Origin of the sequence: Pseudomonas sp. MF4836, from assembly GCF_002018875.1 — a bacterium.
Classification (GTDB): domain Bacteria; phylum Pseudomonadota; class Gammaproteobacteria; order Pseudomonadales; family Pseudomonadaceae; genus Aquipseudomonas.
The window spans coordinates 1-56400 of the sequence record NZ_MVOL01000015.1 but is presented as its reverse complement, the minus strand read 5'-3'; the positions used below and the strand labels follow the sequence as shown (position 1 = coordinate 56400).

At 63.2% G+C, this 56400-nt stretch carries 53 protein-coding genes; 15 read left to right on the top strand and 38 right to left on the bottom strand.

Features of this window, described 5'->3' with window-relative positions; genetic code table 11:
• Positions 1-111: 111 nt before the first annotated feature.
• Positions 112-1125 (bottom strand): Ldh family oxidoreductase, encoded by a 1014-nt coding sequence (locus tag MF4836_RS28465; protein WP_078473158.1) that lies wholly within the window; start codon positions 1123-1125, stop codon positions 112-114.
• Positions 1126-1424: 299 nt separating this feature from the next.
• Between MF4836_RS28465 and MF4836_RS28460 the strand changes: the two genes are divergently transcribed.
• The 5 genes from MF4836_RS28460 (at position 1425) to MF4836_RS28440 (ending at position 5816) form a co-directional block, all read left to right on the top strand.
• Positions 1425-2357 carry a 4-hydroxyproline epimerase gene (locus MF4836_RS28460; protein WP_078473157.1) on the top strand — a complete coding sequence of 311 codons (933 nt, stop codon included), beginning with the start codon at positions 1425-1427 and terminating at the stop codon, positions 2355-2357.
• Positions 2354-3475 carry an NAD(P)/FAD-dependent oxidoreductase gene (locus tag MF4836_RS28455; protein WP_078473156.1) on the top strand — a complete coding sequence of 374 codons (1122 nt, stop codon included), beginning with the start codon at positions 2354-2356 and terminating at the stop codon, positions 3473-3475. The genes MF4836_RS28460 and MF4836_RS28455 overlap by 4 nt, the downstream gene beginning before the upstream one ends.
• The gene (locus tag MF4836_RS28450; RefSeq protein ID WP_078473155.1) at positions 3472-3705 is read left to right on the top strand and encodes a (2Fe-2S)-binding protein; all 234 of its coding nucleotides are present in this window, start codon (positions 3472-3474) and stop codon (positions 3703-3705) included. Before MF4836_RS28455 ends, MF4836_RS28450 begins: the two co-directional genes overlap by 4 nt.
• Positions 3702-4946 carry an NAD(P)/FAD-dependent oxidoreductase gene (locus MF4836_RS28445; RefSeq protein WP_078473154.1) on the top strand — a complete coding sequence of 415 codons (1245 nt, stop codon included), beginning with the start codon at positions 3702-3704 and terminating at the stop codon, positions 4944-4946. Before MF4836_RS28450 ends, MF4836_RS28445 begins: the two co-directional genes overlap by 4 nt.
• A 93-nt stretch (positions 4947-5039) precedes the next feature.
• A complete protein-coding gene (locus MF4836_RS28440; protein ID WP_078473153.1) occupies positions 5040-5816 on the top strand; it encodes an AraC family transcriptional regulator in 777 nt (258 codons plus the stop codon).
• Between the two features lie 21 nt (positions 5817-5837).
• Here the strand turns inward: MF4836_RS28440 and MF4836_RS28435 are convergent, their stop codons facing one another.
• The gene (locus MF4836_RS28435) at positions 5838-6611 is read right to left on the bottom strand and encodes a GNAT family N-acetyltransferase (protein WP_078473152.1); all 774 of its coding nucleotides are present in this window, start codon (positions 6609-6611) and stop codon (positions 5838-5840) included.
• 209 nt (positions 6612-6820) lie between these two features.
• A complete protein-coding gene (locus MF4836_RS28430; RefSeq protein ID WP_078473151.1) occupies positions 6821-7912 on the bottom strand; it encodes a type I restriction endonuclease in 1092 nt (363 codons plus the stop codon).
• A gap of 205 nt (positions 7913-8117) precedes the next feature.
• Between MF4836_RS28430 and MF4836_RS28425 the strand changes: the two genes are divergently transcribed.
• Positions 8118-8528, top strand: coding sequence for a low affinity iron permease family protein (locus MF4836_RS28425; RefSeq protein WP_020297437.1), 411 nt, complete (start codon positions 8118-8120; stop codon positions 8526-8528).
• Between the two features lie 45 nt (positions 8529-8573).
• Here the strand turns inward: MF4836_RS28425 and MF4836_RS28420 are convergent, their stop codons facing one another.
• The 7 genes from MF4836_RS28420 to yiaY form a co-directional block, all read right to left on the bottom strand.
• The gene (locus tag MF4836_RS28420; RefSeq protein WP_078473150.1) at positions 8574-9482 is read right to left on the bottom strand and encodes an SDR family oxidoreductase; all 909 of its coding nucleotides are present in this window, start codon (positions 9480-9482) and stop codon (positions 8574-8576) included.
• Between the two features lie 105 nt (positions 9483-9587).
• The gene (locus tag MF4836_RS28415) at positions 9588-10091 is read right to left on the bottom strand and encodes a DUF4142 domain-containing protein (protein WP_020297438.1); all 504 of its coding nucleotides are present in this window, start codon (positions 10089-10091) and stop codon (positions 9588-9590) included.
• A gap of 243 nt (positions 10092-10334) precedes the next feature.
• On the bottom strand, positions 10335-11681 hold the full coding sequence (locus tag MF4836_RS28410) for a sensor domain-containing protein (protein ID WP_078473149.1): 1347 nt from the start codon (positions 11679-11681) through the stop codon (positions 10335-10337).
• Between the two features lie 105 nt (positions 11682-11786).
• Positions 11787-12425: a LysE family translocator gene (locus MF4836_RS28405; RefSeq protein WP_078473148.1), complete on the bottom strand. Its 639-nt coding sequence runs from the start codon at positions 12423-12425 to the stop codon at positions 11787-11789.
• Positions 12426-12669: 244 nt separating this feature from the next.
• On the bottom strand, positions 12670-13407 hold the full coding sequence (locus MF4836_RS28400; RefSeq protein WP_238596228.1) for a hypothetical protein: 738 nt from the start codon (positions 13405-13407) through the stop codon (positions 12670-12672).
• 25 nt (positions 13408-13432) lie between these two features.
• Complete coding sequence (locus MF4836_RS28395; protein WP_078473146.1) at positions 13433-14167, bottom strand: hypothetical protein; 735 nt, start codon at positions 14165-14167, stop codon at positions 13433-13435.
• A 149-nt stretch (positions 14168-14316) separates the two neighbouring features.
• Complete coding sequence (yiaY, locus tag MF4836_RS28390; protein ID WP_078473145.1) at positions 14317-15465, bottom strand: L-threonine dehydrogenase; 1149 nt, start codon at positions 15463-15465, stop codon at positions 14317-14319.
• Between the two features lie 148 nt (positions 15466-15613).
• On the opposite strand from yiaY, the gene MF4836_RS28385 reads away from it, so the two are divergent.
• Entirely contained in the window at positions 15614-16633 is a 1020-nt protein-coding gene (locus tag MF4836_RS28385) for a DUF4917 family protein (RefSeq protein ID WP_078473144.1), read from the top strand.
• Positions 16634-16817: 184 nt separating this feature from the next.
• Here MF4836_RS28385 and MF4836_RS28380 read toward each other — a convergent pair whose 3' ends face one another.
• Complete coding sequence (locus MF4836_RS28380) at positions 16818-17357, bottom strand: helix-turn-helix domain-containing protein (protein ID WP_020297446.1); 540 nt, start codon at positions 17355-17357, stop codon at positions 16818-16820.
• 159 nt (positions 17358-17516) lie between these two features.
• Between MF4836_RS28380 and MF4836_RS28375 the strand changes: the two genes are divergently transcribed.
• Both MF4836_RS28375 and MF4836_RS28370 read left to right on the top strand, forming a co-directional pair.
• The gene (locus MF4836_RS28375) at positions 17517-18299 is read left to right on the top strand and encodes an aldolase (RefSeq protein WP_078473143.1); all 783 of its coding nucleotides are present in this window, start codon (positions 17517-17519) and stop codon (positions 18297-18299) included.
• A 29-nt stretch (positions 18300-18328) separates the two neighbouring features.
• A complete protein-coding gene (locus MF4836_RS28370; RefSeq protein ID WP_078473142.1) occupies positions 18329-19216 on the top strand; it encodes a dihydrodipicolinate synthase family protein in 888 nt (295 codons plus the stop codon).
• 66 nt (positions 19217-19282) lie between these two features.
• On the opposite strand, the gene MF4836_RS28365 is transcribed toward MF4836_RS28370, so the two are convergent.
• The 15 genes from MF4836_RS28365 to MF4836_RS28295 all read right to left on the bottom strand — a co-directional run bounded on the left by MF4836_RS28365 (position 19283) and on the right by MF4836_RS28295 (position 35795).
• On the bottom strand, positions 19283-19816 hold the full coding sequence (locus MF4836_RS28365; RefSeq protein WP_078473141.1) for a hypothetical protein: 534 nt from the start codon (positions 19814-19816) through the stop codon (positions 19283-19285).
• On the bottom strand, positions 19816-20460 hold the full coding sequence (locus tag MF4836_RS28360) for a hypothetical protein (RefSeq protein WP_078473140.1): 645 nt from the start codon (positions 20458-20460) through the stop codon (positions 19816-19818). The genes MF4836_RS28365 and MF4836_RS28360 overlap by 1 nt, the downstream gene beginning before the upstream one ends.
• A gap of 197 nt (positions 20461-20657) precedes the next feature.
• Complete coding sequence (locus tag MF4836_RS28355) at positions 20658-21002, bottom strand: YegP family protein (protein ID WP_078473139.1); 345 nt, start codon at positions 21000-21002, stop codon at positions 20658-20660.
• A gap of 77 nt (positions 21003-21079) precedes the next feature.
• The gene (locus MF4836_RS28350; protein WP_078473138.1) at positions 21080-22510 is read right to left on the bottom strand and encodes an MFS transporter; all 1431 of its coding nucleotides are present in this window, start codon (positions 22508-22510) and stop codon (positions 21080-21082) included.
• 159 nt (positions 22511-22669) lie between these two features.
• Positions 22670-23419 (bottom strand): tRNA-dependent cyclodipeptide synthase, encoded by a 750-nt coding sequence (locus tag MF4836_RS28345; RefSeq protein WP_020297453.1) that lies wholly within the window; start codon positions 23417-23419, stop codon positions 22670-22672.
• Between the two features lie 4 nt (positions 23420-23423).
• Positions 23424-24200 (bottom strand): 2OG-Fe(II) oxygenase, encoded by a 777-nt coding sequence (locus MF4836_RS28340; protein WP_020297454.1) that lies wholly within the window; start codon positions 24198-24200, stop codon positions 23424-23426.
• 280 nt (positions 24201-24480) lie between these two features.
• Positions 24481-25395, bottom strand: a complete 915-nt coding sequence (locus MF4836_RS28335) for an aliphatic sulfonate ABC transporter substrate-binding protein (RefSeq protein ID WP_078473251.1) — start codon at positions 25393-25395, stop codon at positions 24481-24483.
• 87 nt (positions 25396-25482) lie between these two features.
• Positions 25483-27951, bottom strand: a complete 2469-nt coding sequence (locus MF4836_RS28330) for a TonB-dependent receptor plug domain-containing protein (RefSeq protein WP_078473137.1) — start codon at positions 27949-27951, stop codon at positions 25483-25485.
• Between the two features lie 25 nt (positions 27952-27976).
• Complete coding sequence (locus tag MF4836_RS28325) at positions 27977-28474, bottom strand: RidA family protein (protein WP_078473136.1); 498 nt, start codon at positions 28472-28474, stop codon at positions 27977-27979.
• Between the two features lie 90 nt (positions 28475-28564).
• On the bottom strand, positions 28565-30142 hold the full coding sequence (locus tag MF4836_RS28320) for a flavin monoamine oxidase family protein (protein ID WP_078473135.1): 1578 nt from the start codon (positions 30140-30142) through the stop codon (positions 28565-28567).
• A gap of 228 nt (positions 30143-30370) precedes the next feature.
• Positions 30371-31564 carry a dipeptidase gene (locus MF4836_RS28315; protein ID WP_078473134.1) on the bottom strand — a complete coding sequence of 398 codons (1194 nt, stop codon included), beginning with the start codon at positions 31562-31564 and terminating at the stop codon, positions 30371-30373.
• A gap of 184 nt (positions 31565-31748) precedes the next feature.
• Positions 31749-32717, bottom strand: a complete 969-nt coding sequence (locus MF4836_RS28310) for an ABC transporter substrate-binding protein (protein WP_020297460.1) — start codon at positions 32715-32717, stop codon at positions 31749-31751.
• A 10-nt stretch (positions 32718-32727) separates the two neighbouring features.
• The gene (locus MF4836_RS28305; RefSeq protein WP_078473133.1) at positions 32728-33537 is read right to left on the bottom strand and encodes a class II aldolase/adducin family protein; all 810 of its coding nucleotides are present in this window, start codon (positions 33535-33537) and stop codon (positions 32728-32730) included.
• A gap of 105 nt (positions 33538-33642) precedes the next feature.
• Positions 33643-34581: a D-isomer specific 2-hydroxyacid dehydrogenase family protein gene (locus MF4836_RS28300; RefSeq protein ID WP_078473132.1), complete on the bottom strand. Its 939-nt coding sequence runs from the start codon at positions 34579-34581 to the stop codon at positions 33643-33645.
• A complete protein-coding gene (locus MF4836_RS28295; protein ID WP_078473131.1) occupies positions 34578-35795 on the bottom strand; it encodes an acyl-CoA dehydrogenase family protein in 1218 nt (405 codons plus the stop codon). The genes MF4836_RS28300 and MF4836_RS28295 overlap by 4 nt, the downstream gene beginning before the upstream one ends.
• A 415-nt stretch (positions 35796-36210) precedes the next feature.
• Between MF4836_RS28295 and MF4836_RS28290 the strand changes: the two genes are divergently transcribed.
• From MF4836_RS28290 to MF4836_RS28270, 5 genes are all read left to right on the top strand, one after another.
• On the top strand, positions 36211-36840 hold the full coding sequence (locus MF4836_RS28290; protein WP_078473130.1) for a cysteine dioxygenase: 630 nt from the start codon (positions 36211-36213) through the stop codon (positions 36838-36840).
• Positions 36837-38420, top strand: coding sequence for a rhodanese-related sulfurtransferase (locus MF4836_RS28285; RefSeq protein ID WP_078473129.1), 1584 nt, complete (start codon positions 36837-36839; stop codon positions 38418-38420). Before MF4836_RS28290 ends, MF4836_RS28285 begins: the two co-directional genes overlap by 4 nt.
• A 175-nt stretch (positions 38421-38595) precedes the next feature.
• Entirely contained in the window at positions 38596-39132 is a 537-nt protein-coding gene (locus tag MF4836_RS28280) for an RNA polymerase sigma factor (protein ID WP_078473128.1), read from the top strand.
• Positions 39129-40094 (top strand): FecR family protein, encoded by a 966-nt coding sequence (locus MF4836_RS28275; RefSeq protein ID WP_078473127.1) that lies wholly within the window; start codon positions 39129-39131, stop codon positions 40092-40094. Before MF4836_RS28280 ends, MF4836_RS28275 begins: the two co-directional genes overlap by 4 nt.
• 119 nt (positions 40095-40213) lie before the next feature.
• Positions 40214-42778: a TonB-dependent receptor gene (locus MF4836_RS28270; protein WP_078473126.1), complete on the top strand. Its 2565-nt coding sequence runs from the start codon at positions 40214-40216 to the stop codon at positions 42776-42778.
• Between the two features lie 132 nt (positions 42779-42910).
• On the opposite strand, the gene MF4836_RS28265 is transcribed toward MF4836_RS28270, so the two are convergent.
• The 8 genes from MF4836_RS28265 to MF4836_RS28230 form a co-directional block, all read right to left on the bottom strand.
• Positions 42911-44122 carry an ABC transporter substrate-binding protein gene (locus MF4836_RS28265; RefSeq protein ID WP_078473125.1) on the bottom strand — a complete coding sequence of 404 codons (1212 nt, stop codon included), beginning with the start codon at positions 44120-44122 and terminating at the stop codon, positions 42911-42913.
• Entirely contained in the window at positions 44122-45126 is a 1005-nt protein-coding gene (locus MF4836_RS28260) for a CobW family GTP-binding protein (protein WP_078473124.1), read from the bottom strand. Before MF4836_RS28260 ends, MF4836_RS28265 begins: the two co-directional genes overlap by 1 nt.
• Positions 45123-45422, bottom strand: a complete 300-nt coding sequence (locus MF4836_RS28255) for a hypothetical protein (RefSeq protein ID WP_020297472.1) — start codon at positions 45420-45422, stop codon at positions 45123-45125. The genes MF4836_RS28260 and MF4836_RS28255 overlap by 4 nt, the downstream gene beginning before the upstream one ends.
• Positions 45423-45435: 13 nt before the next feature.
• Positions 45436-46185, bottom strand: coding sequence for an SDR family NAD(P)-dependent oxidoreductase (locus MF4836_RS28250; RefSeq protein WP_078473123.1), 750 nt, complete (start codon positions 46183-46185; stop codon positions 45436-45438).
• A 151-nt stretch (positions 46186-46336) separates the two neighbouring features.
• Positions 46337-47098 (bottom strand): SDR family NAD(P)-dependent oxidoreductase, encoded by a 762-nt coding sequence (locus tag MF4836_RS28245; protein WP_078473122.1) that lies wholly within the window; start codon positions 47096-47098, stop codon positions 46337-46339.
• A 14-nt stretch (positions 47099-47112) separates the two neighbouring features.
• Complete coding sequence (locus tag MF4836_RS28240; RefSeq protein ID WP_078473121.1) at positions 47113-48453, bottom strand: MFS transporter; 1341 nt, start codon at positions 48451-48453, stop codon at positions 47113-47115.
• Positions 48454-48481: 28 nt separating this feature from the next.
• Complete coding sequence (locus MF4836_RS28235; protein ID WP_078473120.1) at positions 48482-49363, bottom strand: polysaccharide deacetylase family protein; 882 nt, start codon at positions 49361-49363, stop codon at positions 48482-48484.
• 47 nt (positions 49364-49410) lie between these two features.
• On the bottom strand, positions 49411-50772 hold the full coding sequence (locus tag MF4836_RS28230) for an amidase (RefSeq protein ID WP_078473119.1): 1362 nt from the start codon (positions 50770-50772) through the stop codon (positions 49411-49413).
• A gap of 368 nt (positions 50773-51140) precedes the next feature.
• Here MF4836_RS28230 and MF4836_RS28225 point away from each other — a divergent pair, with 368 nt between their 5' ends.
• Positions 51141-52142, top strand: coding sequence for a GntR family transcriptional regulator (locus tag MF4836_RS28225; RefSeq protein WP_078473118.1), 1002 nt, complete (start codon positions 51141-51143; stop codon positions 52140-52142).
• Between the two features lie 840 nt (positions 52143-52982).
• Here the strand turns inward: MF4836_RS28225 and MF4836_RS35225 are convergent.
• The 4 genes from MF4836_RS35225 to MF4836_RS28210 form a co-directional block, all read right to left on the bottom strand.
• Positions 52983-53606 (bottom strand): hypothetical protein, encoded by a 624-nt coding sequence (locus MF4836_RS35225; protein ID WP_153050282.1) that lies wholly within the window; start codon positions 53604-53606, stop codon positions 52983-52985.
• Positions 53603-54493 carry a glycoside hydrolase family 19 protein gene (locus MF4836_RS35650; protein WP_078473117.1) on the bottom strand — a complete coding sequence of 297 codons (891 nt, stop codon included), beginning with the start codon at positions 54491-54493 and terminating at the stop codon, positions 53603-53605. Before MF4836_RS35650 ends, MF4836_RS35225 begins: the two co-directional genes overlap by 4 nt.
• 37 nt (positions 54494-54530) lie before the next feature.
• Positions 54531-55214 carry a hypothetical protein gene (locus tag MF4836_RS35220; protein WP_153050281.1) on the bottom strand — a complete coding sequence of 228 codons (684 nt, stop codon included), beginning with the start codon at positions 55212-55214 and terminating at the stop codon, positions 54531-54533.
• Between the two features lie 29 nt (positions 55215-55243).
• Positions 55244-56400: glycoside hydrolase family 19 protein (locus MF4836_RS28210; RefSeq protein ID WP_443217455.1), on the bottom strand; the 1157-nt coding region annotated here is incomplete at its 5' end.

Genomic DNA, 56400 nt, shown 5'->3' with positions numbered 1-56400 from the left:
GGCGTTCGGACGCGGGCCCTAAGCAGCGATACAGAGCTCCCGGACTAGCGGCGCCTGTTAGGGGCAGCGCAGCCTCTCGGTGCTCGGCAGCGGCTATGGGCGATCTTTGCGCTACCCCAGCAACGCCTGAATATCCCGATACAACGCCTGCGGAATCTGCACCCCGTGTCGCTCGCTTCGCTCCCGCGCCTCGAAGCGCCGTTGCGAAGGCAGGCGCGCGCCTTGCCCGGTGATCGCCTGGAACAACCCTTCGGCACGGGCCAGGCCCTGCTCGTAATCCGCCCCCAGAAACACCTTGGGATCGAACGCCAGGATCAACTCGCCATGGCAAGGCGCAGCGCCGACGCCTTCGTCGAACGCCATGGACTCGGCGCTGGTGAGGTCGCCGATCAGTGCCCCGGCCAGCAACTCGATCATCGCTGCCAAGGCTGAGCCCTTGTGCCCGCCGAAAGTCTGCATGGCCCCCTGCAACGCTGCCTTGGCATCGGTGGTGGGCTGGCCCTGGGCGTCTATGGCCCAGTGCTCGGGGATGGGCTTGCCCTGGCGGGCGTGGAGTTCGATATCACCGCGGGCGATGGCGCTGGTGGCAAAGTCGAACACAAACGGATGGCCGCCCGGTCGCGGCCAGGCGAAGGCCAGGGGGTTGGTGCCGAACACCGGCTGCTTGCCGCCCGCCGGGGCCACCCAACTGTGGCTGGGGTTCATCGCCAGCCCCACGAGCCCGGTGGCGGCAACGGCCTCGACTTCTGGCCACAAGGCCGAAAAGTGAAAACAGCGCTTGATCACCATCGCCGCAATGCCCTGGCTGCGGGCCTTTTCGGCCAGCAAGGGCAGGCCGGTCTTGAAACTCAGCAGCGAATAGCCGTAATGCGCATCCACCTCCAGCACCCCGGCGCTGATGTGGCGCACGCTGGGTTCGGCCTGGGGGTCGACCTTGCCTTCGCGCACCGAACGCACGCAGCCGAGCAAGCGATAGACGCCATGGGAGTGGCACTCATCGCGCTGGCCCTGGGTCACCACCTCGGCAATCGCCTGCGCGTGGGCCTCCGACAGCCCGTGGCGGGCCAGCACCTGCAGCGACAGGGCGTGGACTTGATCCAATGACAAGGTGACGTGTTCAGACATGGCAGGGCCTCATGACCTGGGAACGGTGGTCCCGGCCTAGGGACCAGGGCGCCGTGATGAGCGGGGCTCGCGTGAGCCGGCGAATGCAGCAAAAGACACAGGGTCGCCGTTTCCCCCAGAACGGGCTTGAGCCTTTTCGCCCCTATCAGTGACGAAATCAGCACAGACCCTGGCTCGATAGCGAGGTGTCGGCCCGAGCCTGAAACTATGCCGATTTCGTCATCAGCAGCGATGAAAACCCACAAGCGACCACACCCGATCGCGGCTCACTCTGTAGGCCTTTCTTGCCAGGTGATGCCATGAAACGAATTACCGTCATCGATTCACACACAGGGGGCGAACCCACTCGCCTGGTTATCGACGGCTTTCCCGAACTGGGCAATGGCTCGATGGCCGAACGCCTGGCGCTGTTGCAACGCGAGCACGACCACTGGCGCACCGCCTGCGCCCTGGAACCTCGGGGCAGCGACGTGCTGGTGGGCGCGCTGCTGTGCGAGCCGCAGGCGGCCGACGCCTGTGCCGGGGTGATCTTCTTCAATAACAGCGGTTACCTGGGCATGTGCGGCCACGGCACCATCGGCCTGGTGCGCTCGCTGCATCACCTGGGGCGCATCGAACCTGGCGTGCACCGCATCGAAACCCCGGTGGGCACCGTCGAGGCCACGCTGCACGACGACCTCTCGGTCAGCGTGCGCAACGTCCCCGCCTACCGCCATCGCCAGGCTGTGGCGCTGGACGTGCCCGGGCACGGGCGGATCCATGGCGATATCGCCTGGGGCGGCAACTGGTTCTTCCTGATCAGCGACCATGGCCAGCGCATTGCCCTGGATAACGTCGAAGCCCTGACCCAGTACACCTGGGCCGTGCGCGAAGCCCTGGAGGCAGCCGGAATCCGCGGCGCCAACGACGGGCTGATCGACCATATCGAACTGTTCGCCGACGACCCCGATGCCGACAGCCGCAACTTTGTGCTGTGCCCCGGCAAGGCCTATGACCGCTCGCCCTGCGGCACCGGCACCAGCGCCAAGCTGGCGTGCCTGGCGGCCGACGGCAAACTCGCCCCCGGCGCTACCTGGCGCCAGGCCAGCGTGATCGGCAGCCAGTTCAGCGCCCACTATGAGCAGGCCGGCGAACAGATCATCCCGACCATTCGCGGCACCGCCCATATCAGTGCCGAAGCCACCCTGCTGATCCAGGCCGACGATCCCTTCGGCTGGGGCATCCTGCCGTGACCCAAGCGGCCCAGGCCGATGTGATCGTGATCGGCGCCGGGATCATCGGCGCCGCCTGTGCCCATGAATTTTCCCGGCGCGGCCTGCGGGTGCAGGTGCTGGACAACGCCAGCGGTGGCGCCACCGGCGCCGGCATGGGCCACCTGGTGGCGATGGACGACAACGCCGCCGAACTGGCCCTCAGTCATTACTCCATAGGCCTCTGGAGCCAACTGCGCGAGCACCTGCCGGCCGCCTGCGCCTATCGCAATTGCGGCACCCTGTGGCTGGCTGCCGATACCGGGGAAATGGACCTCGCGCGCAGCAAGCAACGAACCCTGGCCGAACATGGGGTGGCCGGCGAACTGCTCGGTGCAGACCAATTGGCTGAACTCGAACCCATGCTCCGCAAGGGGCTGGGCGGCGCCTTGAAGATTCCCGGCGACGGCATCCTCTACGCACCGGCCACCGCCAGCTGGCTGCTGCACAACCACCCAAGCATCAGTCGCCAGGTCGCCACGGTGACAGCGGTCGCGGCCAATCGGGTCGAGCTCGACGATGGCCGCGTGCTGCACGCGGAATACGTGGTGCTGGCCAACGGCTTTGCCGCCCGGCAACTGCTGCCCGAATTGCCCCTGCGGCCGAAAAAGGGCCACCTGCTGATCACCGATCGCTACCCCAGCCAGGTCACGCACCAATTGGTGGAACTGGGCTATGCCGCCAGCGCCCACGCCAGCGACGGCACCTCGGTGGCGTTCAACGTGCAGCCGCGCCCCACCGGGCAATTGCTGATCGGTTCGTCGCGCCAGTTCGACACCCTGGACCCGGCTGTCGAACCGGCGGTACTCGCGCCCATGCTGCAACGGGCGGTGGATTACCTGCCGGCGCTGGCCGAACTCAACGGCATTCGCGCCTGGACCGGCTTTCGCGCCGCCAGCCCCGACGGCTTGCCGCTGCTGGGCCAGCACCCCAGACAAGCAGGCCTGTGGCTGGCCCTCGGGCATGAAGGCCTGGGCGTGACCACCGCCCCCGGCAGCGCGCGCGTGCTGGCAGCGCTGATGCTCGGCGAGACATCGCCCATCGACCCTCGTCCCTATTTGCCCGAACGCTTCGGCGTACTGACCGGAGACCCGCGATGATCATCTACCTCGAGCATCAGGCCCTCACCGTGCGCGATGGCCTGACCGTCGCCGCGGCCCTGGCCCACAGCGGCGATGAGCGCACTCGCCGCTCATGCAGCGGTGCCCCGCGCGCGCCGTTCTGCGGCATGGGCATTTGCCAGGAATGCCGTATGACCATCGACGGCCGGCGCCAACTCGCGTGCCAGACCCTGTGCCGCGAAGGCATGCACGTGGAGCGCAGCCTATGACCGAACAACGACTGGACTGCGACATCCTGATCGTCGGCAGCGGCCCGGCCGGTCTCGCCGCCGCCCAGGCCGCCAGCCGCAGTGGCGCCTCGCTGGTGGTGATCGACGACAATCCGCGCCCCGGTGGGCAGATCTGGCGCAACGGCCCGGACACCCGGCTCGATCCGGCCGTGCGCGAGCGCTTCAAGGTGCTGGACTCGCCGCAACTGCGCTACCTCAGCGGCACCCGCATCATCGGCGCCGCCGGCCCTCAGGCGCTGCTGCTGGAGGATGCCGAACACGCCTGGATCATCGCTTACCGACAACTGATTCTGTGCTGCGGCGCCCGTGAGTTGCTGCTGCCCTTCCCCGGCTGGACCCTGCCCGGGGTCACGGGGGCCGGGGCCTTGCAGGCGCTGCTGAAAAACGGCCTGCCGCTGCGCGGTGGGCGCGTGGTGGTGGCGGGCAGCGGCCCGCTGCTGCTGGCCAGCGCCGCCAGTGCGCGTCAGGCCGGCGCCCGGGTGATCCGGGTCCTGGAACAGGCGCCAAGCGCTGCGTTGGCCGGCTTTGCCACGGGCCTGTGGCGCTGGCCGAGCAAAATCCGCCAGGCCCTGACCCTGGCCACCCCGGCCTATCGCAGCAATGCCCATGTAATGGAAGCCCTGGGCGAGCAACGGCTGGAAGCGGTGCGCATCCGCCAGGGCGAGCGCACCCTTGAACTGCCCTGCGAGCGTCTGGCCTGCGGCTTTGGCCTGGTGCCCAACACCCTGCTCGCCAGCCACCTGGGCTGCCAGTTACACGAACACGCCATCGCTGTCGACCACCAGCAACGCACCAATGTCTCCGGGGTCCTGGCGGCGGGTGAATGCACCGGGGTCGGCGGCAGCGAGCTGGCGCTGATCGAAGGCGAAATCGCCGGGCTGGTCGCCAGCGGCCAGGACGCCGCCGCGGCGGCGCTGAGTCAGCGGCGCCAGCATTGGCAGGCGTTTGCCGATCAGGTTCGCAGCACCTTCACCTTGCGGCCGGAGGTGCTGCAACTGGCGCGCCCGGATACCCTGCTGTGTCGCTGCGAAGACGTGGCCTTTTCCGCCATTGCCGAGCAACCCGGCTGGACCGCCGCCAAGCTGCAATCGCGATGCGGCATGGGGGCCTGCCAGGGCCGGGTCTGCGCCACGGCGGCGCAAGCCCTGTTCGGCTGGGACCCGCCCCGACCACGCACGCCCCTGGTGCCGGCGCGCATCGGGACTCTGCTCAAGCGCTAGCCGAGCGGCATGCGGGTCGCCGCCCTTGCCACAGCCCGGTGCCTCGCCATAATGAGCAGCGGCTGACAGCCAGGTCATTCAAGGAACGGCAGCATGATCGAACCCGCCACCCTGCACCGGCTGCCCGCAGCCCTGGCGCGCCAGCGCCCCGAAGACATCGAGAGCCTGCTGGGCAGCATGGCGCTGATTGCACCACTGCTCGACACCATTGCCAACGCGGTATTTTTCATCAAGGACCTGCAGGCCCGCTACCTGATCGCCAACCTGACCCTGGCCCAGCGCTGCGGCTTCAAGAACATCGAGCCGCTGCTGGGCAAGACGTCCGCCGAGGTATTCCCGGCGGTGCTCGGCCCGGTCTATACCGAGCAGGACCAACGGGTGCTGCGCCACGGCATCAGCATCAAGGGCCAACTGGAACTGCACCTGTACGGCAGCCGCGAACCCGGCTGGTGCCTGACCCATAAATTGCCCCTGCACGGGCGCGCGGGGCAGATCATCGGCATGGCCGGCATCTCCCTCGACCTGCAGGCGGCCCACGATACCCACCCGGCCTATGAACGCCTGGCGGCAGTGGACCGCTATATCCGCGAACACTACAGCGAAGCGATCCGCCTCGAGCAATTGACCGAAATTGCCGACCTGTCGATTGCCCAGCTGGAACGCTACTGCAAGCGCATCTTCCACCTCACGCCACGGCAGATGATTCACAAGGCACGCCTGGAACACGCCTCGCGCCTGCTGCTGGGCGAGTTGCCCATTACCGAGGTGGCGCTGCAATGCGGCTACACCGACCACAGTGCATTCAGCCGCCAGTTCAAGGCTCTGACCGGCATCAGCCCACGGCAATTTCGCCACAACGCCACACGCTAGCCAGCGGGCCCGGGTGATCTGTCACTCGCGGCAAAAGGTGGTGTATTCAAACAGGGTGGCAAAGCCCGCCCGACGGTAGATCGACAAACCGTCGATCGAAGCCTCAAGCACGCAACACTGCGCGCCCTCGACCTTGGCATACGCCAGGGCGTGCTGGATCAATGCACTGGCATAACCCCGATGCTGGTACTCGCGCTGGGTGCCGATGTCATCGAGCCGGGCCACCCCAGGCCCCAGGGACAAGGTCAGCGAACACACCGGCAATTGCTCGACATACAGGCTGAAATGGCGCAGCGAGCGCCCCGCCGCCAGCGCCGCCCGATGCCGTGCCAGGTATTGGCCAATGCCCTCCTCGCCCGACTCGAAAGCACTCGCCACCGGCCGCGACCAGTCATCCAGGTGCTGGTCGGTGCAACGGATATCGACTTGGCCGGGGGCCGTCCCCGCCGCCTGCCAGGTTGTGAGGTCCAGGTGCATGCAGGTGGTCTGGTCGCTCGCCAGCAGCTGCTGTTGCTGCAACTGCTCATGCACCTGCGCCACCAGCGTGTCACGCACCACCACGCAGAACGGCATCTGCGTGCGTTGCAGAAAGTCGATGCCCTGGGCCAGCTGCGACGCCAGCTCGGGGTCGGCCTGCTTCACCAGCAGCAGGTTCAGGCTGCTGGCCTCGACCCCGGTGCAGTAAGCGCTGAGGCTGCTGCCGAACTGTCGATACAACTGGGAAATGGCGACGAAGAAATCATCCTCCGCCTGGTGATAAAGCTCGATAACCGAAGTATCCGCGCTGGACCTCATGCCTGCCTCCCTGAAACCGTCGCCCCATCATCGGCGCGACAGGCCACACGGTAAGCCCGCAGCCAGGGCGATTCCAGCCTTGCCCTGTTTTATTGTGCGAAGAAGTATTTTCATCTGTAAGCGCAGTTCAACTGCTGAACCCCAGAGTTGCCAATATCCACCAGGCTCACCCCTGACGCCCGTTGCAGGCGTCAGGAGCAATGCCGGCGTTATTCGTAATAGCCGATGGTCTTTTTCAGGGAATCCGAATACTCGTAGATATCATCGATGGAGTTGAGCGGATGGCGGGTTTCATTTTTGTCTTGGTCGAAGATCCCGATGTACTTTTGTGAACGATTGAAATGCAGGCGGCAGATGGGTTTGCGGTTGTTGTCATCGAGCAATATGCCGAAGTAGCTCTGGGTATCTCGCTGCACAATGCGCTTGGCATCGACTACAGAACGCACTACTGCACGCACGATGTGGTAACCCTCCAGTTCCTCCAAGGTGGTAAACACCTTGTCCTCGATCTGGTCGAGTTCCTCTTCCTCCGCGCCCCCAGCAGCCTTCCCGGTAGTGGCCATGACAGCAATCGGCGGTTGAATCGCGCCACTCATTGCCGACTTGAGCCGATCGTTGATCTGGTCATTGAGAAATTGCCCCAGGGCCTTTCTCGTCAGCTCATAAAACTGCTCGCGAACCTTCTGGGTAATCACCCCGTCATAGACCCGCGAAGCAAAGACTTTGACAAAGTCGTCGTCGGGTTTGCTGACCTGCGAAGCGATGACCTTTTTAATCTGACTGACATACTTCAACTCCCCCGCTGCATTGATGATCGACTCGACATCAAAGGCTGACTTGGTGAGTTTTGTCAGTTCCGGCACCGCGTATTCATCGATATCCAACAGGTCGAGTTCGAGAAACGGTTTCTCGTCCATCTTGTTCGGCGCATCCAGGTCCGTAAAAAATTTGTAGACCTGACCATTGGTCAAAATGGATATCCGCGCACTGGTCACGTGAAAGTAGCGAAAGAGTTGCGAGGCATGATTGATATGCAAAGGCTCGCCGATCTTTTTGCACTCGATCAAGATCTGCACTTCACCTTCCTTCATAACGGCGTAATCGATTTTTTCGCCTTTTTTGGTCCCGATGTCACACACGAACTCAGGGGTCACTTCCGTTGGATCGAATACGTCGTATCCCAGCACCGTACTGATGAAAGGCATGACAAAGGCATTTTTTGTCGCCTCCTCAGTTTGAATGGCAGCTGCTTGCAAACGTACCTTGGCAGCGAGACTGGCTAACTTTTCGAAGAATTCCATGGGTGACCTCTTACCTTTTCCGATCCGTGTATGAACATGCTGGCAATTTGCCGGCCAACTGATACTAGACACAAACCGACACAAAGAAAGATTTCCCCTCATATAGCGCTGCAACCTAGGGCCGCTAGGCCTCGCGCAGTTAAAAGAAATTCCGCCACCGCGCTGCGGTCAGAAGTTCAGGTCCATTCTGATAAGGAATCCGCTCATGAAGTTTTCCAAGATCTCGCAATCGTTGTCGATGTGGGCCGGGAGCCCGAAGACGTTTCTGGTGGCGGTCGGCCTGATTGTGCTGTGGGGGCTGAGTGGGCCGATTTTCCATTTCAATGACACCTGGCAGCTGATCATCAACACCTCGACCACCATCATCACGTTTCTGATGGTGTTCCTGATCCAGAACACCCAGAACCGCGACAACGACATTTTGCATATCAAGATCGATGAGTTGCTGCGCGCCACCCAGGATGCGCACAACGCGGTGCTGAGCCTCGATGGGCTGGACCTCAAGCAGTTGGAGAAACTGCGCAGCCAGTACAAGGAAATCGGTCGTGGCGATTCCCTCAACCTCGACGCCTCGGGCGCCGAAGACGGTCGCAAGACCGATTTGAATCAGTGCTGAATTCGCCCCGGGGCTGGCCAGCGACCGGCCCCGAAGCGCTGGGGCTTATGGCAGTGGATTGCCGCCGGTGACGCCGAACACTTCGCCGGTGATGTAGCTCGACTCCTGGGACGCCAGCAGCACATAGAGCGGCGCGCACTCTGCCGGTTGGCCGGGGCGTTTCATTGGGGTTTGCAGGCCGAATTCGGGAATTTTCTCCCGCGGCTGGCCGCCACTGGGCTGTAGCACGGTCCAGATCGGACCGGGTGCCACCGCGTTGACCCGGATCCCCTGCTCGATCACTTGCTTGGCCAGGGCCTTGGTGAAGGCCACGATCGCCGCCTTGGTGGTGGCGTAGTCGAGCAAGGTGGCCGAGGGCTGATACGACTGGATCGACGCGGTGTTGATTACCGTGGCCCCGGCCGGCATCAGCGGCAACGCCGCCTTGCAGATCCAGAACATGGCGTAGACGTTGGTTTTCAGGGTAGCGTCGAACTGCTCGGTGCTGAGTTCGGCGATGTGTTGCTGAGCCACCTGCTTGCCCGCCACATTGACCAGGATGTCCAGGCCACCCAGTTGCTGATGGGCGCTGCGCACCAGTTCCAGGCAGAAGGCTTCGTCGCGAATATCGCCGGGCAGCGCCACTGCCTTGCGCCCCTCGGCCTGGATCAGTTCGATGACCTGGCGCGCGTCCCGCTCTTCCTCGGGCAAATAGTTAATCGCCACATCCGCGCCTTCCCGGGCATAGGCAATGGCGGCCGCCCGACCAATGCCCGAGTCGCCGCCGGTGATCAGCGCCTTGCGTCCCTTGAGTCGGCCAAAACCCTGGTAGCTCTGCTCACCGTGGTCCGGCCGGGGCGTCATGTCCTGGTCGATACCGGGGGCGGTTTGTGGCTGATCGGGAAATTTCGGCTGCGGGTACTGGGTCAGGGGGTTTTGCATTTCGTACTGATTGCGCACGTGTTGAGTCGACATCGCCGGTCTCCTTGGAAGGGCTGATCAAAATCTGACAGTGGGCTGGGGGCCTGGAACAGGTCGCGGGTGAGCGGCCAAGGCGGCTCACCCGCAGGCCTCAGGAAATCAACGGCTGGCTTGCAGGGCCCGGGCCATTTGCAGGTGATTTTCCAGCTTGGGCAGGGTTTCCTCGGCAAACGCCTGGAGCTCGGGAACCTCGCTGGTCTGGGCCTGCTGCTGGATCTGCTCGATGGCTTCTTCAGTGGCCTTGACCTGGCTGGCGGCGTAGGCGGCGTCGAAGGCTTCGCCTTCGGGCACCTGCGGCATCATGGTTTTGGCCTTGCTCAGCACTTCTTCACGGGGCGCCACCGGCAGGTCCAGTTGCTTGGCGATCTTGGCCAGGTGCTGGTTGGCTGTGGTGCGGTCATTGATCACCACGATGGTGTAGTCTTTGACCTCCTTGGACGAGGTCTTCTGGTGCGCCATGCGGCTGGCTTCAATGTCGGCGATGCCCTTGGCCGAGGCATCGTCGATAAATGCGGCTGGCGACTGCGCGAAGGCGCTGGTCGCGCCCAGGCTCAGCAGCAGTGCCAGGCTGGCAGTGCGTAATGGGTTGGCCATGCGGCTCATGGTTTCGCCCTCCTTACTCAGGGGTGAACAACTCAGGGTGTGATAACGCGACTCGGTAGTGCCGCCTGTACGGCATGTGAAATTTCGCGGCGACAAAGGTTTAGAAAAATCCCCCTTGCCGCGACGAACGGTGCCTGGCCGCGCCGCCCAACACCCGCCGATCGCCACGCGAACCGCGGACACAGGATGGGCCCCAGGTGCAGGGGCCAGCCACCTCGGGCAAGGTGCTTCAGTAGGCGGCAATCACGCTCGGGAGTGGGCCTTGCGCGCCCGCTTGGCCCGGTACATCGCGTCGTCGGCGTGCTTGAACAGTGACTGTTCTTCCAGGCCATGCTCGGGGTACAGGCCGATGCCGATGCTGGGCCGGATGCTCAGCGAATGGCCGTCCAGGCGCAGTGGGTCGCCCAGCACCTGACAGATTTTGTCGGCCACGGTGTCGGCGTCCGCGGCCGCCTGCATGCTTTCAAGCAGAATCACGAACTCGTCGCCGCCGATCCGCGCCACGGTATCGCACTCACGCACACAGCCCTTGAGCCGGCTGGCAACGGCCTGCAGCAGCATGTCGCCGACGGCATGGCCGTAGGTGTCGTTGACCTGCTTGAACTGGTCGAGGTCGATGTACAGCAGGGCCATGCGCCCCGATTCGCGCCGGGCCCGGGCCAGTGAATGGCGCAGGCGCTCCTTGAGCAGCTCGCGGTTGGGCAACTGGGTCAACTGGTCGTATTCGGCCATGTATTGCAGGCGGGCCTGCAACTGCTGGCGTTCGATGGCGGTGGTCAGTTGGGCGCAGACGTACTGCAGCAGTTCCTGGTCCTGCTCGGTATAGCGTTCGCCCGGCGCGCTCCTGACCACCAGCGCTCCGATGGTGCCTTTCTGCGAGTTGAGCGGCACCCCGAGCCAGCACGTGCTGTCCGGCTCCGGTATGGGTGGGAAAGACTCCGGCAGCGGCTCGCCGGAGTCTGGGGTCAGGCGCAACGGCAGGCCGCTGCGGATCACTTCGGCACACACCCGGCCGGTGAAACTGCCTGTGCGTTCCGGCTGCTGCTCGCTGGGGTCGACATGGTAGGCAAAGCTCATGGCCTGGGAGTGCGGGTCCTGCAGGGCCACTGAAAAATTCAGTGCCGGCAGCCATTCACCGATGATCCGATGCACCCGCTGGAACAGGCCGAGCAGGTCTTCGGCGCCCTGGGCCGCTTCGGAAATCGCATACAGCGCGGCCTGCCTGGACTCGGCCAGCTTGCGCTCGGTGATATCCCGGGCCACGGCAATGCGCAGTTGATCGACCTCCGACCAGCGCGCCGACCAGAGGATATGGGCGATGCGCCCGTCCTTGCGCAGGTAGCGGTTTTCGAAATTGGGCATCGGCACCCCGGCCATGATCTCCCGCGCGGCCTGCAGGGTGCGCTCGCGATCTGCCGGGTGCACCAGTTCGATCATGGCAGTGCCCACCAGCTCTTCGGGGGTGTAGCCGAAAATCCGCTCGCAGGCGGCGCTGACAAAGACGAAGCGGCCGTTGCTGTCCACCGCACACACGGCATCCAGCAACAGGTCGATAAAGCTGGCCAGAGGCGCTGAATTCTTGGTTGCCATCAGGGAAAGGGACTGCCTTGCAAATGAAACGCCGAGTATCAATCCCTGGGCCTGGTCAAACGGCATCGGCCGCTGACGCTTCGCTGCTGCAGCCTTGCAGCGCGGTTATCCCTTGTTGCTGATCAGCCCCGGCAGCGCATGCACCAGGGCATTGATGGCGAAGCCGATGAACATTACTCCGCAAACCCGCGTAATAGCCAGCTCATGGCGCTGGTACAGGGTGCGTATCTGACGGGCACCGACCACGCCGATCAGGATCGCGTAGGCCACCACACCGCCCAGGAAGCTCAGCAGAATCAGCCACGGCAGCATCGACCAGGTCAAGAGCTCGGCGCGGCTGGAGAGCAGTGCGGTAAAGGTCGCCACCGCCACCGGGTAGGCCTTGGGGTTGGTCAGGCCGAACAGAATGCCGTGCCAGAACGGTTGCCGCGCCGCGCCCTGGGGGGCGTCGCTGCCGGTACTGCGGGTGCGGATCGCACGCAGGCCGAGCCAGAACAGGTACAGGCCGCTGAGCACACCCAGTACATCAAAGGCACTGCTGCCGATCTCACGGGCGCCGACAATGGCGACCAGCGCGGTGCTGCACCAGACCACATCTCCCAGCAGATGGCCGCAGAGAAACCCGGCCCCGGCCCGTCGGCCCCGGGCGGCGCCAATACCGAACACCGCCAGCACGCCCGGGCCGGGGGTGATGCCATAGATAAAGCCGGAAGCGAGCACGGCCAGCAACAGTGATGCAGTCATCGACAAAACTCCGCAATGTGCCCCGCAGACAATGCCTGGCACAGAATCAAGGGGGGGATTCTGCACGAAGCCTGGCGCTGATCACCAGCCGGTTCGATCAAAAGACCAGGTCCGGTCGGTAGACCGCAACGCCCTCCTTCGCGACTCGGGCTGGGGCATCAACCCGACCTCGGCGTCGAGCGCCAGCACGGCCGCGAGCCGGCCGTGGATCGGGCAGGCACCACGCATGGGTTCGCCGCAGCCCTCAGCGCCAGGCCTTCAGACCTGGGGGCACGCTGTAGCGCTGGCCGTCATAACGCAAGGTGGTGGTGGCGGTACGGGTGTGGCTGGAGGCCGTGGTGCAATCGTCGCCCTGCTCAAGGGCTTCGCTGTCGGTGGCCACGGTGGTGACGATCAGGTCGGCGTACCCCTGGCTGCGGGTCTTGGCCACGGCCACGGTACTTTTGCTGTCGGAGAAATGCCCGTTGCAGCGGGTATCCCATTCACCACTGGAAGACTCCACCACCAGCTTCTCCAGGATTGGACGCAGCGTCTTGCCATCGCGCACGTACAGGGTCAGCCAGGTTTCGCCATCGGGGTTGGCGCGGGAGGTGCCTTCGAAAAAACTGCGGATGCCAAAGGCCCGCACCTGCTCGTTCAAGCGATAGCGCGCCGTGTCGATACCCAGGCCACGGAAGGTGCTGGTGTCGGAAAGAATCGCCGCAGGCAGGGAGTAAGACGCCTGGACGCTGCCGTCGCGGCTGGACACCAGCGCCAGCTGCAGCTCATAGCTGCCGGGCTCTTCGGGCGGCAAGGCCTGTTGCGGATGCTCCAACCGCGCCTGCCCGGTGATTCGGGTGCCGGGGTAGGCCAGCCAGTCCTTGCACACCTCATACAGCACCTCGGCCCCGGAATAGGCACTGGCTCGGCATTCGGCCGCAGCCTGGACGGCGACGCCACACAGGCCCAGCGCGATCACGCCACGCAGGCAAAACCGCTTCATGTTCATCCACACCTCTTGAAAATGTTCATTCGTCACGCAGGCCCTGAGGCACCACGTAGCGTTGGCCGTCGTAACGCAGGGTGACCTGGCTGACCTGTGGCGGGCTGTTTTTTTCCAGGCATTGGTCGCCGCGCTGGGTGGCTTGGCGCTTGACCACAGAGGTCTTGACGATCAGGTCGGCGAAGCCGTGGCTGCGGGTGGTGGCCATGGCCAGGGTACGTTTGCGGGTGCTGAATTGGCCCTGGCAACGACCTTCGCTTTCGCCCCCGTACTGATACACGTTGAGGTCGCTTAGCAGCGGGCGCAGTGCTTGCCCCTGGACCACGAACAGCGAGAGGTTTTCACTGGCGAACGGGTTGTACATCGACTCGTGGCTGAAATGGCTGCGAATGCCGAAGGCGCGAACACCTTCGCCCACCTGATAACGCGCGGTGTCCACGGACAACCCATCGAAGGCCACGGCATCGGAGCTGATGGCTTGTGTCTGCGTGTAAGACGCCTTGACCTGCTGGCTGCCCGCATCGACCAGGGTCACGAGCAGGTCGAACAGGCCGGCCTGCGCTTCGCCCGTGACGTTATCGGGCGCGGTGGCTAGGGCGCGGATCTGCACCCCGGCCTGGGCCGGCCAATCCTTGCACGCCGTGTACCCCAGGGTGCCCGGTGGCAGCGGCGGTTCCTGGCATTGCGCGTGACTCTGGCTGGCCAACAGCAGCAGGCCGCTGGCGGCCAGGCCTGTCAGCAAAGGGTGGTTGAAGATCATTGCCTGCTCCCTGCGTTACCCAAAAAAGCCCGTTTCGGCGGCGCACTATCGCCGCTCAGCCGGTTGCTTTCAATGGTGCAGGCCAGGGAGTGTGAGGGCACGCCGGCCCCTGAGGTTCAGGGGCCGGCGTGAGGTGCGGGGTCAGCGGATCAGAAGGCGCTGCGGAAGATTTCTTCAATCTGCCGTTGGTCCGCCGCCCGAGGGTTGGTCAGGCCGCAGGCGTCTTTCAGGGCGTTGGCGGCGAGGATCGGGATGTCCGGCAACTTGGCGCCCAACTGGCGCAGGCCGGCCGGGATGTCCACGTCCCGTGCCAGACTGCGAATCGCGGCGATGGCCGCCTGGGCGCCCTCTTCCGGGCTGAAGCCGCGAATGTCGGCGCCCATGGCGTGGGCCACATCGGTCAGGCGTTCGGCACAGACCGAGGCGTTGAAACTCTGCACATGGGGCAGCAACACCGCATTGCACACACCGTGGGGCAGGTCATAGAACCCGCCCAACTGGTGCGCCATGGCATGCACGAAACCCAGGGAGGCATTGTTGAAGGCCATGCCGGCGAGGAACTGGGCGTACGCCATGTTCTCCCGGGCCGTGAGGTCGGAGCCGTCGTGCACCGCCTGGCGCAGGTTGTTGCTGATCATGTCGATGGCTTTCAACGCACAGGCGTCGGTGATCGGGTTGGCCGCAGTCGACACATAGGCTTCGATCGCGTGGGTCAGGGCGTCCATGCCGGTGGCGGCAGTCAGGCCCTTGGGCATGGCGACCATCAGCGCCGGGTCGTTGACCGACAGCAGCGGCGTGACGTTGCGGTCGACAATGGCCATTTTCACGTGGCGCGCTTCGTCGGTGATGATGCAGAAGCGGGTCATCTCGCTGGCAGTGCCGGCGGTGGTGTTGATGGCGATCAGCGGCAGCTGCGGCTTGGCCGACTGGTCGACGCCCTCGTAGTCGCGGATATGCCCGCCATTGGTGGCGCACAGGGCAATGCCCTTGGCGCAGTCATGGGGCGAACCGCCGCCCAGGGAAATCACGAAATCGCAGTTGCCCTCGCGCAGGCGCAGCAGGCCCTGTTCGACGTTATCAATGCTCGGGTTGGGCTTGGCGCCGTCGAACACCAGCGAGTCGATGTCCTGCATCGCCAGCTTCTCGGCGATCATGCTCGCCACCCCGGCTTTGGCCAGGCCGGCATCGGTGACGATCAGCGCCTTGCGAAAGCCGTAGTTGCGAATCGCGTTCATGGCCTCGTCGAGACAGCCAATGCCCATGATGTTGACCGCGGGAATAAAAAACGTGCTGCTCATGGAAAATCCTCTTGGCTGGGCCGAACCGCGAAACGCCAATTCAGCAAATGCCTACAGGATCGACCCATCGGTCACCGCCGATCTTGACCTGGCTCAACAGTCGGTCGTGATAAAGTCGGCGCCCTGTGCCTTGAGACGACGAACCGCGATGATGGATTTCCAGGAATTTGACGCCAACCTTGAAGACTGGGAGGCCTTGCGCGCCAGCACGCCGATTGCCGGGCTGCTGATCGGCAATGGTGCCAGCCGTGCGGTCTGGGACGATTTCGCCTATGACTCGCTGTTCGAAAACGCGCGCACCGTCGAAGAAAAACCCCTGAGCCAGTCCGAACTGAGTGTGTTCGATGCCCTGCAGACCCGCAGCTTCGAACAGGTGCTCGGCGCCCTGAAGACCACCAGCCGGGTCAACAAGGCCCTGGCCGTGAGTTCGGCAGCGCCGCGCAATCGCTACTACGCGATCAAGGAAGCGCTGATCAACACCGTGCACGCGGTGCACATCCCCTGGCGCCTGGTGCAACCGGCGAGCCTGGCCTTGATCAATCAGGAACTGCGCCGCTATCGCACGGTGTTCACCACCAATTACGACCTGCTCAACTACTGGGCGATCCAGCATGACAACCCGGGTATCGACGACCTGTTCCACGGCAGCGAACCGATGTTCGATGTGCGCGATACCGCCAGCAGCGACACGCGTTTTTTGTACCTGCACGGGGGCCTGCACCTGGTGCGCAACGTCGACGGCAGCGCACGCAAACTGACCTCCACCGAGGGCACGCTACTGGGCAGCTTCGCCATCAACAACACCATCAAGACCCTGGATGACGTGCCGCTGTTCGTCACCGAAGGGCCGCTGGCAGACAAGCTCAAGACCATTCGCAGCAGCGATTACCTGTCGTTCTGCTACGAGCAACTGCTGGGCCACGGCGACGCCTTGTGCATCTTCGGCCACAACCTCGGCCCCCAGGACAACCACCTGGTGCAAGCCATCCGCCAATCCGGGAGCAAGACCCTGGCGATCTCGATCCACCCGCGCAGCAAGGCCTTTATCCAGCACCAGAAACGCCACTACGCCACGCTGTTCGACGGCATGGACGTGACGCTGCGTTTCTTCGATGCCAAGAGCCATGCGCTGGGCAATCCGAAACTGTCGGTGCCTGTCGAACGTTGATTGCGTAACCCCGCGCATACCCCTGTAGCCGCTGCCGCAGGCTCGGGGCCGCGTTCGGACGCTGGCCCTTGCCGGCGCCGTGAGGCGTCAGGCAAATGGAGGTCGTTGCAGATGGCCTGCGCAGCCTCGCACTCTCGGCAGCGGCTACAACGCTCAACGGCGGCGTTGTGTGTCATGCAGGTCGCTACTGCTCCCCGCTGTGCACCACCACCAGCAACTGCGCCTGGACCTCGCCCACCGAGCGGATGCGGTGGGGTTTCTGGGCGTTGAAGTGCAGGGCGTCGCCGCGATTGAGCAGCACCCGTTCGTTCATGAAGTCGACTTCGACCTGGCCTTCGTGGACAAACAGAAACTCCTCCCCCAGGTGCTCCTTGAAGGTCTTGTCGCTGAACTCCCTGGCCGGATAAATGATGAACGGCAACAGGCTGCGCTCGCTGACCTGATGGGCCAGCACCGCATATCCCGGCTGGTCGCCGGCCGCCAGGGACTGGCGCTGGTCGCTGCGTACCAGGCTGTAGCTGTCGAGGCTGACGGCGTCTTCGGCGAACAGTTCCTCGACCTTGACGTTCAATGCCTTGGCCAATTTCAGCGCCGCGGCAATCGATGGCGTGTTCAGCCCGCGCTCGACCTTGGACAGGTAACTCTTGGTCATCCCGGATTTTTCAGCCAGGGCCTCCAGAGTCACGCCAAGTTTTTTTCTGAGTAATTTCAAACGGATAGACATGTAGAGCGGTTAATCCATTGAGGAGGCGACGATTTGTGCTTGCCAATGACACAAAGTGTCATATAGCCTCTTTAGTGTCATTTGCTTTAACCCAACGACCTTGCGAGCAGCGGGGGCTGGCAAATCCGACGTCCAATAGACTCAGTAAAGGACACCGATATGGCCAAGACATTAGCACTACCCAAAGAGCAACTGGTCAAGCAGGCGCTGACCCAGATGCAAAACACCCTGGCGGATAATACGTGGACCGACCGGCAAAAGCTGGCCCTGACCTGCCGCATCCTGTTCGAGAACGGCCACGACTCCGGCCTGGCCGGGCAGATCACCGCCCGCGGCCCGCAACCCGGGACCTACTACACCCAGCAATTGGGCCTGGGTTTCGACGAAATCACCGCCGGCAATCTGTTGCTGGTCAACGAAGACCTGGAGGTGCTCGAAGGCCACGGCATGCCCAACCCGGCCAACCGCTTCCACAGTTGGGTGTACCGTGCGCGGCCGGATGTGAACTGCATCATCCACACGCACCCGACCCACGTCGCCGCGCTGTCGATGCTGGAAGTGCCGCTCGAGGTGTCGCACATGGACCTCTGCCCGCTGTATGAAGATTGCGCGTTTCTCGAAGGCTGGCCGGGGGTGCCGGTGGGCAATGAGGAAGGCGAAATCATCGCCTCGGCCCTGGGCGACAAGCGCGCCATCCTGCTCTCGCACCATGGCCAACTGTCCAGCGGTGCGAGCATCGAAGAGGCCTGTGTGATCGCCCAGTTGATCGAGCGTGCGGCCAAGTTGCAGCTGCTGGCCATGGCCGCCGGCCGCATCAAGCCGATCCTTCCGGAACTGGGGCGCGAAGCCCATGACTGGATTTCCCGGCCCAAACGCCACGCCGCCGCCTTCAACTATTACGCTCGGCAGAACCTCAAGCAGCACGCCGATTGCCTGAACTGAAACCACCCGGACATTAAAGGAGCGACCCCATGTCGACCCCACGCATTCACGGCATCATCGGCTACACCATCACCCCCTTCAGCGCCAACGGCGAACAACTGGACCTGGACGCCCTGGGTCGCTCCATCGACCGCCTGATCGACAGCGGCGTGCACGCCATCGCGCCCCTGGGCAGCACCGGCGAAGGCGCGTACCTGAGCGACGCCGAGTGGGACCAGGTCAGCGAGTTCAGCATCCGCCACGTGGCCAAGCGCGTACCGACCATCGTCAGCGTGTCCGACCTGACCACCGCCAAGGCCGTGCGTCGCGCGCGCTTTGCCGAGCGCCACGGCGCCGACGTGGTGATGGTGCTACCGGCGTCGTACTGGAAACTCAGCGCGGCGGAAATTCTCGCCCACTACCAGGCCATCGGCGCCAGCATCGGCGTGCCGATCATGCTCTACAACAACCCGGTCACCAGCGGCACCGACCTGCCGGTGGAGCTGATCCTGAAAATCTTCCACGCCGTGGAAAACGTGACCATGGTCAAGGAGAGCACCGGCGACATCCAGCGCATGCACCAACTGCAATTGCTCGGTGAAGGCCAGGTGCCGTTCTACAACGGTTGCAATCCCCTGGCGCTGGAAGCCTTCGCCGCCGGTGCCGCCGGCTGGTGCACCGCCGCGCCGAACCTGATCCCCGAGCTCAACCTGGCGCTGTACCAGGCGGTGCTGGCCAACGACCTTAACCAGGCCCGCGCGCTGTTCTACCGCCAGTTGCCGTTGCTCGACTTCATCCTCAAGGGCGGCCTGCCGACCACCATCAAGGCCGGCCTGGAGCTGACCGGGCTGCCCGTCGGCGAGCCGCGCCGGCCGCTGTTTGCCCTGGACGCCGCCGGGCGCCACCAGTTGCAGCAGTTGCTCAACACCCTGGGTTGAATCCAGGCAAAAAAACCCGGGCGCATCTGCGCTCGGGCTTTTGCCTGGGCGATGGCCAGCCACTGCTCAGTGGCTGTTCAACGCCGCCGCCGGCATCGGCTTGAAGATCGGGTCCTTGAGCATCTGCGCGATAAAGTCATCGGTGATGCGCTGCACGTGCGGGTACTGGCCGCCATCGAGATTGACCCAGCCGCGCCAGGAGCTGGTGTGATTGCTGATCAGGTATCTGGCCAGCGGCTGGTCGCCACGGCTGACATGGAAAACCACCTGGCTGTCCCAAGTGGCCGGGGCCGGCACGATAAACAGGGTCAGGGCGCTGAGCAGGCCCAGGGGGATATTCTGCCAACCGAAGTAATCACTGTTGGCCGCCACGATCACGTTGTAGCCCTCGGCGCTGTGGCCATCGAGCACCTGTTCGAAGGTGCCACGGCGCCGCAGTTCATTGCGGATCAGCGCACCGGGGATGGGTCCGATCACGCTGACATTGATCGGCGGCAGCGACTGGCGGTAATCGACCTCGGCCGGCTTGAGGCTGTGAGTGGTCTGGCATCCGCCGAGGCCCAGCATCAGCAGCACCCACAAGCAAAACGTACTACGCATCACAGGTCTCCCGACAGCATGGCTTTAAGCATCGAGGCCTTGGGCCCCTGCTCCTTGACGATCAACGGCGTGGCTTCTTCCATTTTCTCCAGGTCGACCCGTTGCAGGCTTGGCACCTGCGGGTACTTGGCCCGCACCAGGGCGGCATCGCGCTCCAGATGATCGCTGTGCAGGAAGATGCATTTGGCGCCACCAGCCGACAGACACCCGGCGCGGAAATCACCGACGTAATAGGCCTTGCCGGCTTCCAGCTCCAGGGGGATGGAGAAGTCTTCACGGCTCCAGGAGGTGGCGTTGCCGCGATCGAAATGCAGGTTGTAGATCTCATAGCGCCCGGGCTTGAGCGGCATCACGAACAGGCTGCCGATGCCGTGCCAGGTCTCGCGCACATCACGAGGGGTACGGGCATAGAACTGGTTGTACAGACGCGCGGTGGCAAAACCGTCGCCACCCCGTGGACGGATCAGCAGCATCTGTTCGTTGGCGGTGTACAAAGCCTGCGGCCAGATACCGACCACACCCACCACATAAGCCACGCCCGACTGCGGGTCGGGGTTCATGCTGTCGGCAATTTTGGTGGCAGACAGGCTGTAGCAGCCGCTCAGGGCCAGCAGCGCGGCGAGTAAGACGAGAGGGCGAATCATGAGGTCGCAGGTCCCTTGGACGATGATCGATAACGTCAGCCAGGGCACCAGGCATCCCCACTTCCCTGTGACGGGCGCGGAGGATAAAGCAAGCGATAGCATTTCGCCATAATTCAGTCGTCAAACCCCTGACGGTCCACTCCGAAGAGCGCCAGGCTGCGCCGCCCCTGGGAGCGGCGAGCCTGTAAGGACGCGGCCTACAGCGCCGGCGCGGTCTTGTCCTTGATCGGACCGACGGGGCCATTGGCCTTGACACTGGCGATGCCTTTTTCCAGCGCAGCGCTGGAGGAATAGGCCTCGCCGTTGCCGATGACCTGGTGGTTGGCGGCCTTGAGGTTGAAGTACGGATGACCGTCCTTGGTGGTCTTGCGTTCGTAGCGCTCATCCAGTGCGCTGTTGGTGCGTACCGCAGCGATGCCATTTTCGGCGGCGCTGCGGGTGGTATACAGCTCGCTGGTGAGCAGGATTTCGGCATTGGCCGCCTTCAGGACAAAAAGGAACTGGCCATTGCTGCTTTTGCTCAACTCGTACCATCCGGACATAAACGTGCTCCTTGGGTGATCAGGCAGTGAAGGTGCCTTGAGAGTAAAGACCCTGGCCAAACTTTAGCCACCCGCCCTCAACCCCCCCTCGCGCCCTCCTCCACCACGCCCAGGCCCTGGGGTTGACGCTGGCGCAGCAGCACACTCACTGCCGCCCACACCGCCTGGGTCACACCGGCCAGAAACAGCATCACGGCGCGGTAACCGTTGAGAAAGGCAGCGTGCCCATCGTCCACCGGGGTCGCGGAAAAGTGGTGATACAGGCCCACCCCCAACGCCAGGCCCAGGCCGCCGCCGACGTTGTGCAAGGTCATCAGCGAGCCCATAGCCACCGAGCCGACCTCCTGGGGCACCGAGGAAATCCCCAGTACCGTCGATGGCCCGAGAATGCTCGCCCAGCCCAGGCCCATGATCACAAAGGCGGCCAACAGGTACGGCAGCGAGGTCTGGCCATCGAAACCGGCCTGCAACAGCGCCGACAGCACAAACAACAGCAACCCGGTCTTGATCAGCAGCGCCGGGCCCTTGCGGTCCACCAGGCGTCCCACCAGGGGCGAGAGCACGGCCACGCCGAGGGTGGTGGGCAGCAGCAGCCAGCCGCTGGCCTGCACGCTTTCGCCACGGATCAACGCCAGGTACAGCGGCATGACAAAGAACGCCACGCAATAGAACACTGCCAGGCCAAAGCTGGCCAAGACCCCGGCGACAAAGCGCCGGTTGGCGAACAGTTTGAGGTCGATGATCGGCGCCGCGACCCGTTGTTCCACCGCCACAAAGGCCGCCAGGGCCAGTACGGCAATGGCGATCAGCGCCAGGGTGGTCGACGACCCCCAGCCCCAGGCCGCGCCCTGGACGATCACCAGCACCAGGCTCGGCAAGCCGATCAGCAACAGCAGCGCCCCCAGCCAATCCAGGCGTGCCCCGCTGGCGGGTGCCCGCGATTCGTCGACGCTGACGCTGCAAATGGCCAGGCTCAGGAGCACGAATGGCACGTTGATCAGGAAGATCCACTGCCAGCCAAAGGCGCTGGTGATGACACCGCCAAGCACCGGCCCGATGGCCAGGCCCACGCCGTTGACCCCGAACAGCACGCCAAACGCCTTGCCCTGTTCGGCGCTGTCGAAGGTACTGGAGACAATCGCCCCCGACGCGGTGTAGAGCACCGCGCAGGCCAGGCCCTGGACGATCCGGGCGACGATCAGGCCGTCGATCCGGCTGGCCAGTCCGGCCGCCAATGACGCCAGTCCAAACACCGTCAGGCCGATAAACAGCACGCGCTTGCGCCCATGCAGATCAGCCAGGCGCCCCACCAGCACCATGAAACTTGAAAGAGCGAGGATAAAACCGTTGATCACCCATTGCAGGCTGTCGACCGAGGCGCCGAGGTCGGTTTGCAGTGCCGGAAGCGCGGTGTTGACGATGGTGAAATCGACACACCCGAGAAAACTGGCAATGCTCACTCCGAGCAGTGCCCACCATTTGCGTTGCTGTTGCGCAAAAACGCTCATGGAAACTCCTTAGCGAAAAATCATGGAAATCTGCGGCCGCTGCGGCCGGCCGAGCCCTGGGCTGGACGATGGGCGGTTGGGCCGAGATCGTCCGGGGGCTGAGGGCCAGCGCAGCCTCGTACCTTGGCAGCGGCTACAGATTGCGGGTTGCAGGTGGGGCTAGATGGCGATGGCTCCACTGGACCAGTTGGGGTGGATGACGCCGGGCAAGGTGAAGGGGATCGGGATCCCGCGTTTCTTGAACTTGAGCGGCAGCCAGCGCACCCGGTCCGGGCTGTGGGGCTCGATCAACAGGTCGCGGCTGGTGGCCATGGCGGCGGTCATCTGCTGCGGGTACAGCACGTAGTCATACCCCTCGGCCGCCCACAGCGGCAGGATGATCGGGATTTCCTCGAGGATGTATTCGCGGCACTGGGCCGCCGCGCGCTCGATGTCGGCGTGTTCGTCCCGCAGACGCAGGCGATCGGTAAACACCGCGATGGTGCTTTCAATCGCTTCGCGCAGTTCGTGGCGCTCGTGGTAGACCAGGTTCAGTTGCTGGCGCAGTTCGGCGTAGTGATCGCTGGCCAGTTCCTGGTTCCAGCGGGTGATCTGGTACGGCACCCGCAGGCCATCGAGGATGCTCTGGTTGCGCGCCAGCCAGGCATCGCCGTCGCGGATCGAGGCCGACAGCGCTTCGCCCGGAGATTTGCCGTGCTTGTTGTGGCGCTGCAAGGTGTCGGCCACCACCACTTTGACGTGGCTGAAGCCGGACTGATTGATCAGGTGGATGGTCGAACGCAGCTTCTGGTCCTCGTGGTATTCCTGGCCGACGCTGACCGCCAGCACCACACGCTTGCCTTCGAACTCATGTTCTTCGCCGCCCTTGTTGAAGTAGGCCTTGAGGTTGATTTCCTGCACGTTGCTCATGGGGTTAGCTCCAGTAGGCCAAAGGCTGGTGTTCGCCGTAAAAACCGATAAAGACGCCGAGGGTGATCCGGGTGCTGCTCGCCGAAGGGCGGACCGCGTGGATCAGCCGTGGGTTGAGCAGGATCAGGTCGCCCGGTTCCGGCTTGATCACAAAATCCGGGGGCGGCAGCAGGTGGCGTTCGATGCCGTAGGCGCGCTCGCCGCGCAGGCGGTTGTATTCCTCCTCGTCGGGCTCGATGCCCCAGATCTCCAGCTCGCCGCCGTCTTCAGGTATCTCCAGGTAAATGTTGGTCGACAGCTGGCTCAGCAGCGGCTGGCTATGGCCCTCGGGCGCATTGCGTTCGAGGTTGTCGGTGTGCGGCGTCAGGTCCACGCCGCTGCCCTGGAAACGGGCGATGCCGACGAAGCATTTCTGCCCGTCCACCTGCAACAGGTGCGCGCCCTGGGGCCAGACTTCGTCCAGCAACAGGCGCAACTCGTCGATGGGTGAGGCCAGCGGGCGGAACACCTGGCGGATCTTGCGGATATTGCCCAGCGCCTGGGCGTGGTACTCGGCGCGGCTCTGCTCGTCCTGGATTTCGATGTAGGCCTTGCCGATGCGCACGAATTCCTTTTGTTCGCTGAAGGCGCTGCGCAGCTCGTGCTGGTACAGATGATCGCGCGCCACCTGCAAGGTATCCGGTGGGCAGAAACCTTTGAGCTGCACCCCATAAGAGCGCTTCTCCACGACATCGAGGATATGCCGTGCTTCAAGTTGATCGGCAGTAATGACTGTAAACATGCAAGCTCCCTTATTCCCTGGAAGTAGTGCGAAGAGAACAACGTAATATTTTGTTGCAAAGCCACCTTAGTCAGCCAAAAGTCCGTTGTGAAATACCCTTTACCTCTATTATCCAAACTTAAAAATGTATTGAAAAAAGAGCGCAAAAGGCCCTGCAACAGCCTTCACAGGCCGAGCAACAACGTACTTTCAAATACACTAAGAGCGCATGACCAAATAACTTCAATCGCCGCACATAACAGCAAAACTCCCGAATTTAATTAATGAAAGCTTCATCTTCTTACTTCACTTCATTGAAGCGGTCATCAAAGTAGGCCGGTGCATCGAATGTGCTCTGGATAATGCCCTCCTCGCGATACAGATCGGCGGTGTGCTGGACGTCCTCGATCACCGCCGGGCCGATGGCGATCCGTTGCGGTCGTGAATAACGATTGGAACGTTCGTGGATTTCCACCGGCAGGCCGCTGTACACCGCCTGGATCCGGGAGAACTCTTCCTGGTGCTGGTCGGCCCAGACATAGGCCCGCGCCAGGCGCCGCAGGAAATCGTCGATCTGCGGCGCCTTGTCCTGGATCGCCTGATCGCTGGCCACCAGCAACATATGCCCGGCGAACAAGCCCTCGCCGCTGATCAGCACCCGGGTTCCACCGGCCATCTGCACCATGCTGGTGTAGGGGTCCCAGGTCGACCAGGCATCGGCCTGACCGTTGGCCAGCACGCTGCGCGAGTCGCCGGGCTGGAGGAAAATAAACTGCGCATCGGTGCCATGCAGGCCCACCGAGCGCAGGGCCGCCAGGGCCAGGAAATGGCCGATGGAACCGCGGGTGGTGGTGATACGCCGGCCCTTGAGGCTGGCGGCGTCGGTCAGGGGCGAATCCTGGTTGACCACGATTGCCACCGCGGTCGGCGTGACCTTGAGCTTGATCACCCCGACGGTCTTCATCGCCGCCCCGGCCGCCGCCGCAAACACAAAGGGCGCATCGCCCAGGGCACCGATGTCCACCGCCCCCGCCGACAGTGCCTCGGCGGTCGGTGCCGCGGCAGCAAAGGAGGCGAATTCGATCGGGTACGGCACCTGCTCCAGCTCGCCGGCGGCCTGCAGCAGAATCTTCAGCGACTGCTTCTGGCTGGAGACCCGCAACCGGTTGTCGGCCTGGGCTGCGGTGCCCAGCAAACACAGAATCAGCAACAGCATCCTGTAACCGCTGCCGAGCCCGCGAGGCTGCGCCGACCCGGCCAGGCACCGCAACGCAGCACGCACACCCCACTGCATACCCACCCCTTAAAACGCCAGGCTGACGCGGCTGTAGTAATAACCACCGCCCAGCCCATACGGCGAAAACATCCCGTACTCATAGGTCCCGGCCCACGCCTTGAGGCCGATCTTGTCCGGGTACTCGTCGAACAGGTTGTTGGCGCCCAGGGCCACGGTGAGGTTCTTGGTCACGTCGTAGGCCACATCGATATCGGTGATCCACTTGGCGCTGTAGGTACGGTCGTTGGCCGGAATGTTCGAGCCTTCGGTGTACTCGCCAAAACGCGTCAATTGCAGGTTGGTGGTCCAGTCGCCGACCTTGTAGTTGGTCGACAGGATCCACTTGTCCTTGGGCGTGGACTTGGTCAGGTCGATCTGCTGCTGGCGGTCGAACAGCACATAGTTCGAACCCAGCCGCGCCAGGGCCGCCGGGGTGTCGGCCAGATCACGGATGGTGGTCTTGTTGTGGTTGTAGGCAACACTCCACTTCGCCGTGCCGTATTCACCGAACGACTGGCTGTAGTCGGCCACCAGGTCCACGCCCTTGGTGCGGGTGTCGGCGGCATTGGTGTAGTACTGCCCGGCCAGGTTCGGCGACAGGCCGTTTTCCACCAGGATCTGCGAGACCTGGGTGCCTTGCAGCAGGCCGGTCTGGAGAATCCGCTTGTCGATGTCGATCAGGTAGAAGTCGGCGGTCAGGCGCAGGCGCTCGGCCGGTTCGGCGGTAAAGCCCAGGCTGTAGTTGCGCGAGGTTTCCGGCTCCAGGTCGCGGGCACCCAGGGCCACGGCTTCCGCCGAGTTGGGGCGCATCTGCTTGGTACGTACCGAGGTGGTGGTGCCGCCCGCGCCGAACTGGGTCACGGTGCTGGTGGTGGAGAACACGCTCTGGGCCAGGGACGGCGCGCGGAAGCCGTTGCTCACCGCCGCCCGCACCGCATACCCGGGGATGAACTCATACCGGGTGGTGAGCTTGCCACTGGTGGTGTCGCCGACCCCGAGGTTGTACTTCTCGTAGCGCCCGGCCGCGCCGACGTACCAGTTGGGGGTGATGTTGAGGCCAAAATCGACATAGGCCGCTTCGCTGTGACGCTCCAGGCTGTAGGCATCCTCCGGGGTGGTGCCATTGACCGAGAACAGCCCCGGGTCCGGGCGTACCCCGGCGAACGGGCCGACATTGGGCACGTAGCTGCCGTAGTTGTAGGAGTTGGGTTCACCGCTTTCGAGGGCGTATTTCTCCCTCCGGTATTCCAGGCCGAAGGAGGTTTCCAGCGGGCTGCTCCAGCCGATGTCCAGGGCCCGGGAGAAGTCCAGGTTGTTGGTCCACTGGTCGAACACCAGGTTGCCGAGGTGGAAGTCGTGCTGGCCGTAGGGGCCGTTGGAAATGTTCAGGTTGTTGGCGGTGTCCAGCACGCCGCGGTCCTTGCCGTAGGTGCTCGACAGGTCCCAGTCCCAGCCGCCGGCCAGGCCCTTGGCGCCGCCGGCAACCTGGAAGTCGGTCTCGTGGATCTCGCGCCGCGCCTGGCCGCCATTGGGGTATGGCGCGTTCGGCACGCCGGCCAGGCTGGTGATGTCGGTGGGCTTGCGGTGGCCCAGGTCCTTGTTGCTGTTGCGGTAGCTCAGGGTCGAGAACGAATACAGCTTGAGGTCGTCCTGCAACGGCAGTTCGGCGTTGTAGGCGACGCTGGTGGTGCGGTCGCGGCCCAGGCCGTACTCGGTGCCCCAGCCCTGGCGATTGCTTTCACGGGGGTCGGGGGAACCATCGGCCTGGTTGAAATACAGCTGGCCGGTGGCGGCGCTGGAGCGCTCGTAGGGTTCCTGGATCTTGGCGTCCCACGACAGGTTGAAGAAGCCCCCGTTCTCCCCCAGCTTGTTGCCCCAGTTGAAGGCTTCATGGCCGGTGGTGCCGTCGCCGTCGTAGTACTGGCCCAGGCTGGTGTCGGAAGTCAGGCCCTCGGCATTGCGCTTGAGGATGATGTTGATCACCCCGGCAATCGCGTCCGAACCGTATTGCGCCGCCGCGCCGTCGCGCAGCACTTCGATGCGCTCGATGGCGGCGGTGGGAATCAGGTCCAGGTCCACCGGCACCGAAGCGTTGCCGACCCGCGCGCCGTTGTTGATCAGGGCCGAGTTGTGCCGGCGCTTGCCGTTGATCAGCACCAGTACCTGGTCGCCGCCCAGGCCGCGCATGCTGACGCCGCGCACCAGGAACGCCGTGCCGCCGCCGTTGATGGTCGGCACGTTGAACGACGGCAGCAGCCGCGCGAGCATTTCCTTGAGGCCGTTCTGGCCGATGGTGCGCAGTTGTTCGCTGTCGATCACATCGATCGGCGCCGGGCTGTCGGTGACGGTGCGCTGCTGGCTGCCGCGAACCCCGGTGACCACTACGGTGCCGAGGGTTTCATCGGCAGCCAGGACGTTGGGCGGCAAGGTCAGGCCGAGCAGGCCAAAGCTGAGCGGCGCCACGCCGACGAGGGTTTTGTGCAAGTTGGAACGCATGGCTGAAGATCCTTTTGAGCGGCGCTTAGTGCGACCTGGCGGCAACGGTTTCGACTTCGATCAAGGCCCCGGGCAATACCAGCCCGGCTACCTGCACCGTGGTTCGCGCCGGTTTCAGCGGCTGTTTTTCAGTGCCGAAGAACTCGCGAAAGGCCCGTTGCAGGCCATCGAAATCCAGCTTGCCGCCCAGGGCCGGGTCGCCCACCAGGTAGATCCGCAGTTGCACCACATCGCCCAGCTTCAGGCCCTTGCCGGCCAGGATCGACTCGACCTTGTGCAGCACTTCGCGGGTCTGGGTTTCGGTATTGCCGGCGGCGCGGATCTGCTCCTTGCCGGCCTTGGGGTCGACCGGGTCCGGCAGCAGGCCGGAGAGGTAGGTCACTTCGGTGCCGGCGGGCAAGGTCACCGATTGCAGGATCGGCGAATTCGGATAGGTCGACGGCACACGCTCGATGGACGCGGCCCAACTGCTGCTCGCGGCAAAAACGATCCCCAACCCCAACAAGGCTTTTTTAAAAGGCATGACAGACGCTCCAAGGTTATTTAATGCCAGCCTCGGAGGTCCGCTACCTGGCAAATCAGTGACTGCTGTTTTGATGAAAGCGCGGCTTTTTCAGGCCGTTTGCTTGAGTGGCGAGCTTTGCGCCCGCTCGAATAAATGGCGCACTACGCGCCGCGCTGCGCCGGCAGCGGCTTCCTGCCAGATGCCGACGCCGCTGTGAGCCAGGCCGTCGCTGGTCAGGTAGACCCGGCCCTGGGCCTGGTTCAGCAACTGGTAATCGGGCTCGGCCACGGCGTGGTTGATCCAGGGCCCGAGGTTGTAGGGGATCTTGCTCCAGGCAATCGCCAGGGGCTTGCGCAGTTCATGGCTGTGGCCGGGGTGCAGCAGCTCAACGGCCTGGCGTGAAATCTCGATCTGCTCGGCCAGGCTTCGTTCGCCGAATCTGCGCGCGGTTTCGCCATTGTTGTAAGCCGCCACCAGCACCCCTTCGGCCTGGTTGAAGCCACCGCTGGGGTACCACAGGCCGGAGGCTTCCTGATTGATAAAGGACAGGCCGCCGTAGATCTGGTAGTCGCTTTCCCAGAAGCGCCGCGACTGCCAGGCCACCTTGTTCGCGTAGCCGAACTGCACCTGGGCGATGGCCTGGCGCACCGGGGTGCTGAGGTTGTTTTCGACCTTGGCCAGCAATGGCAGCGGCAGGGAACTGATCACGTAGTCGGCGCGCAGGCTCTGCTGGCGGCCGCTGCGCTTGTCCAGATACGCCACTTCGACACCCTCGGCCTGGTTGTGGATGCCAAGCACTTCGGCGCCCAGGCGCAATTGGCCCTGCAACTGTCGGGCAAAGGCTTCGGGGATGCGGTCCATGCCACCCACCGGCTGGAACATGGTGGGCGAGAATTCGGGGTATTCGTCGATCATCAGCGCGGTGGTCAGCGCCGGATTGAGCAGGGTCTGCAACGGCAGCGGGTCATTCTTCTGCGCCAACTGGTCACCGGCACCGGGCCAGACCTTATAGCCGGAACGGGCCGAACCCAGGTATTCGAGCTTGTCGGAGAGGTCGCCCCAGGTCTTGAGAAAGCTCAGCAGATTGCTGCGATCGGCGGGGCTGAGTTCCTGATCCAGCGCATTGCGATTGACCGCCTTGGCCAGCAGCTCGGAGAAGTGCCCACGGCTGTCATTGACCGCCTGGCGAATCTGCAGCGCCGGCTGGTTCAGGTCCGGCCGAACCAGGGCGTTGCGGCTGGTGTTGACCAGCACTTCCAGCTCCACCCCCAGTTCGCGGCAATAGCCGAGCATCAATTGGTGGTGGCTGGGCAGGCGCCCGGGGCCGGCATTGAGGTAGAAGCCATCGGCGAAATCCGCCACCTGCACGCTGCCATCGGTGTACTCGACCCGATCGCCGCGACGTACCGTCCAGTTGCGCCCGCCTACCCGCTCCCGGGCTTCGAGCAGGGTCACCTTGAACCCGGCTTTCTTCAACTCGTAGGCGCTGACCAGGCCCCCGATACCGGCGCCGATCACCACCACGCTGGCACCGTGGCCGACACTGGCCGTCGGCAGCGCGGCGTAGTTCTCTTCAGCAGCCTGCGCCCCGTCGCTCACCCCGAGCATGCCCATCACCGCACTGGCGGCCTGCAAGCCACCGACGGCGGCCACTCGGGCGATCAATTGTCTTCTGGTCAACGGCATGCAAGGGCTCCCTGCCTGGCGGATGGATAGTGCATTCGGTTATAGCCCAGCGCTACGATCAGTCACTTGGGTCTATGGGAAGCCATCCTAGGGGGAGCACTTTAATAAGAGAAATACATTTTAAGCATATGCAAATATTACTTTGTTTCATATTTACCCGAGCGGATTGTGCGCCGCGTGCATAGAGCCGGGCTGACCCGCGAGTCACCCTCGCCAGCGGGCATTTGCCTAGCGCGTAGCCCTGCCCTGGGCCGCCGTCAAAACCCGCAACAGGTTGCCGCCCCAGATATTGACCAGGTCCTGCTCGCCGTACCCCGCCGCCAACAGGCGCTCGGTGATCCGCGGCAGTTGGGTGACGTCCGCCAGGCCCTCGACCCCACCGCCACCGTCCCAGTCGGCGCCGATGCCGACATGCTCGGGGCCTACCACTTGCAGGATGTGCAGCAGGTGCTGCATGTAGTCGTCCAGGCTGGCCTGGGGTTGCGGGTAGCGCGCCTCGACCTCACGGATACGCGCGGCGAGGTCGGCGACCTGCTCCGGGCTCATGCTTGCCGCCAGGCGAAACTCGCGGTACAGCGGCCCCAGGGCCTTGTCGCGCTCGGGGCTGGGCGGGCGCTGGATCAGGTCACTGCCGAAACTGTTGACCTGCACCACCCCGCCTTTGGCCGCCAGCTCTCGCAGGCGTCGGTCATCGAGGTTGCGCGGGTGGGGGGTAATCGCCCGACTGCTGGAGTGGGAAGCGATGATCGGCGCTGTGGACAGCGCCAGCACCTGATCGAACACCTGATCCGAAGCATGGGACACATCCAGCAGGATCCCCAGGCGGTTAGCCTCGGCCACCAGCTCGCGCCCTGCCGGACTGAGGCCGCGCCATTGCGGCAGGGCCGTGGCCGAGTCGGCGAAATCGTTATTGGCCGAATGCACCAGGCCGAGCATGCGCAGGCCCAGCCGCTGGTAGGTCTGCAAGCGCTGGGGGTCGGCGGCCAGGGGCTCGGCGTTTTCCATGCTGATAAACACCACCCGCTGCCCACGGGCGACGATCGCCGGAACGTCTTCGGCGCGCAGGGCCAGGGCGAACTCCGCCGGGTGTGCGGCGATCAGGTCGCGGATCCGCGTGATTACCGCCAGCCCGTGCTCGCTGGCCAGGGTCCGGCCTTCGGCAGTCAGCGGGCCCTGGGGCGTGAAGACCGCCCAGAAGCCGCCGTCCAGGCCACCTTCGCGCATCCGGGGCAGGTCGACCTGGGACAAATCGGCCGCGAAACTGTGGCGCTGAGTGATGTCCCAACCCGGGCGCGCGAGTTGCATCGGGGTGTCGAGGTGGCTGTCGAGGACGGTCAGGCGTTGGTGCAGTTGCAGCGGGGTTTCAGCGGCCAGGGCCAGGGGGCTGGCCAGCGCGAGCACTAAAAGAGAGTGGGCAAACATCGAGGCCTCCGTGGCCTTGGGGGAATGGATAGACGTACTCCCATAGCCGCTGCCGAGCCTGCGCTGGCCCTCTCAAGCGCCGGAATATGCAGGACAGATACGCGGCGTTATGGATGGACAGCGCAGCCTCGCAGGCTCGGCAGCGGCTACAGGTCATTGGCACGCGGCTACCGGTGGCGAGGGTTCAGCTCCAGCGGAAGCTGCGGTCCCACAGGCCGGAGACGTCCAGCGCCTGGGGCAGGACGCCGGCTTCGAAAAACAGGTCGGCCACGTCCTGCTGCGATTTGACCGCCGCGTCGTCCACCGGCTGCAAAATCCGTGGCCCGCTCTGGGCCCGGTACTGGGCCAGGAACACTTCACGCGGCATGCCGAGGATCTTCGCGCTCTTGCTCGCCCACTCCTCCGGGTGGCTGGCAATCCATTGCCAGGCGCGGTACTCGCGCAGGATGTAATCGGTGATCGCCGCGTGCTTGAGCGGGTCGGCGATGCTCGCCTGGTTCGCCGCAATCACGTAGTTGCCGGACAGATAACCCTGCCCGGTCTTGAGCACCCGGGCCTCGGCGCGCAACTCGGCGAGCTGGATGAAATAGCCAAAGCTGACCCAGGCATCCAGCGCGCCATGTTGCAGCGCGGCAAAGCCGTCCTGGGGAGTCAGGGCCAGGGGGATGATGTCGTCGAAACCCAGGCCCTGTTCCTTCAGGGCCTTGAGCAGGAAGTAGTGCGAGCTGGTGGAGCGGATATAGCCGATGCGCTTGCCCTTGAGCTCGGCCACCGACTGCACCGTCGACCCCTTGGGCACCAGGAACGCCTGGTTGTTGACGTCTCCAGTGAGCACCGCGATCAACTTGACCGGGGCGTGGTTCTTGATGCCGAAGATCGGCGGGATCTCACTCATCGGCGAGATATCCAGCGTGCCGCTGACCAGTGCCTCGAAGCTCAGGTTGCCACCCGTGAATTCGGCGTACTTGACCTTGTACGGCGGGGTTTCGATGCCGGCCTCGGGAAAAAAGGTCGGCGCCGCGCCCTTGTAGGTGGCCACGTTCAGGGTCACGCCACTGAGGTCTGGGGCCGCCAGGCTCAAGCGCGGCATGCCGCCGGCGACACTGGCCAGGCCGGCCAGGGCCGAGAGTTGGAGAAAACGACGACGCTGCATGGGCACATCCTTAATCGAGAAAGTCCGGCTCATCACGCAAGATCCGCGCGTGATAAGGCTGAAAACTGAACCAGCCACCGAATTCGGTGCCGACCTGGCGTGCGGTGTGGCGCGCCACGTCAGGGGGGATCGGCCGCGGCGTACCGGCAGCCTCGGCCAACAGCTGGGTCTGGGCGGCGTTGTCCATGGCGATAAAACGCCAGGCCGCGGCCTCCACGGTCTGGCCCACGGTCAGCAGGCCATGGTTTTGCAGGATCAAGGCCGGGTGCTGGCCCAGGGTCTGGGCAATACGCGCGCCTTCGCTGCTGCCGAGCACCACGCCGGAAAACTGGTCGAACAACGCGTGCTTTTCATAAAAGGCGCAGGCGTCCTGGGTCAGCGGATCCAGCAGGCGCCCCAGGCTCGACCAGGCCTTGCCGTACAGCGAATGGGCGTGGGCCGCGGCCACCACTTCCGGGCGCGCTTCGTGCAGCGCCGCATGGATGGCAAAGGCCGCCAGGTTCAGCGCGCCCTCGCCTTCGACAATTTCGCCCAGGGGGTTGACCAGCAGCAGGTCCGACACCCGTATATGCCCGAAATACACCCCCACCGGGTTGACCCAGAAATGATCCGGCCGCCCCGGGTCGCGCACGGTGATATGCCCCGCGCCCCCCATGTCGAAACCGTGCCGGGCAAACACCCGGAACGCCGCCGCCAGGCTTTGCTTGCGCTGCACCCGCTCCAGCTCGACCGTCGCCTGCTGCGGCGGCTGCTCCCAACGCAACACCGTGTGCCCCTGGCGCGGCAAGTCATACACCGCCGGGCGCTTATATGCCGTCATGCCCGCTCTCCCCCTGCAAAAAATTCCACGCCCCTCATAGCCGCTGACGAGCCTCGCCAAGCTGCGCGGGCCCAGTTGGCCGCTGGAGATCCGCAACTGCCCAGTTCAATACCCACGCCCCACCTCCACCCGATTCTCCAGCTCCAGCCCCTGGTCAAAACGCTGGATATTGCGCACCAGCAACTGCGCGATATTCAGATAGACCTGTGGCGAATTGGCTGAGGTATGGGGCGACAGGCGCACCCGCGGATGGCGATAAAAGGCATGCCCGGCCGGCAACGGCTCAGGGTCGGCGACGTCCAGGCTGGCAAGCGCGACTGCCCCCGAATCCAGGGCCGCCAGCAACGGCGCCTGCTGGATCAACGCCCCGCGCGCAATATTGATCAGGTGCAAACCCGGCTTGGCCGAGGCCAGGACCCGGGCATCGATGATGTGCCGCGTCTGCGGAGTCAGCGGCACCGCCAGCACCAGGTGATCGGCCCGGGCGAACAGCGCCTGCAAATCAGCCACCGCCTGCACCCCCGGCACCTCGAACGGCCGCGTCGATTGACGCAGGGCCAGCACCTGCATGCCCAGCGCCTGGGCCTTGGGTGCCAGGCTCTGGGCGATGCTGCCAAAGCCGAACAGACCCAGGGTGCTGCCCGCCACCGCCGCCAGCGGACGTTGCTGCCAGTGCTCGGCAGCCTCGATCCACACCTGGGGCAATTGCTTGGCTGCTGCGAAAATCGCGGCCAGGGCAAACTCGGCGATGGTCTCGGCGGTGCTGCCCCGGGCGCTGGCCACTGGCAGGCTGTCGAACAGCCAGCGGGGAAAATAATCCAGGCCCGAGGTCACCAGTTGCACAAACTGCAAGCCGAAGGGCCAGCCCGCTGGCGGCTCCACGGCATCGCGAAAATCGCCATGGGGTGCTGCCAGCAAGACCCGCACATCCGCCGGCAACGCCTGGGGCAGCCCCCGGGGCAACTCCAGCACCTCGACATCCGGCAGCAGCACCCGCAGGCGGGCATTGAAGGCCGTGTCCAGCTGGCTGGCGATACGGGTCATGCCTGGGCTCCCCGGGCGGGCAAGGCAAACGCGGCACGCCCGGCGGCGCTGAGGATCGCGTCGTTCTGCGGGGTATGAATCCGACTGCAGAGCACGTCGCGGTAATGGCGCTCAATCGGATTGCCCCGGGCCAACCCCGGATTGCCAATGGCTTCAATACCCAGTTCGACGGCGCTAATGGCGTTGCTGGTGACCAGGTACTTGATCTGGGTCGCCTCACCCGGGGCGATCCGCCCTTCGGCGGCGGCATCCAGCAGCACCCGGTTGTTCAATAGCAGGGCGTCGATGCGTCCGATCAACTCCTGAAAACGTGGCAGGCTCGCCAACGGCGCGCCGAGGTTGGCCGGTGTGCGCTCGGCGAGCCAGGTCACCAGCCAGTCGCGCGCGGCGCGGGCCACCCCGTCATAGATCGACGACAGCAGCACTGCCAGCCACAGCACCCCATTGCTGTCGAGCTCGGACGGGCGCGGCACTTTGGCCGGCTGGATATCCACCGCCTGCTCCAGGGGCACGAACACCTCATCGAAAATCACGTCGTGGCTGCCGGTGGCGCGCATGCCCAGGTGATCCCAGGTTTCTTCGACGCTGATCCCCGGGGTCTCGCGGTGCACCAGCCAGGTGCCCACTTGCGGCTCGGCGTCGTCGCTGCGGGCCCAGACCGAGAGCCAGGTCAGGCCGGGGATCCCGGTGGAATAAATCTTGCGCCCGCTGATGCGCCAGCCGCCTTCAACGCGGCGCGCCAGGGTCCCGGGCAAGCCGCCACGGGCCGGGGTGCCCAGGTCCGGCTCGACCCGCAGGGCATTGATCAGCGCCCCCGACTCCACGGCCTCCCGCGCCACACGCTGGCGCAGGTGCAGGGGCCAGGCCTGGTTGTGTTGCAGGCGGGTGTGTTGCAGGTATTGCATCACCAGCACCAGGGCAGTGGACGGCTCGCCCCGGGCCACGGCGCTGATGACCCGCCGTGCCTGGGCCAGACTGGCCTCGCTGCCGCCCAACTGGCGCGGCACGGTCAGGGCCAGCAAGCCATGTTCATGCAGGCGCTGCAGGTTGGCATGGGGAAACTCGCTGTTCCGGTCGTAGTGCGCGGCACTGGCGGCAAACTCGCTGGACAGGTTTTGCAGCAGTTCGGCGAATTCAGGCGAGTCGAGGCCGGCGTGGGATAACGCCACCTGCGGCCCCGCCGGCGGGCGCTGGGCCACGGTAGAAAGGCTCATGGGTGGCTCCTGCGCGACCGCTGCCGATGCACGGAACCTGGCAGGAATGCGGACAAGACGGAGTAATGGGGGGCTTGCGCGGGCATCTCGACTTCCCTTTTTCGACGCGTTGAGCCCCATGCTAACTACATAAAAAACCCTCGTGAAATTCGTTTTGGTTCTAACTTAATATACAAAAAATGCATTTATCCTAATTTTAGATATGCAATAAGCGGATGAATCAACCGGCGCTTGCAGGCCATGAGCCGGCGTTGCGCGGCACGGCGCCCTGGGGTTCCGGCAGAACCTTGAAAATCATCTATATTCATTCTTTTTTAGCATAATAAATCACTGGAAAAATACCCAAAAAGAATAATACCTTCTAGCGCACAGCGATCGTTCGCCTCGAACTTTCCAGCTTCCCCGGAGGGAGCCCATGCCCCACAACGCATTAACCGCCCAACCCGCCCCGGCCAACCTGGGACGCCTGCGGCTGTTCGTCCAGCAACTGGCGCAACTGCTTGAACAGCAGCCTCCCGAGGCACAGATCCTGGACCACGGCGCACGCCTGCTGCGCGAGCTGGTCAGCCATGACGATTGGCTGCCCGAGGCCTTCGCCCAGCCGGACCCCGAGCGCTACCAGCAGTTCCTGTTGCACGCCGATGCGCTGCAGCGTTTTTCCATCGTCAGTTTTGTCTGGGGCCCGGGGCAGCGCACGCCGATTCACGATCACCGAGTCTGGGGGCTGATCGGCATGCTGCGCGGTGCCGAGTACTCCCAGGGCTTCGCGCGCCAGGCCGATGGCCGCCTGCAAGCGGCGGGCGAAGCACTGCGCCTGGAACCCGGGCAGGTGGAAGCGGTGTCGCCGCAGATCGGCGATATCCATCAGGTGGCCAATGCCTATGCCGACCAGGTGTCCATCAGCATCCACGTCTACGGGGCCAATATCGGCGCGGTCAAACGGGCGGTGTATGGCCTGGACGGCACTGAAAAACCCTTTATCTCCGGCTACTCCAACAGCCTTTTGCCAAACTTCTGGGACCTGTCGAAGGAGCCCCCGCAATGACCAATTTCCCCACCCGCAGCCACGCCCAGATCCGCCAGGCCCTGCTCGACCGCCAGGAACTGGCGCTGCTCGACGTCCGTGAAGAAGCCCCCTTCGCCGAAGCCCACCCGTTGTTCGCGGCCAATATCCCGCTGTCGAAACTGGAGCTGGAGGCGTACGCGCGCATCCCGCGCAGCAACACGCCGATCACCGTCTACGACCAGGGTGAAGGCCTGGCGCAGCTGGCCGCGCAACGCCTGCGAGCCCTGGGTTACCACGATGTGGCGCTGCTCGAAGGCGGCCTCGACGGCTGGCACGCGGCGGGCGGCGAGCTGTTCAAGGACGTCAATGTGCCGAGCAAATCCTTCGGCGAACTGGTGGATGCGCAGCGCCACACGCCGTCGCTGGCGGCCGAGGAAGTCCAGGCCCTGCTCGACGCCAAGGCCGACCTGGTGGTGCTCGATGCACGGCGTTTCGACGAGTACCAGACCATGAGCATCCCCGGCAGCACCAGCGTCCCCGGTGCCGAATTGCTGCTGCGGGTGCGCGAACTGGCGCCCGACCCGCAGACCCAAGTCATCGTCAATTGCGCCGGGCGCACCCGCAGCATCATCGGCACCCAATCCCTGGTCAACGGCGGCATCCCCAACCCGGTGGCGGCCCTGCGCAACGGCACCATCGGCTGGACCCTGGCCGGGCAGCGCCTGGAACACGGGCAGCAGCGCCGCTTCAAGGCCGCCACCCCGGGCAACCAGGCCCTGGCGCAACAGTCGGCACGGGCCGTGGCCGACCAGGCCGAGGTGGCGCGCATCGACCGTACCCAGTTGCACCAGTGGCAAGCCGACGGCCAGCGCACCACCTACCTGTTCGATGTGCGCACCCCGGAGGAGTTTGCCGATGGCCATTTACCCGGCGCCCGCTCCACCCCTGGCGGCCAGCTGGTACAGGAGACCGACCACGTCGCCAGCGTGCGCGGCGCGCGGCTGGTGCTGGTGGATGACGACGGCGTGCGCGCCAACATGAGCGCTTCGTGGCTGGCGCAAATGGGTTGGCAGGTGGCGGTGCTTGATGGCCTGCAAGCGGCCGACTTCAGTGAAACCGGAGCCTGGCAGGCCCCCTTGCCCGCCGTGCCCGTGGCCGAGGAAATCAGCCCGCAGACCCTGGCCCAGTGGCTGGAAACGCCCGGGACCCTGGTGCTCGATTTCACCGCCAGCGCCAACTACGTGCAGCGCCACATTCCCGGGGCCTGGTGGACCCTGCGCAGCCAACTGGCCGAGTCCCTGGCCGGCATCGATGCACCGCAGCGCTTTGTCCTGACCTGTGGCAGCAGCCTGTTGGCGCGTTTTGTGGTGCCTGAACTGCAAGCCCTGACCCGGCGTCCGGTATTTGTGCTCAAGGGCGGCACCACGGCCTGGATCGCCGCCGGCCTGCCCGTGGAAGAAAGCCGCCAGCATCTGGCCGCGCCACGCATCGACCGCTATCGCCGGCCCTACGAGGGCACCGACAACCCACGCGAAGCCATGCAGGGTTACCTAGATTGGGAATACGGACTGGTGGCGCAATTGGGGCGTGATGCGACCCATGGCTTTTTTGTGATCTGAGACAAACGCTGTGTCCAGCCGGTCGCTTGACCGGCTGTTCAGCGCGCCTCCCCGAGCCGCCTGCCCATGGCTCGATGCCCTCATGACGGGCAGTCCTGATAAAAAATGACAAATAATAATAGTTCTCGATATCATTCGCGGCTTTCGCGTCCTTGCGTTGTCCAGAAGGGTATCCATGTCTCGTCTCAAGCCCGACCCTATGTCGGCTGACACCGTTCGCGGGTTTTATGCGGACATCCTGCATTTCCTGCGCAAGCGCACGGACAACGCCAGCGACGCGGCGGACATGACCCAGGACGTGTTCACCCAATGGCTGGACTACCGCGACCAGGCCAAAGTCGAACAACCCCGTGCCTTCCTGTTTCAGATGGCACGCAACCTGCTGCGCGATCACTGGCGACGCCAGCAGGTTCGCCATGGCGTGCACGGCGAAATCGGCAGCGACAGCGAGCCGCTGGCCGATGAACACAACGAGCCACTGCCCGCCGCCCAACGCCTGCAGAGACTGGAACAGTTGAAAGACGTCCTGGCAGAACTCTCGCCGCGCCGGCGAGAAGCCCTTATGCTGCACCGCTTCGAAGGCCTGAGTCAGGCGCAGATCGCCGAGCGCATGGGGATTTCATTGAGCATGGTGGAAAAACACATCGCCTCTGCCCTGTTGCACTGCAAGCAGCGCCTTCAACAAGCACACGGCAAGGAGCAGCCCGAATGACCCGCCTTCCCGGCACACACAGTGACATCGACAGCGACAGCATCGATGCCCAGGCCGCCAGTTGGTTTGCACGCAACCGCAACGACCCCGACCGCGACACCCGTCGCAGCTTCGAAGCCTGGGTTGCGCAGCCGTTGCATGCGCGGGCCTATGCCGAATTCGAGCAACTGTGGGCCGACCTTGCCGAGCTCCAGCAACTCAACCGCCCGGTGCCGTTGCCGGTGCGCAAGACGCCGCTCTGGCGCCCGGCGCTGGCCGTGGCTGCGGCCCTGGTGTGCGCGGTACTGGCGCTGAACCTGGGCACGCCGCAGTCGGCGTACACCCAGGAGGTCGCGGCCCAGGCCAAGGGCAGTCGCACCCTGAACCTGCCCGATGGCAGCACCTTGTATGTCAACGCCAACACCCGCTTGCGCATCGATTTCAGCGCCCACCAACGGGAGATCTACCTCGACCAGGGCCAGTTGTATGTGGAGGTCGCTCCCGACAAGGAACGCCCGTTGTGGGTGCACGCCGGCGAGGCCAAGGTGCGCGTGGTCGGCACCGCCTTCGATGTGCGACGTGGCCAGCGGCAGCTGGTGGTCAGCGTCGCCCACGGCCAGGTGGCGTTCACGCCGGACGGCAACCCGGCCGACAACACCCTGCTCGGCGCCCGGCAACAGGCCATCTATGACCTGGCCAAGGGCACCCTGCAACGCCAGACCCTGGCCAGCGATGACGTGGCCGACTGGCGCAACGGACGCCTGGCGTTTCGCAACCGCGAGCTGATCGGCCTGGTGGACGAACTCAACCTCTACCGCCGCCAGCCGGTGCAATTGGCAGACGGCGCCCTGGGCGCATTCAAGGTGTCGGGCAACCTCGACATCAACGATCCGGACGCCTTGATCAAGGCCCTGCCAGCGCTGATACCGGTGCGTACCGTGGCCCTGGCCGATGGCAAGATCCGCATCGAAGCCCGTCCCTGAAACTCATATGCGAATATTTTGCATTCGCATATGAGGTTTTTTTCCAGCGCCGCGTCTTCTTCCCGTCTGCGCCGTCATTGCGGTGCTTTTGGCCTTTGTTGCCATACCGGGGGGAAGTCATGTTTCGCGTGCATCAGCATCTTCAGTTCGTTTGTTCCCGTCCAACTCTGCTGGCGGTCTGCATGGCGTTCAGCCTCCAGGCCCAGGCCGAGTCGATCCATTTCCAGCTGCCGGCACAGGCACTGGCCAGCTCGCTGAGCCAGATCGCGCAACAGGCGAAGATCCAGTTGCTGTTCGACGAAGAGCTGCTGCGCAACATCAAGGCCCCGGCCCTCAACGGCGACTACAGCCCCGAGGCGGCGATTGGCGCGCTGCTCAAGAACAGTCACTTCAGCCTGGTCAAGGTCGACAACACCTACGTCGTGCGCCCCGCTGAAAACGACAGCAGCACCAGCGGTTCGGCGTTGCAGTTGGGGGCCATGAGTGTGATCGGCAATGGCCAGGAAGTGGATGCGGCCACCGTCGGCCGCTCGACCCTGAACCAGGAAGAAATGGACCGCCACCTGGCCAACAACATCCCGAGCCTGATCAACACCCTGCCCGGCGTGACTCTCGGCGGCTCGCTCAAGCCCGGTGGCCAGACCGTCAACATCTGGGGCCTGGGGGATGCCGAAGACGTCCCGATGAGCGTCGACGGTGCGACCAAGAGCGGCTTCGAGCGTTATCAGCAGGGTTCGATCTTCATCGAGCCGGAAATGATCAAGCGCGTCGAAGTGGAAAAAGGCCCGCACTCGCCCCAGACCGGCAACGGCGGCTTTGGCGGCACCATCCGCATGGAAACCAAGGACGCTCCGGACCTGTTGCAGGAAGGCCGCGATGTCGGGGCCATGGTCAAGTACGGCTACAGCAGCAACAGCCATGAACAGGCCTACACCTCGGCCGTGTATGGCCGCACCGAGGACCGTCGGTTCGACGTGCTGGCCTACTGGACCAAGCGCGACGGCGACGACATGAAAATGGCCAGCGCCCAGCCCGACCCGCGCAACGTCTATCCGGTCAACCCCAAGCGCCTGCCCAACACCGCCCAGGACCTGGAGGGCGAGCTGTACAAACTCAATATGCAGCTGACCGACGAGCACCGCCTGGGCTTTACCTACATGCGCTCCGACAGCGATATCTTCGCGCCGTTTTCGGCCAAGAGTTACCCGTCGCCGCCAAGCCAGTCCGACATCAATCGCTTCGGTTATGACGGTGCCACCAAGCGTTACCTGGCCCAGCGCAACACGGTCGATACCACCTGGCAGACCAAGTACGAATACACCCCGCTGGACAACCCGTGGATCGACCTGGAGCTCAAGTATTCCAACTCCAAGACCGAGCAGACCGACGAGCGCGGCCCGACCGCCTTCTATCAGCCGACCTCGGGCGGACGCAAGATCACCGTGGGTTATGAAGACAAGATCCTCGAGTTGAAGAACGTCAGCCGCTTCGAAACCGGCCCGCTGCAACATGCATTGACCAACGGCGTGCAGATCCGCAAGCACACCCGCGAAGTCGACATGTGGATGCCCGGCAAAACCTACGAGGTGGCCCAGTACAACTACGGCCATTACCAGCCGGGCTTCATGCCCCATGGCAAGGTCGACAACAACGCCTTCTACATCCAGGACGCGGTGAGCCTGGGCAACTTCACCCTGACCCCGTCCCTGCGCTACGACTATGTGCGCAACCGCGGCGAGAAAAACGACGCACCGCTGTACAACAGCCCAGATCCCAAGGCCGGTCACGACTACAGCGACAAGACCTACACCGGCTGGTCGCCGCGCCTGTCGGCCTTCTGGACGGTGACCCCGGAGGTTGCCCTGTTCGCCGACTACAGCAAGACCTGGCGCGCGCCGGTGATCGACGAACAATATGAAGTCCAGTCCCCGAGCTCGACCCGCTCGGCCACCAGCCGCAACCTCGACCCGGAGCGGATCACCGCCCTGCGTGCAGGTAACGTCACCAGCTTCTCGAAGATCCTCACCGACTCCGATGCGGCGCAAATCCGCACCACGCTTTATCACAACACCATCAAAGACGAGATCATGAAAAACCTCGGGATCGGTTGCCCGGAGCAATTGATCAACGGCCAGAGCATCAGCCAGGTGTGCAGCGGCTCGCCGATCTCGGTGTACCGCAACATCGGCGACCTGACCATCAAGGGCATTGATATCGAAAGCTTCTACGACTCGACCTATGTGTTCGGTTCGCTGTCGTATTCCTGGATCACCGGCAAGCACGAGGGCGCCTACACCAACCCGTGGGGGCCGAATGTCTGGGCGCGGGACATTCCGCCGAGCAAATGGGTGGCGACCCTGGGCTTTAAAATCCCGCAGTGGGATGCGCAAGTGGGCTGGCAGGGGATGTGGATGCGCCAGACCGACCGCGTGCCGAGCGACAAGTACGCCAAGGGCCCGGCCAGTGTCCTGGGCGACAGCAGCTGGGACCAGTACGAGAATGATCGCTTCAACGTACAGGGCCTGTTCGCCAGCTGGAAACCGCAGCAGGCGTACCTCAAGGGCACCGAGGTCAACTTCACCCTGGATAACATGTTCAACCGCGACTACCGCCCACCGCTGAGCGGCGAAAACGCCACCAGCCTGGGCCGCAACGCCAAGGTCAGCGTGACAAGGTTCTTCTGAACCGCTGTAGCCATCACGGACGCCGTGGAGTTTCAGGAAAACAACGGCGTCTTCAAGGGCCAACGTCCGAACGCGGCCCGAGCCTTCGGCAGCGGCTACAGATGCGGGTGCGCGGGGTTTAGGGAAAGAGGGTCAACCCTTCCCGCGTCCTGCGCTTTTGTTCCCGGCGCGCAGAAAATCGCCCCAGCGGCGCACCAGATAATTGTGCTCATCCATCACCGAATTCCACACCGCGATATGCCCCATGCGCTGCTCGTAGGAGCCGCCGTCGCGGGTCTCACCGATTTCGATCAAGGGCTCGCCATCGCTGCCCAGCAACTGCTCGCGGGCCGGCTTGCCGGCGTACCAGTAATCCCATTCGGCACTGCTCAGGTGGTCGCGACTGCGAGCCGGATTGCCGATGTAATAACCCTGGCGCGCCATTACCGCGCCGGGCCAGCCCGACAACCACCAATTGAGGTAGGCGTAGGCCGCATCCAGCACCGGCCCCTGGGCATGGCGCGACAACGACAACCCGCCAAACCACGCGCGGTACCCTTCGCGCGGCACCGCCAGGCGGTATTTGACCCCGGCCCGATGCAGGCGCATCAGGGTCGGTGACCACAGGCTCTGGATATCGATGCACGGGCTGAGCATCAATTGCGCGGCTTCTTCATCGTCCGACCAGAACGCCGCAAAATGCCCCTCGCGCTGCTTGCGCACAAGGATCTGCGCCAGGCTGTCGATCTCCTCGATGCTCAGGTTGCCGATGTCCTTGAACGACGCCAACCCACTGCCCTGAATCGCCAGGGCCGCGTCCAGCGCACCAATCGCCGCGTCGCTTTGCAGGGCGATTCGCCCGCTCCAGGCCGGGTCGAGCAACCAGCCCCAGCTCTCATTGGCGCAACTCAAACCGGCCGGCAAGCGCTCCGGGCGGTAGGCAAAACTGTCGGCATTGTGGGTCAGCGGCAACATGCTGATGCGCTCGCTGACCGCACTGCCGAGGCTGCCGTCGTGCTGCACGAACAGCCGCTCGCTGGGCACGCTGCCACTGCCCAGGCGGTCGCTGGCCGACAGCCGTCCGCGCTTGGGCAGGTCATTGATTTCATGCCACAGGGCGATGCGCCGGGTATCGATCGGCTGGATCGCCCGCGCCGGCCAGACAAAGTCGACGTTGTGAAACCACTGGTCATAGAGGTCGTAGCTGTCGGGCTGCATCACCGCGATGCGCTGCGCCTGCTCGACGTCGTGCACCTGGTACACCAGACGGATGCCCAGGTCCTGCTCGGCGCGGACCCGCAGCGACTCCAGCAAGGTCACCGAGGTGCCCAGGACCCGCAACGTGATCGGTTGCGTGCCACTCATCAGGCAGGCTCCCCGGGGGCCGGGGCAAAACTGCGGGCAAACACCTCGAAGGAACGGCGCAGCTGGGCCGGGTCCAGCCCACGCAGAATAAACACCAGCCGCGAATGCCGATCGCTGCCGGGCCAACGGGCAAGGTGCACGGGAGCGTGCAGGCAATGCTGCACACCATGGATGACGATAGGGGCTTGGCTGGCGTTCACGTTGAGCAATCCTTTGACGCGCAGAATACGTTCGCCGTGGCATCTTAGCAGCATCGACAGCCAGACCCCGAAGCCGACCCAATCCAGGGGCTGCTCGAACTCCAGGCAGCACACCTGCGCCGCGCCATGCTGCGCAGTTACAGGCTGTACGCGTTGCAACTGCCAGCGCGCGACCTCGACTTCAGGCTGTGCGCTGCGCACGCCCTCGCCCAGCAACAGTTGCTCGCCGCTGTGCACGGCATGGCTGTCGAGCATCGGTGCGCCGGGGTTCAGTACCTGCAACCGCTCGCGCAACCGGGCCACCAACGCGGGTTCGGTGCAGTCGGTCTTGCTCAGCAGCAGACGATCGGCTGCTGCCACCTGGGCCAGCCATTCCGGGTGAATCCGTTCTTGCAACTGGGCATGACTGGCGTCCACCAAGGTCACCACCAGGCCGATATGAAAGCGCCCGCGCAGCTGCGGGTCGTTGTTCAAGGTGGCGAGGATCGGCGCCGGATCGGCCAGGCCGGTGGTCTCCAGAATCACCCGGCGAAAGGCCGGGAGCTCGCCGCGATTGCGGCGCGCCAGGAGACCGAGCAACGCGTCCTTGAGCTCACCGCGAATCGAGCAGCAGATGCAGCCGCTGGGCAGCAGCACGGTGTCGGGCGCGACCTCCTCCACCAGCAGATGGTCGATGCCGACGTCGCCGAATTCGTTGATCAGCAGCGCCGTGTCACCCAGGCTTTCGCCCTGCAACAGACGGTTGAGCAAGGTGGTCTTGCCGCTGCCGAGAAAGCCGGTGATCACGTTCAGGGCGATGCTCATCGGCCGTGCTCCAGGTGCTGTAACAGGCCGGGGTCCAAGGGGTCCAGCGGGCGGCCGAGCATGGCTTCGGCCTGGCCCCAGAGCTGCTCCAGGCCGCTGGCCAGTTCCTGGCGTCCGGTGGCGCCGAGCAGCAGGTAGGCCGAGCCCTGGAAGTCCTCGACCTTGAGCCGCCAGGGCGCCAGTACCCGGTTGATCGCGGCGATCCGCCGCAAGCGTTCGCGGCGCCGGGGCAGTTCACCGCCCAGGGGGTCGCTCCAGTGCACGTCCTCGCCCAACAAACCGCACAAACCACACATGTTCAGGCCTCCTTCAGGGCATGACGTCGCCGGAGTTCGGGCCCAGGGTCTGGCCGACAAACAGGTTGCCCCCCGGCTCGCTGGCCAGCAGCACCGCGACCGGCGCCACTTCATCGGCCAGGCCGAAACGCCCAAGGGGCAGCTCGGCGGCCTTGGCGGCTTTCCAGGCGCTGCTGATGCCGGCCACCAGCGGTGTCTCGATCGGCCCCGGGGCAATGGCGTTGACCAGCACATTGTCCTTGGCCACTTCCAGGGCCAGGGACTTGGTAAAGCCGATCACCCCGGCCTTGGCCGCGGCGTAGTGAGTCAGCTCGGCGCCGCCCTTGATCCCCAGTTGCGAGGCGACGTTGATGATCCGCCCCCAACCTTGCGCCAGCATGTGCGGCAAGGCGCGCTGGCTGGCGACGAAGACGCTGGTGAGGTCGACCCGCAGCATGTCGTTCCACATCTCGATGCTGAGGTCGACGCAGCGTGCCTGGGTCAGCATGCCGGCGTTGTTCACCAGGATATCGATGCCGCCAAACTGTGTGACACAGGCATCGACCCCGGCCTGGGCGCCTTCAACGCTGCCGACATCGGCCACGCATTCGAACACCTGCGCCCCCAGGTCACGGCAGGCCCGGGCGCTTTCGGCCAGGCGGGCGGGGTCGCGATCAGTCAGCACCAACCGCGCACCGGCCACCGCATAAGCCCGGGCGATGGCCGCCCCGATACCACTGCCGGCCCCGGTGATCACGGCGCGGCGATTGGACAGTTGAGACATGGGAAACTCCTGTAGCAAAAATTCTGTGACCGCTGCCGCGAGGCTGAGCGGGCCTGAAAAAACACCCCTTATTTAACCGACACTCCTACGGCGTCCGTTATGGCCAGCGCAGCCGGGCGGCAGCGGCTACAGGTAGATGTCGGGTGGTCGGTCAATCAGGCCAGCGCACGGTCAGGCCGCCGTCGATGATGATGCTTTGCCCGGTCAGGTAGCTGGCTTCGTCACTGGTGAGGAAGCGCACCAGCGACGCCACTTCATCGGCGCGCCCGACCCGCCCCAGGGGGATGGCCTTGGCGGCTTTGGCCAGGCCTTCCGGGCCCAGGGAGTTTTGCCTGTCCAGGGACTGCGGGGTTTCAATCAGCCCCGGGATCACCGCGTTGCAGCGGATGCCGCGCCCTGCCAGTTCCACCGCCAGCGAACGGCACAAGCCCGGCACACCGGCCTTGGCCGCCGCGTAATGAGCGTGGTCCTGCCAGCCATATACGCCGCCGGCAATCGACGAGATCGCCACCAGCGCACCGCCCTCGCCCATGTGCCGTACCGCTGCGCGAAAGGTGCGCATGACCCCGGTCAGGTCGACGTCGAGCATGGCGTTCCAGGCCTGATCGGTCATCTCCAGCAACGGCGCGCGGCGCAGCAAACCGGCGTTGGCCACCGCGTAATCCAGGCGGCCAAAGGTCTGCACCGCCTGCTCGGCCAGCGCGTCCACCGACTGGCTGTCAGTAACATCCAGGGGCAGCATCAGGCACTGGCCGCCGGCCTCCTCAACCAGGTTCCGGGTGATCTGCGGGTCATGGGGATCGGCCGGGAAATACCCGCCGACCACCGCCACCCCACGCTGGGCATACGCCACTGCCAGGGCCTGACCGATGCCGCTGGCGGCACCGGTGATCAATGCGACTTTCTGAGTCATGGGAGTCTTTTTCCTTATTTCACGGTTTCAGGACGCACATGGCGCGCAGCGAACATCAGCGCCCCCGAGAGGAAGCAAGGCAGTGCGCCGAAGTACAGGGCCGAGGTCTGCCAGTCGCCACCGGCCGACAGCACCTGAGTCGCGCCAAAGCCCGCCACCACCGCGCCGATCGGGCCCATGGCGTGGATGATCGCGCCGCCGGTGGCGCGGATGCTGGTGGGGAAGCTTTCACTGATGAAGAACAGCGCTGCCGAATAAGGGCCGATCAGGAAGAACAGGCCCAGGCTGTACAGCCCGACCACCGTCGGCATGTTGCTTGGAGCAAAGAGCATCCCGGCGAACGCCAGGCCGCCGAGCATCCAGCCCAGGCCGATGACATTGCGCCGGCCGATCTTGTCGCCCATCCAGCCGTGACTCAGGTAGCCGCAGTAGCCCACCAGGTTCGACAGCACGAGGATGATCAGCGAGTTCTCGAAGGAGAGGTGATGCACGCTGACGATCACCGAAGTGCCGAGCACGCTGAACACCTGGATCGCCGCCCAGTTGAGCAGGATCGCCGCGCCGATCACCAGGGTCGCGCGGCGCGAGGTGCCGCGAAATGCCGCCTTGAGGCCGGCTTTGCTGTGTTCGTCGTAGTCCACGCCGTAGGTGCTGGCCACCGCTTGCGCTTCGCTGACCGCGCCGCTTTTACGCAACTGGGTGATGCGTTGGTGAATCTGGAACTGCGGGCTCTCCTTGAGCTTGCGCGCCATGATCGCGATGACGATGGCCGGGATCGCGGCGAAGATAAAGCAGCCCTGCCAGCCAATGATCGGCAGCAGCACCGCAGTCAACCCGGCAGCGATCAAGGCCCCGACCGGCCAGCCGCCCTGCACCAGGCTGTAGATAAAGCCCCGGCGCTTGGCCAGCTTCGGGTCATCCGAGGCGGCGTACAGCTCGCTGAGGTAGGTGGCGTTGACCGTCTCCTCGGCATACCCCAGGCCGCCCAGGGAACGGATCAGGATCAGCGGCGACTTGCCCCAGGCACCGCCGATGGCAGTCAAGGCCGAGCACAGGGCCGAGCCGGCGACGGTGAAGATAATCCCGGTGCGCCGCCCCAGTTTGTCCACCAGCGGGCCGATGGCCAGGGCCACCACCGCGGTGCCGACCGCGACCCAGGTAGCGATCTCGGCCTGCTCGACCTCGCCCCAGCCAAAATGCCGGCCGATTTCCGGGAGCAAGGTGCCAAACAGAATGAAGTCGTACACCGCAAACACCCAGGCGAAAAACGCGATCCAGGTGGCAAAGCGCACTTGGGCCGGGGTCAACTGCTGGGGTTTCCAGCCAGTCAGGTCGAGCTTGTTGTAGATAGACATGGATCGCGCCTCAAGTAAGTTGCGGTGATCAGCGGTTACGGGGGTTACGGCGGATAAAGTCGTCGGCAATCTCGTCGAAGGTGACGAAGCGCACGCCGGCATGGCTCTGGATGTGTTCGATCAGGCGTTCGAGCATCAGCAGCACTTGCGGGCGGCCGGAAACGTCGGGGTGGATGGTCATGGTGAACACCGCGTGTTCGTGCTCGCGGTAGACCCAGTCGAACTGGTCGCGCCACATTTCTTCGAGGTGACGCGGGTTGACGAAGCCGTGGCTGTTGGGCGATTTCTTGATAAACATCATCGGCGGCAGGTCATCGAGGTACCAGTTGGCCGGGATCTCCACCAGCTCGGTTTCCTGGCCGCGCACCAGGGGCTTCATCCAGGTGTCGGGGTGCTGGCTGTAGTCGATCTTGGTCCAGCTGTCGCCGACCCGCACGTAGTACGGATGGAAGTCGTTATGCATCAGGCTGTGGTCGTACTTGATGCCCTTTTTCAGCAGCAGTTCGTTGGTCACCTTGCTGAATTCCCACCAGGGCGCGACGTAGCCGGTGGGGCGTTTGCCGGTGACCTGGGTGATCAGCTCGATGGACTTGTCGAGGACGATTTCTTCCTGCTCGGCGGTCATCGCAATCGGGTTTTCATGGCTGTAGCCGTGCACGCCGATTTCATGGCCGGCGTCCGCCACGGCCTTCATTTGCTCGGGGAAGGTTTCCATCGAGTGCCCGGGAATAAACCAGGTGGTACGCAGGCCGTAGCGCTCGAACAGCTTGAGCAGGCGTGGCGCGCCGATCTCGCCGGCGAACAGGCCACGGGAGATATCGTCCGGGGAATCTTCACCGCCGTAGGAACCGAGCCAGCCGGCCACCGCGTCCACGTCGACACCAAATGCACAGAGAATTTCTTTAGCCATGAGCGGCCTCCAATCGTTGCGTGTTGTTGGAAAGGGCAAAGGGAATTTCAGGAATCGAGCAGCGCTGCCTCCACCGACAACGCAGCGCGCAGCAGGCGTGCGTCCTCGCCCTGGGGCAGGCTGAGCAGCACGCCAGTGGGCAGGCCCTGGGCATCGCGGCCGCTGGGCAGGCTGACGCCGGGCATATCCAGCAGGCTGCCGGGCATGGTCAGGCGCAGGGTGGCGAGGTTGGTCTGGGCAAACAGTGAGTCGTCGGCCTCAAGCGGCGCCAGGGGCGGCGCAACATGGGCCACGGTCGGGGTCAGCAGCAGCGCGCCGTCGAGCTCGGCTTGCAACTGTTGCTGCAACATCCGGCGCGCCTGGTACAGCTTGAGCAACTGGCTGGCCGGCATCGCACGCGCGGCCTCCAGGCGCCGCCGCACGCGGGGGTCGAGGTGCTCGGCTTCGGGGCTGTCGAGCAGGCTCTGATGCAGGGCAAAGGCTTCGGCCGCGCCCAGCCAGCCGTGGTCGGCGATCAGTTGCAGGCTGGCCTGGAACGCCGGCAGCGGCCGCACTTCCAGCAGCGCTCCGGCACTGCGCAGGCGTTCAACCGCCGCCCGCAGATTGGCCCGCACTGCGGGCTCGACGCGGGCATCTTCCAGCACTGTTTGCTCAACCCACACCCGTTGCCCGGCCAGGCTGCGCACCGGTGGCGACTGGCGTGGATCATGGCCGCGCAGCAGTTCATCGAGCAGCCAGGCGTCACGCACGCTGCGGGTCAACGGACCAAGGCTGTCGAGGCTGCGGGCCAGGGGGAAGACCCCATCGCGGCTGTAGCGCCGGCAACTGCTGCGAAACCCAACCAGGCCATTGAACGCCGCCGGGATGCGAATCGAACCGGCAGTGTCGGTGCCCATGGCCAGCGGCACGATTCCGGCCGCCACCGCCACCGCCGAGCCCGACGACGAACCGCCAGGCACCCGCGGCTGGGCATCGCTATGGGGGTTGAGCGGCGTGCCGAAGTGCGGGTTCAGGCCAAGCCCGGAATAGGCGAACTCACTGAGGTTGGTCTTGCCCAGGCTGACCAGGCCGGCGCGGCTGAGCTGAGCCACGCTGTGAGCATCCAGCAGGGCCGGGGCGATTTCGCGGCGCACCGCCGCGGCCGCCGTGGTGCGACTGCCGGCGAGGTCGAACAGGTCTTTCCAGGCCAGTGGCACGCCATCCAGGGCGCTCAGGGGTTGCCCATCACGCCAGCGCGCGGCAGCGGCTTCGGCTTCCCGCCGCGCCCGCGTCGGGCTCAAGGCGATAAAGACGTGGGGCGTACGTTCGGCCTGTTGCAGCGCCTGTTCCAGCACCTGCACCGGGTCGTTGCGACGCTGGGCAAACTCGGCGGCCAGCGCAGTGGCATCCAACAGCGGTGAAGGGGTCATGGCGGGTACTCCAAATCCAGATAAAATGTACTAATTATTAAAATGTACGTTTTATACAGAGCAGGTTCCGTGCCATCTGGAGTTCGCCTTGGGCAGGCAGGGTCTGTCGAATCATGCCGAATGGGGCAACAGGACCGGTGTAGAGAGGATGAATAAGGAGGACGGGATGCCGACGGACGGAAAATTGGATCGGTAAAAGACTCACCGTTGAAATAATGTACCTTTTACTAAAAAGTACATTTTAGTGCAGAAAAGTAACATTCCCCCTCTCCAAGCCCCAGGACGGGGCACAAAAACGTGGCGCGCAGTGACACTGGCCAACTGTGAGAGAATCCCCGGCCATCGCCGCACAGCCCCCAGAGGAACCGATGAAAGCAGCACCCGCCGAGGACCCACGCACCGCATCGCGCTACGCGATGATCCGTCAGGTATTACGTGACGCGATCATCCAGGGCACCGCCTTGCAGGGCCTGGTGTTGCTGGAGGCGCCGCTGGCGGAACTGTTCGGCACCAGCCGCGTGCCGGTGCGCAAGGCGCTGAACCTGCTGCACGACGAAGGCCTGATCAGCCGCTTCGATGGCCGTGGCTACCTGATCAACCCCGAAGGCCTGGCCATCGAGCCATTGCGCCTGCCCTTGAGCCATACCCACCTCGGCCTGGACAGCGGCGAAGAGCTGGTGGACACCCGGCCCCTGGGGGAACGGATCTACGAGGAAATCGGCAGCGCGCTGTCGACCTGCATCGCCTTCGGCCATTACCGCCTCGACGAACAGGCCGCCGCCGAGCACTACGGCGTCAGCCGCGCGGTGGTGCGCGAGGCCTTGATGCGCCTGCGCGATCGTGGGCTGGTGGAAAAGGAACCCTACTCGCAATGGCTGGCCGGACCGCTGACCGCCCGCGAAGTCACCGAAGACTACGAACTGCGCGCCTGCCTCGAACCCGAAGCCCTGCGCCAGAGCGCCCCGGGGCTGAGCCGCGACGTCTTGGAAGCCATGCTGGAACGCATCACCCAGGCACAACAGGTCGAGCATTGCAGCCTGCAACAACTGGAACGCATCGAAGAAGACCTGCACCAGCACTGCCTCGCCGGCCTGCAGAATCGCAAAATGGCGACCCTGATCCGCCAGGCCCAGAGCCCGATGATCATCAGTCGGATTTTCTACCGCCTGCTGGGCATCGGCGCCGACCCGGCGATGCTCGCCGAACACCGCCTGATCCTCGAACTGCTGCTGCACGGCGCCTTCGACGCCGCCGCCCTCAACCTCAAGGAACACCTGCAACGCGCCCGCCAACGCATGCTGCAACGCCTGAAAGTCCTGTCGGTCGTCCCCGAACAGGAACTGCCGGCCTTTCTCAGCAAAATCAGCTAAGCCCTAGCCCGCCCTGATGGCTGGGTTGTCACCGATCTGTAGCCGCTGCCGTCAGGCTCGGGCCGCGTGTGGGCGCTGGTCCGAACAGACGCCGTGATAATCCGGAAGGAATGCGGTGTTTCGAAGGGCCAGCGCAGCCTCGCCTTTCACTCGCTGTCTGCCGGTAAAAAGTGGATGGAGCGAATAATTTCGAGGACCTCCGGTAAAGCCTCCTCTGAAGTGGGAAGAACCGGTTTGTTTCGGGCTTGCCAGATTTCGCGAGGGTCGGCGCCGAGCCGGATACCGCCATTTCTGGTGATTAGCGTATGGTTTTCATCGTCCATACATAGGCTGAGGATGCGTGATCGAGGCGGGGCGACACCGGTGTAAGTTGAATATAGGCTTCAGTGTAATAGTACGAATTAAGTGAGCCTAACTTCCGCATCTGAATATCGCGAATATCTTCTGCGAATAGTTCACGGCTTAAACTCCATCGGACATACCTTAGTGGCTGCGCCTGATCGGAAACTAAAGTAGAGCGATGGCGGCTTCTTGCCATTCACACGCCGCACACCGTGGCAGCGGGAAAGATACTTTGATCAAGTAACAGCGCTTGCGTGTAGGCATGGGCGCGATAACACTCGTCCAAGTCGTTGAGCTACGGGCGGGTACAGCCAACATGAACGGACAGTTTGATCAAGCAACTCAAGCATCGGAAGAATACATGTTAGTAACAGGTGAGATGTAGCCCTGACCATTGTTGGCTGTGGGCATGAAAAAATGGTGAAAATCAATATACCAGCCACAGCAGATCAACATAATAAAACTCGAAAATAAATATTGATAAACCCTATAAATTCATCACTCAACAGAAAGGCTTTTGATGACCTCGGCTTGCCAGCTTTTTTGTGATGCAAACCCACTATTCCTAGCCGAACCAAGACTGCATAGAGCTAGAGAAATTGCGGTAGTTTTGCCGTAAAGTACGCCATCCCAACATTCGTATATCTCTTTGACCGGCGTTAATATTTGCCCGCTTTTATCTGGCTTATCATAAGTAACTTCAAGCTCGGAAACGATGACAATATCTCTCTTCCCTTCTGTGAGCCCAAGAAGCTTCTGAGATCTTACTTGATACTGCGTGACATCTCTCTGAGCATCGTAGTAATCGGTTCGCGTCGACATCGGAGACTCTTCAGACAATCGAATTGCCCCTACAAGTTTTTTCTCAGTCAAATACTCTTTATTGGATGACACTGATCCGTAGAAGAAGGGACTGTGTGTTTTATCTTGATATATAAATCCACATATTTTCTCGTCATAAACAAACGTACGTTCTGAACTGAAGGAGAAGCCGCATGCCGATAGCAAGTCATAATAGTGTTTCTGCAAAATATCGAATGATGATTTATGTGCACCGCCCTCCGAAGCGATGGAAAAAATCGAGACCACAGAGAGAAAGAAAAATATTAATACCTTACTCATGGTTTTAAGTTCCCATCTGGAAGATTGGTAGTCACATCATCACTGAGCATTTTGTAAGCGTACTTGAAATATCTGATGCGTCGATCCAGGTGCAACGCAGCCCTGTTAACTTGGCGCGTTACATTTAAAACGTCTGCTGACACCGTCTGTTCATCAGTGAGCACCTGAAATATCGAGCTGTCGGCCCGGGTGTTTATATTTGTCTTGCCATCTAATACCCATCTATAGGGTTTCAAGCTGCCCGGAGGGTTGGCATATCTATCTCGTGTGGCTTCAGCTGCCCAATAGAAGCCGGATGCGTCGACTGCAACGTACGCATCTGACTGCAGGAGGAGCTGATTTGGCTCGGTGGTGTAAGTGGCATTGCGATATTTCTCATATCGATCGTAGTTCACACGCCCTGTTACCTGGATGACTCCTCTCCCTCGGAACCGGACGCCGTCTCCAGGTTGCGTATTTCCGAGATCTGCTCGACCTTCGTACGCGGCACCACTCGCATATTCGCGGACTGTCTGAAGACCGTCCGTTTCTTGCGCGATCTGTCCCCAGAAATGTGCCGTCCGCAGCGCGGATAGAAGATAGTATTTCCTTCTGACCAGATTCAGTACCACCCACATACGTGGAGGGAGTAAATGCTGTTCAGTAGATTGGCCATTACGGATGAGGGTTATCGCTCGGTCGTATGTTAGGCCGATACCTTTAGCGGGCAGCAGTTGTACCGTCTCCAATTGGCTCAACCACCCACACCGCTTGAACACCTCAATAAACCGCAACGGATGAAAGTGATAATGCACCTTGCCCAAGGCCAGCCCCTCTTTCACCGCGTCCTCCCAAAACGCCAGCGCCGCTTGCTCGATTCGCCACGGCCAGAGCGTCAGTATTGGCACATAGATTTTCTGTAGATAGCCGGAGTCCCATGATTACTTAACCTTCGATAAACCTAATGCTCTTAATTATCTTGAGGAAAATGCCATAGCTAAGACCGGCATCAAGATCAAAGTCATCATCTCGTCGCGTTAAGCAGTATTGCCCCATAACTGCCGACTCCTTCAAATTTCCAATTATCATTCTGATACATCTGTTATGTTCAGAAAACTGTTCGCAGTACTCAGGCCGTGAAGTGACCTTGCTGAGTTCGTGATAGGAATCCTCTGCAATCCAGCCTTTCCAGTTGCCTCCAGACAGTTCCGATAAGTGTGTACGGCGGCTTAGCGAACAGTTTTTTTCGGTGAAGTCACTCATTGATTGCGCTAGACCGGACAAACCTCGGCGAATGCCACTTTCGTTACTTATAGATAAAAGCTCATCAATACCTTTAGAGTATATTCTCAGCGAAGGCATAATATCTAACCACCTTGGATTTCTCTGCCCCTCCAGCAAAGCCCCTAGTAGTAGAAGTGCTCCTTCTTGGTCGCGATATGAACTGATGCACAAATCCGGCTGAATATCTTGATCAGAGGGTAGCTCCGCAGGAACATTCAATACCAGCCCACACCTCAATAGTTCTTTATTTTCGCCAGCAGCTTCACCACCTTTTGCAAAACTGCAGCCACACAAACATACAGCCACCCAAAACATCATCCAGAAATTATTTCTTTTCAGCGCCATGTTGGTCATCCATGATCAATATTAATTTTTTAGTCTTCAGTTTGCCTTTCTAGAGTTGCTATTACCGGCATACTGACTTCATCCTCAAAAATAAATCGGATGTATTTGAAGAGCTCTTGGCGCCCATTTAATCCAATACTGCCACCGTTCACAGGGGTTGTAATTGCGGCGACATTATTATCACCCCCACCAAGATCTGCACGACGATGTATGTTCATGCCATTACGAAGCGTTTCATTATTTGCTGACACCATTACTTTGCTTACCCAGAAGTACCCCGCTGAGTCTGCCGCCACCTCAGCGCTTGTCGATAAAAGAATAGGATTGGGATCAGCTGTAAAGTTTGCATTTCGAAAAGCGCCGTAGTCTCGATAGTTATTTCGACCGGTAAGATGAAGGAGTCCTCTTCCACAAAAACGAGGACCATCTCCGGATTGAATATTTCCTAAAGCTTGTGCTTTTTCACGAATCTCTCCTGGACGCTGTGCCACATAGGTAGGTCGGTTCCTTCCTTTCAAAAATCCTGTTACCTGTAACCAAGCATGCTTATTATCAAAATCTTCGCCGGCCTCCTGAGGTGTTAGAACTTCATACATGGTCCTAAAGTAGTGCGAATTACCTTTTTCGACTGTCGCCTTTAGCACACCGCTTTCCTTGTATATCTGGGCAAGGAAATGGGCCTGGCGCAATGTCGTGACGAATCCAAACTTCCTCCACATCCTATTTATTGATACATGTATATTTGCGGGCATTAATCCATTACTACTGTTGCCAATGGTCCAGCGCTCCAAGGCGTCTCCCCATAAGATAAGGCCTCCCGCATTCTGAGAAGAGCGTCTTGGCAGTGTCTGCGCTAGTTCGCGTACGCTACGCCAAGAGCAACTTTTCATAGTCTGAATAAACCGCAACGGATGAAAGTGATAATGCACCTTGCCCAAGGCCAGCCCCTCTTTCACCGCATCCTCCCAAAACGCCAGCGCTCCATGGTGGCGCTTGAGCTTGTCGTAGGCCTCAGGTGACAGGCACAGGCTGAGCAGCACGTTGGCCGGAAGGTCGTTAGGGTCGTCGCCTTTGATCCAGCCCCAGCGCTGGTCGAAGTCGTCGCGCGACCACTCGGTAGGGAGTTTGGCCACGCAGTAGCTCAGGCGCTTGCGCATGCTGGCGTTGTGGATCTTGGCGTAGGCTC

Excerpts from the sequence above, each read along its gene's own strand:
- MF4836_RS28365 (WP_078473141.1), bottom strand. The coding sequence starts at position 19,816 with ATGCGTAGTACGTTTTGCTTGTGGGTGCTGCTGATGCTGGGCCTCGGC.
- MF4836_RS28425 (WP_020297437.1), top strand. The coding sequence starts at position 8,118 with ATGAAGTTTTCCAAGATCTCGCAATCGTTGTCGATGTGGGCCGGGAGC.
- MF4836_RS28460 (WP_078473157.1), top strand. The coding sequence starts at position 1,425 with ATGAAACGAATTACCGTCATCGATTCACACACAGGGGGCGAACCCACT.
- MF4836_RS28225 (WP_078473118.1), top strand. The coding sequence starts at position 51,141 with ATGAAAGCAGCACCCGCCGAGGACCCACGCACCGCATCGCGCTACGCG.
- MF4836_RS28310 (WP_020297460.1), bottom strand. The coding sequence starts at position 32,717 with ATGCAGCGTCGTCGTTTTCTCCAACTCTCGGCCCTGGCCGGCCTGGCC.
- MF4836_RS28270 (WP_078473126.1), top strand. The coding sequence starts at position 40,214 with ATGTTTCGCGTGCATCAGCATCTTCAGTTCGTTTGTTCCCGTCCAACT.
- MF4836_RS28350 (WP_078473138.1), bottom strand. The coding sequence starts at position 22,510 with ATGAGCGTTTTTGCGCAACAGCAACGCAAATGGTGGGCACTGCTCGGA.
- MF4836_RS28235 (WP_078473120.1), bottom strand. The coding sequence starts at position 49,363 with ATGGCTAAAGAAATTCTCTGTGCATTTGGTGTCGACGTGGACGCGGTG.
- MF4836_RS28400 (WP_238596228.1), bottom strand. The coding sequence starts at position 13,407 with ATGAAGCGGTTTTGCCTGCGTGGCGTGATCGCGCTGGGCCTGTGTGGC.
- MF4836_RS28440 (WP_078473153.1), top strand. The coding sequence starts at position 5,040 with ATGATCGAACCCGCCACCCTGCACCGGCTGCCCGCAGCCCTGGCGCGC.
- yiaY (WP_078473145.1), bottom strand. The coding sequence starts at position 15,465 with ATGAGCAGCACGTTTTTTATTCCCGCGGTCAACATCATGGGCATTGGC.
- MF4836_RS28245 (WP_078473122.1), bottom strand. The coding sequence starts at position 47,098 with ATGACTCAGAAAGTCGCATTGATCACCGGTGCCGCCAGCGGCATCGGT.
- MF4836_RS28430 (WP_078473151.1), bottom strand. The coding sequence starts at position 7,912 with ATGGAATTCTTCGAAAAGTTAGCCAGTCTCGCTGCCAAGGTACGTTTG.
- MF4836_RS28280 (WP_078473128.1), top strand. The coding sequence starts at position 38,596 with ATGTCTCGTCTCAAGCCCGACCCTATGTCGGCTGACACCGTTCGCGGG.
- MF4836_RS28285 (WP_078473129.1), top strand. The coding sequence starts at position 36,837 with ATGACCAATTTCCCCACCCGCAGCCACGCCCAGATCCGCCAGGCCCTG.
- MF4836_RS28405 (WP_078473148.1), bottom strand. The coding sequence starts at position 12,425 with ATGACTGCATCACTGTTGCTGGCCGTGCTCGCTTCCGGCTTTATCTAT.
- MF4836_RS28410 (WP_078473149.1), bottom strand. The coding sequence starts at position 11,681 with ATGGCAACCAAGAATTCAGCGCCTCTGGCCAGCTTTATCGACCTGTTG.
- MF4836_RS28370 (WP_078473142.1), top strand. The coding sequence starts at position 18,329 with ATGTCGACCCCACGCATTCACGGCATCATCGGCTACACCATCACCCCC.
- MF4836_RS28445 (WP_078473154.1), top strand. The coding sequence starts at position 3,702 with ATGACCGAACAACGACTGGACTGCGACATCCTGATCGTCGGCAGCGGC.
- MF4836_RS28315 (WP_078473134.1), bottom strand. The coding sequence starts at position 31,564 with ATGTTTGCCCACTCTCTTTTAGTGCTCGCGCTGGCCAGCCCCCTGGCC.
- MF4836_RS28355 (WP_078473139.1), bottom strand. The coding sequence starts at position 21,002 with ATGTCCGGATGGTACGAGTTGAGCAAAAGCAGCAATGGCCAGTTCCTT.
- MF4836_RS28415 (WP_020297438.1), bottom strand. The coding sequence starts at position 10,091 with ATGAGCCGCATGGCCAACCCATTACGCACTGCCAGCCTGGCACTGCTG.
- MF4836_RS28465 (WP_078473158.1), bottom strand. The coding sequence starts at position 1,125 with ATGTCTGAACACGTCACCTTGTCATTGGATCAAGTCCACGCCCTGTCG.
- MF4836_RS35225 (WP_153050282.1), bottom strand. The coding sequence starts at position 53,606 with ATGAGTAAGGTATTAATATTTTTCTTTCTCTCTGTGGTCTCGATTTTT.
- MF4836_RS28260 (WP_078473124.1), bottom strand. The coding sequence starts at position 45,126 with ATGAGCATCGCCCTGAACGTGATCACCGGCTTTCTCGGCAGCGGCAAG.
- MF4836_RS28325 (WP_078473136.1), bottom strand. The coding sequence starts at position 28,474 with ATGCCTTTTAAAAAAGCCTTGTTGGGGTTGGGGATCGTTTTTGCCGCG.
- MF4836_RS28435 (WP_078473152.1), bottom strand. The coding sequence starts at position 6,611 with ATGAGGTCCAGCGCGGATACTTCGGTTATCGAGCTTTATCACCAGGCG.
- MF4836_RS28255 (WP_020297472.1), bottom strand. The coding sequence starts at position 45,422 with ATGTGTGGTTTGTGCGGTTTGTTGGGCGAGGACGTGCACTGGAGCGAC.
- MF4836_RS28335 (WP_078473251.1), bottom strand. The coding sequence starts at position 25,395 with ATGCTGTTGCTGATTCTGTGTTTGCTGGGCACCGCAGCCCAGGCCGAC.
- MF4836_RS28420 (WP_078473150.1), bottom strand. The coding sequence starts at position 9,482 with ATGTCGACTCAACACGTGCGCAATCAGTACGAAATGCAAAACCCCCTG.
- MF4836_RS28395 (WP_078473146.1), bottom strand. The coding sequence starts at position 14,167 with ATGATCTTCAACCACCCTTTGCTGACAGGCCTGGCCGCCAGCGGCCTG.
- MF4836_RS28250 (WP_078473123.1), bottom strand. The coding sequence starts at position 46,185 with ATGTCTCAACTGTCCAATCGCCGCGCCGTGATCACCGGGGCCGGCAGT.
- MF4836_RS28295 (WP_078473131.1), bottom strand. The coding sequence starts at position 35,795 with ATGAGCCTTTCTACCGTGGCCCAGCGCCCGCCGGCGGGGCCGCAGGTG.
- MF4836_RS28380 (WP_020297446.1), bottom strand. The coding sequence starts at position 17,357 with ATGTCTATCCGTTTGAAATTACTCAGAAAAAAACTTGGCGTGACTCTG.
- MF4836_RS28345 (WP_020297453.1), bottom strand. The coding sequence starts at position 23,419 with ATGAGCAACGTGCAGGAAATCAACCTCAAGGCCTACTTCAACAAGGGC.
- MF4836_RS28300 (WP_078473132.1), bottom strand. The coding sequence starts at position 34,581 with ATGACCCGTATCGCCAGCCAGCTGGACACGGCCTTCAATGCCCGCCTG.
- MF4836_RS35220 (WP_153050281.1), bottom strand. The coding sequence starts at position 55,214 with ATGGCGCTGAAAAGAAATAATTTCTGGATGATGTTTTGGGTGGCTGTA.
- MF4836_RS28275 (WP_078473127.1), top strand. The coding sequence starts at position 39,129 with ATGACCCGCCTTCCCGGCACACACAGTGACATCGACAGCGACAGCATC.
- MF4836_RS28340 (WP_020297454.1), bottom strand. The coding sequence starts at position 24,200 with ATGTTTACAGTCATTACTGCCGATCAACTTGAAGCACGGCATATCCTC.
- MF4836_RS28450 (WP_078473155.1), top strand. The coding sequence starts at position 3,472 with ATGATCATCTACCTCGAGCATCAGGCCCTCACCGTGCGCGATGGCCTG.
- MF4836_RS28240 (WP_078473121.1), bottom strand. The coding sequence starts at position 48,453 with ATGTCTATCTACAACAAGCTCGACCTGACTGGCTGGAAACCCCAGCAG.
- MF4836_RS28265 (WP_078473125.1), bottom strand. The coding sequence starts at position 44,122 with ATGAGTGGCACGCAACCGATCACGTTGCGGGTCCTGGGCACCTCGGTG.
- MF4836_RS28305 (WP_078473133.1), bottom strand. The coding sequence starts at position 33,537 with ATGACGGCATATAAGCGCCCGGCGGTGTATGACTTGCCGCGCCAGGGG.
- MF4836_RS28330 (WP_078473137.1), bottom strand. The coding sequence starts at position 27,951 with ATGCGTTCCAACTTGCACAAAACCCTCGTCGGCGTGGCGCCGCTCAGC.
- MF4836_RS28360 (WP_078473140.1), bottom strand. The coding sequence starts at position 20,460 with ATGATTCGCCCTCTCGTCTTACTCGCCGCGCTGCTGGCCCTGAGCGGC.
- MF4836_RS28320 (WP_078473135.1), bottom strand. The coding sequence starts at position 30,142 with ATGCCGTTGACCAGAAGACAATTGATCGCCCGAGTGGCCGCCGTCGGT.
- MF4836_RS28385 (WP_078473144.1), top strand. The coding sequence starts at position 15,614 with ATGATGGATTTCCAGGAATTTGACGCCAACCTTGAAGACTGGGAGGCC.
- MF4836_RS28290 (WP_078473130.1), top strand. The coding sequence starts at position 36,211 with ATGCCCCACAACGCATTAACCGCCCAACCCGCCCCGGCCAACCTGGGA.
- MF4836_RS28230 (WP_078473119.1), bottom strand. The coding sequence starts at position 50,772 with ATGACCCCTTCACCGCTGTTGGATGCCACTGCGCTGGCCGCCGAGTTT.
- MF4836_RS28375 (WP_078473143.1), top strand. The coding sequence starts at position 17,517 with ATGGCCAAGACATTAGCACTACCCAAAGAGCAACTGGTCAAGCAGGCG.